The sequence below is a fragment of the Agromyces sp. NPDC060279 genome (assembly GCF_042726785.1).
GTDB lineage: Bacteria > Actinomycetota > Actinomycetes > Actinomycetales > Microbacteriaceae > Agromyces.
Genome location: NZ_JBHXBK010000001.1, coordinates 1,542,946 through 1,598,038 on the forward strand (window position 1 = coordinate 1,542,946; position 55,093 = coordinate 1,598,038).

General features: G+C 72.7%; 53 protein-coding genes and 1 pseudogene (1 of these 54 cut by a window edge). 23 read left to right on the forward strand and 31 right to left on the reverse strand.

What is annotated here, in order from left to right; genetic code table 11:
• Positions 1–287 precede the first annotated feature (287 nt).
• The 3 genes from ACFWE1_RS07280 to ACFWE1_RS07290 all read left to right on the forward strand — a co-directional run bounded on the left by ACFWE1_RS07280 (position 288) and on the right by ACFWE1_RS07290 (position 2,851).
• Positions 288–545, forward strand: coding sequence for a hypothetical protein (locus tag ACFWE1_RS07280; protein WP_376932797.1), 258 nt, complete (start codon positions 288–290; stop codon positions 543–545).
• Positions 542–2,029: a cation acetate symporter gene (locus tag ACFWE1_RS07285; RefSeq protein WP_376932798.1), complete on the forward strand. Its 1,488-nt coding sequence runs from the start codon at positions 542–544 to the stop codon at positions 2,027–2,029. The genes ACFWE1_RS07280 and ACFWE1_RS07285 overlap by 4 nt, the downstream gene beginning before the upstream one ends.
• A gap of 81 nt (positions 2,030–2,110) precedes the next feature.
• A complete protein-coding gene (locus tag ACFWE1_RS07290) occupies positions 2,111–2,851 on the forward strand; it encodes a sulfite exporter TauE/SafE family protein (RefSeq protein ID WP_376932799.1) in 741 nt (246 codons plus the stop codon).
• Positions 2,852–2,860: 9 nt separating this feature from the next.
• Here ACFWE1_RS07290 and ACFWE1_RS07295 read toward each other — a convergent pair whose 3' ends face one another.
• A complete protein-coding gene (locus ACFWE1_RS07295) occupies positions 2,861–3,505 on the reverse strand; it encodes a GNAT family N-acetyltransferase (RefSeq protein ID WP_376932800.1) in 645 nt (214 codons plus the stop codon).
• Positions 3,506–3,701: 196 nt separating this feature from the next.
• Between ACFWE1_RS07295 and ACFWE1_RS07300 the strand changes: the two genes are divergently transcribed.
• A complete protein-coding gene (locus ACFWE1_RS07300; RefSeq protein ID WP_376932801.1) occupies positions 3,702–3,920 on the forward strand; it encodes an antitoxin in 219 nt (72 codons plus the stop codon).
• Positions 3,921–4,003: 83 nt separating this feature from the next.
• Here ACFWE1_RS07300 and ACFWE1_RS07305 read toward each other — a convergent pair whose 3' ends face one another.
• Positions 4,004–5,290 carry an adenylosuccinate synthase gene (locus tag ACFWE1_RS07305; protein WP_376932802.1) on the reverse strand — a complete coding sequence of 429 codons (1,287 nt, stop codon included), beginning with the start codon at positions 5,288–5,290 and terminating at the stop codon, positions 4,004–4,006.
• A gap of 1 nt (position 5,291) precedes the next feature.
• A complete protein-coding gene (locus ACFWE1_RS07310; RefSeq protein ID WP_376932803.1) occupies positions 5,292–5,768 on the reverse strand; it encodes a DUF3151 family protein in 477 nt (158 codons plus the stop codon).
• A 118-nt stretch (positions 5,769–5,886) separates the two neighbouring features.
• Between ACFWE1_RS07310 and argG the strand changes: the two genes are divergently transcribed.
• Positions 5,887–7,311 (forward strand): argininosuccinate synthase, encoded by a 1,425-nt coding sequence (gene argG / locus ACFWE1_RS07315; RefSeq protein WP_376932804.1) that lies wholly within the window; start codon positions 5,887–5,889, stop codon positions 7,309–7,311.
• Between the two features lie 130 nt (positions 7,312–7,441).
• Here argG and ACFWE1_RS07320 read toward each other — a convergent pair whose 3' ends face one another.
• On the reverse strand, positions 7,442–7,777 hold the full coding sequence (locus ACFWE1_RS07320) for a hypothetical protein (protein WP_189084316.1): 336 nt from the start codon (positions 7,775–7,777) through the stop codon (positions 7,442–7,444).
• A gap of 182 nt (positions 7,778–7,959) precedes the next feature.
• Between ACFWE1_RS07320 and ACFWE1_RS07325 the strand changes: the two genes are divergently transcribed.
• Both ACFWE1_RS07325 and ACFWE1_RS07330 read left to right on the forward strand, forming a co-directional pair.
• Entirely contained in the window at positions 7,960–8,622 is a 663-nt protein-coding gene (locus tag ACFWE1_RS07325) for a hypothetical protein (RefSeq protein ID WP_376932805.1), read from the forward strand.
• Complete coding sequence (locus tag ACFWE1_RS07330) at positions 8,619–10,478, forward strand: YhgE/Pip family protein (protein ID WP_376932806.1); 1,860 nt, start codon at positions 8,619–8,621, stop codon at positions 10,476–10,478. Before ACFWE1_RS07325 ends, ACFWE1_RS07330 begins: the two co-directional genes overlap by 4 nt.
• On the opposite strand, the gene ACFWE1_RS07335 is transcribed toward ACFWE1_RS07330, so the two are convergent.
• Complete coding sequence (locus tag ACFWE1_RS07335) at positions 10,475–11,506, reverse strand: magnesium and cobalt transport protein CorA (RefSeq protein WP_376932807.1); 1,032 nt, start codon at positions 11,504–11,506, stop codon at positions 10,475–10,477. The two genes, ACFWE1_RS07330 and ACFWE1_RS07335, sit on opposite strands and share 4 nt — an antisense overlap.
• A 175-nt stretch (positions 11,507–11,681) precedes the next feature.
• Positions 11,682–12,302 (reverse strand): TrmH family RNA methyltransferase, encoded by a 621-nt coding sequence (locus ACFWE1_RS07340; protein WP_376933080.1) that lies wholly within the window; start codon positions 12,300–12,302, stop codon positions 11,682–11,684.
• A gap of 177 nt (positions 12,303–12,479) precedes the next feature.
• Here ACFWE1_RS07340 and ACFWE1_RS07345 point away from each other — a divergent pair, with 177 nt between their 5' ends.
• From ACFWE1_RS07345 to ACFWE1_RS07365, 5 genes are all read left to right on the forward strand, one after another.
• Positions 12,480–13,838 carry an Nramp family divalent metal transporter gene (locus ACFWE1_RS07345; RefSeq protein WP_376932808.1) on the forward strand — a complete coding sequence of 453 codons (1,359 nt, stop codon included), beginning with the start codon at positions 12,480–12,482 and terminating at the stop codon, positions 13,836–13,838.
• Between the two features lie 123 nt (positions 13,839–13,961).
• A complete protein-coding gene (locus ACFWE1_RS07350) occupies positions 13,962–15,260 on the forward strand; it encodes an ATP-binding protein (RefSeq protein WP_376932809.1) in 1,299 nt (432 codons plus the stop codon).
• A gap of 177 nt (positions 15,261–15,437) precedes the next feature.
• On the forward strand, positions 15,438–16,109 hold the full coding sequence (locus ACFWE1_RS07355) for a metal-dependent transcriptional regulator (protein ID WP_376932810.1): 672 nt from the start codon (positions 15,438–15,440) through the stop codon (positions 16,107–16,109).
• A gap of 12 nt (positions 16,110–16,121) precedes the next feature.
• A complete protein-coding gene (locus ACFWE1_RS07360) occupies positions 16,122–17,465 on the forward strand; it encodes a serine hydrolase domain-containing protein (RefSeq protein ID WP_376932811.1) in 1,344 nt (447 codons plus the stop codon).
• 100 nt (positions 17,466–17,565) lie between these two features.
• Positions 17,566–18,360, forward strand: a complete 795-nt coding sequence (locus ACFWE1_RS07365) for an HAD-IIA family hydrolase (protein WP_230768314.1) — start codon at positions 17,566–17,568, stop codon at positions 18,358–18,360.
• A gap of 80 nt (positions 18,361–18,440) precedes the next feature.
• Here ACFWE1_RS07365 and ACFWE1_RS07370 read toward each other — a convergent pair whose 3' ends face one another.
• The 6 genes from ACFWE1_RS07370 to ACFWE1_RS07395 form a co-directional block, all read right to left on the reverse strand.
• Positions 18,441–20,945: a septum formation family protein gene (locus ACFWE1_RS07370; RefSeq protein WP_376932812.1), complete on the reverse strand. Its 2,505-nt coding sequence runs from the start codon at positions 20,943–20,945 to the stop codon at positions 18,441–18,443.
• Positions 20,945–21,505 (reverse strand): orotate phosphoribosyltransferase, encoded by a 561-nt coding sequence (gene pyrE, locus ACFWE1_RS07375; protein ID WP_189084306.1) that lies wholly within the window; start codon positions 21,503–21,505, stop codon positions 20,945–20,947. Before pyrE ends, ACFWE1_RS07370 begins: the two co-directional genes overlap by 1 nt.
• 35 nt (positions 21,506–21,540) lie before the next feature.
• Positions 21,541–22,965 (reverse strand): threonine/serine exporter ThrE family protein, encoded by a 1,425-nt coding sequence (locus ACFWE1_RS07380; protein WP_376932813.1) that lies wholly within the window; start codon positions 22,963–22,965, stop codon positions 21,541–21,543.
• Complete coding sequence (locus ACFWE1_RS07385) at positions 22,965–24,320, reverse strand: anaerobic C4-dicarboxylate transporter family protein (RefSeq protein ID WP_376932814.1); 1,356 nt, start codon at positions 24,318–24,320, stop codon at positions 22,965–22,967. The genes ACFWE1_RS07380 and ACFWE1_RS07385 overlap by 1 nt, the downstream gene beginning before the upstream one ends.
• Positions 24,317–25,072 carry a Type 1 glutamine amidotransferase-like domain-containing protein gene (locus ACFWE1_RS07390; RefSeq protein WP_376932815.1) on the reverse strand — a complete coding sequence of 252 codons (756 nt, stop codon included), beginning with the start codon at positions 25,070–25,072 and terminating at the stop codon, positions 24,317–24,319. The genes ACFWE1_RS07385 and ACFWE1_RS07390 overlap by 4 nt, the downstream gene beginning before the upstream one ends.
• Before the next feature lie 158 nt (positions 25,073–25,230).
• Positions 25,231–25,368 (reverse strand): hypothetical protein, encoded by a 138-nt coding sequence (locus ACFWE1_RS07395; RefSeq protein ID WP_189084302.1) that lies wholly within the window; start codon positions 25,366–25,368, stop codon positions 25,231–25,233.
• Positions 25,369–25,489: 121 nt separating this feature from the next.
• Here ACFWE1_RS07395 and ACFWE1_RS07400 point away from each other — a divergent pair, with 121 nt between their 5' ends.
• The 3 genes from ACFWE1_RS07400 to ACFWE1_RS07410 all read left to right on the forward strand — a co-directional run bounded on the left by ACFWE1_RS07400 (position 25,490) and on the right by ACFWE1_RS07410 (position 28,807).
• Positions 25,490–26,404 carry a LysR family transcriptional regulator gene (locus ACFWE1_RS07400; RefSeq protein ID WP_376932816.1) on the forward strand — a complete coding sequence of 305 codons (915 nt, stop codon included), beginning with the start codon at positions 25,490–25,492 and terminating at the stop codon, positions 26,402–26,404.
• Between the two features lie 104 nt (positions 26,405–26,508).
• Positions 26,509–27,201 (forward strand): hypothetical protein, encoded by a 693-nt coding sequence (locus ACFWE1_RS07405; protein ID WP_376932817.1) that lies wholly within the window; start codon positions 26,509–26,511, stop codon positions 27,199–27,201.
• Between the two features lie 109 nt (positions 27,202–27,310).
• Positions 27,311–28,807, forward strand: coding sequence for a DUF222 domain-containing protein (locus ACFWE1_RS07410; RefSeq protein ID WP_376932818.1), 1,497 nt, complete (start codon positions 27,311–27,313; stop codon positions 28,805–28,807).
• A gap of 30 nt (positions 28,808–28,837) precedes the next feature.
• Here ACFWE1_RS07410 and ACFWE1_RS07415 read toward each other — a convergent pair whose 3' ends face one another.
• Both ACFWE1_RS07415 and ACFWE1_RS07420 read right to left on the reverse strand, forming a co-directional pair.
• The gene (locus ACFWE1_RS07415; RefSeq protein ID WP_376932819.1) at positions 28,838–29,455 is read right to left on the reverse strand and encodes a YdeI family protein; all 618 of its coding nucleotides are present in this window, start codon (positions 29,453–29,455) and stop codon (positions 28,838–28,840) included.
• Entirely contained in the window at positions 29,452–29,940 is a 489-nt protein-coding gene (locus ACFWE1_RS07420; protein ID WP_376932820.1) for a VOC family protein, read from the reverse strand. The genes ACFWE1_RS07415 and ACFWE1_RS07420 overlap by 4 nt, the downstream gene beginning before the upstream one ends.
• Before the next feature lie 61 nt (positions 29,941–30,001).
• Here ACFWE1_RS07420 and ACFWE1_RS07425 point away from each other — a divergent pair, with 61 nt between their 5' ends.
• The gene (locus ACFWE1_RS07425; protein ID WP_376932821.1) at positions 30,002–30,967 is read left to right on the forward strand and encodes a helix-turn-helix transcriptional regulator; all 966 of its coding nucleotides are present in this window, start codon (positions 30,002–30,004) and stop codon (positions 30,965–30,967) included.
• A 133-nt stretch (positions 30,968–31,100) separates the two neighbouring features.
• Here ACFWE1_RS07425 and ACFWE1_RS07430 read toward each other — a convergent pair whose 3' ends face one another.
• The 5 genes from ACFWE1_RS07430 to ACFWE1_RS07450 form a co-directional block, all read right to left on the reverse strand.
• Positions 31,101–32,600, reverse strand: coding sequence for a CoA-acylating methylmalonate-semialdehyde dehydrogenase (locus ACFWE1_RS07430; protein WP_376932822.1), 1,500 nt, complete (start codon positions 32,598–32,600; stop codon positions 31,101–31,103).
• Complete coding sequence (locus ACFWE1_RS07435) at positions 32,597–33,931, reverse strand: aspartate aminotransferase family protein (RefSeq protein WP_376932823.1); 1,335 nt, start codon at positions 33,929–33,931, stop codon at positions 32,597–32,599. Before ACFWE1_RS07435 ends, ACFWE1_RS07430 begins: the two co-directional genes overlap by 4 nt.
• A gap of 55 nt (positions 33,932–33,986) precedes the next feature.
• The gene (locus tag ACFWE1_RS07440) at positions 33,987–35,003 is read right to left on the reverse strand and encodes a TIGR03842 family LLM class F420-dependent oxidoreductase (protein ID WP_376932824.1); all 1,017 of its coding nucleotides are present in this window, start codon (positions 35,001–35,003) and stop codon (positions 33,987–33,989) included.
• 164 nt (positions 35,004–35,167) lie between these two features.
• Positions 35,168–36,631, reverse strand: coding sequence for a dihydropyrimidinase (hydA, locus tag ACFWE1_RS07445; RefSeq protein WP_376932825.1), 1,464 nt, complete (start codon positions 36,629–36,631; stop codon positions 35,168–35,170).
• Between the two features lie 11 nt (positions 36,632–36,642).
• Positions 36,643–37,491, reverse strand: coding sequence for a nitrilase-related carbon-nitrogen hydrolase (locus ACFWE1_RS07450; RefSeq protein WP_376932826.1), 849 nt, complete (start codon positions 37,489–37,491; stop codon positions 36,643–36,645).
• Positions 37,492–37,662: 171 nt separating this feature from the next.
• Here ACFWE1_RS07450 and cofD point away from each other — a divergent pair, with 171 nt between their 5' ends.
• Together cofD and ACFWE1_RS07460 are read left to right on the forward strand one after the other, a co-directional pair.
• Positions 37,663–38,703 carry a 2-phospho-L-lactate transferase gene (cofD, locus tag ACFWE1_RS07455; protein WP_376932827.1) on the forward strand — a complete coding sequence of 347 codons (1,041 nt, stop codon included), beginning with the start codon at positions 37,663–37,665 and terminating at the stop codon, positions 38,701–38,703.
• Positions 38,704–38,842: 139 nt separating this feature from the next.
• Positions 38,843–39,178, forward strand: coding sequence for a hypothetical protein (locus ACFWE1_RS07460; RefSeq protein WP_376932828.1), 336 nt, complete (start codon positions 38,843–38,845; stop codon positions 39,176–39,178).
• Positions 39,179–39,214: 36 nt separating this feature from the next.
• Here ACFWE1_RS07460 and ACFWE1_RS07465 read toward each other — a convergent pair whose 3' ends face one another.
• The 5 genes from ACFWE1_RS07465 to ACFWE1_RS07485 are packed head-to-tail and all read right to left on the reverse strand — an operon-like array spanning position 39,215 to position 43,559.
• Positions 39,215–39,562 carry a hypothetical protein gene (locus ACFWE1_RS07465; protein WP_376932829.1) on the reverse strand — a complete coding sequence of 116 codons (348 nt, stop codon included), beginning with the start codon at positions 39,560–39,562 and terminating at the stop codon, positions 39,215–39,217.
• Positions 39,562–40,404, reverse strand: a complete 843-nt coding sequence (locus ACFWE1_RS07470; RefSeq protein WP_376932830.1) for a hypothetical protein — start codon at positions 40,402–40,404, stop codon at positions 39,562–39,564. Before ACFWE1_RS07470 ends, ACFWE1_RS07465 begins: the two co-directional genes overlap by 1 nt.
• 43 nt (positions 40,405–40,447) lie before the next feature.
• Positions 40,448–41,311 carry an amidohydrolase family protein gene (locus ACFWE1_RS07475; protein WP_376932831.1) on the reverse strand — a complete coding sequence of 288 codons (864 nt, stop codon included), beginning with the start codon at positions 41,309–41,311 and terminating at the stop codon, positions 40,448–40,450.
• Complete coding sequence (locus ACFWE1_RS07480) at positions 41,308–42,516, reverse strand: CaiB/BaiF CoA transferase family protein (protein ID WP_376932832.1); 1,209 nt, start codon at positions 42,514–42,516, stop codon at positions 41,308–41,310. The genes ACFWE1_RS07475 and ACFWE1_RS07480 overlap by 4 nt, the downstream gene beginning before the upstream one ends.
• Positions 42,513–43,559: an alcohol dehydrogenase catalytic domain-containing protein gene (locus ACFWE1_RS07485; RefSeq protein WP_376932833.1), complete on the reverse strand. Its 1,047-nt coding sequence runs from the start codon at positions 43,557–43,559 to the stop codon at positions 42,513–42,515. The genes ACFWE1_RS07480 and ACFWE1_RS07485 overlap by 4 nt, the downstream gene beginning before the upstream one ends.
• A gap of 234 nt (positions 43,560–43,793) precedes the next feature.
• On the opposite strand from ACFWE1_RS07485, the gene ACFWE1_RS07490 reads away from it, so the two are divergent.
• Positions 43,794–44,870: an ABC transporter substrate-binding protein gene (locus tag ACFWE1_RS07490; protein WP_376932834.1), complete on the forward strand. Its 1,077-nt coding sequence runs from the start codon at positions 43,794–43,796 to the stop codon at positions 44,868–44,870.
• A gap of 418 nt (positions 44,871–45,288) precedes the next feature.
• Here ACFWE1_RS07490 and ACFWE1_RS07495 read toward each other — a convergent pair whose 3' ends face one another.
• Genes ACFWE1_RS07495 through ACFWE1_RS07525 form a run of 7 tightly spaced genes read right to left on the reverse strand, consistent with a single transcriptional unit; the run spans position 45,289 to position 51,574 of the window.
• Positions 45,289–45,687, reverse strand: coding sequence for a RidA family protein (locus tag ACFWE1_RS07495; RefSeq protein ID WP_376932835.1), 399 nt, complete (start codon positions 45,685–45,687; stop codon positions 45,289–45,291).
• The gene (locus tag ACFWE1_RS07500) at positions 45,687–46,526 is read right to left on the reverse strand and encodes an ABC transporter permease (RefSeq protein ID WP_376932836.1); all 840 of its coding nucleotides are present in this window, start codon (positions 46,524–46,526) and stop codon (positions 45,687–45,689) included. Before ACFWE1_RS07500 ends, ACFWE1_RS07495 begins: the two co-directional genes overlap by 1 nt.
• A complete protein-coding gene (locus ACFWE1_RS07505) occupies positions 46,523–47,356 on the reverse strand; it encodes an ABC transporter permease (protein WP_189084280.1) in 834 nt (277 codons plus the stop codon). Before ACFWE1_RS07505 ends, ACFWE1_RS07500 begins: the two co-directional genes overlap by 4 nt.
• Positions 47,353–48,180 carry an ABC transporter ATP-binding protein gene (locus tag ACFWE1_RS07510; RefSeq protein ID WP_376932837.1) on the reverse strand — a complete coding sequence of 276 codons (828 nt, stop codon included), beginning with the start codon at positions 48,178–48,180 and terminating at the stop codon, positions 47,353–47,355. The genes ACFWE1_RS07505 and ACFWE1_RS07510 overlap by 4 nt, the downstream gene beginning before the upstream one ends.
• A gap of 38 nt (positions 48,181–48,218) precedes the next feature.
• Positions 48,219–49,193, reverse strand: coding sequence for an LLM class flavin-dependent oxidoreductase (locus ACFWE1_RS07515; protein WP_376932838.1), 975 nt, complete (start codon positions 49,191–49,193; stop codon positions 48,219–48,221).
• A 3-nt stretch (positions 49,194–49,196) separates the two neighbouring features.
• A complete protein-coding gene (locus ACFWE1_RS07520) occupies positions 49,197–50,627 on the reverse strand; it encodes a dihydroorotase family protein (RefSeq protein ID WP_376932839.1) in 1,431 nt (476 codons plus the stop codon).
• Positions 50,624–51,574: an alpha/beta hydrolase gene (locus ACFWE1_RS07525; RefSeq protein ID WP_376932840.1), complete on the reverse strand. Its 951-nt coding sequence runs from the start codon at positions 51,572–51,574 to the stop codon at positions 50,624–50,626. Before ACFWE1_RS07525 ends, ACFWE1_RS07520 begins: the two co-directional genes overlap by 4 nt.
• A gap of 279 nt (positions 51,575–51,853) precedes the next feature.
• Here ACFWE1_RS07525 and ACFWE1_RS07530 point away from each other — a divergent pair, with 279 nt between their 5' ends.
• The 4 genes and pseudogenes from ACFWE1_RS07530 to ACFWE1_RS07545 all read left to right on the forward strand — a co-directional run.
• Entirely contained in the window at positions 51,854–52,900 is a 1,047-nt protein-coding gene (locus ACFWE1_RS07530; protein WP_376932841.1) for a putative F420-0 ABC transporter substrate-binding protein, read from the forward strand.
• A gap of 29 nt (positions 52,901–52,929) precedes the next feature.
• Positions 52,930–54,036, forward strand: coding sequence for a putative F420-0 ABC transporter permease subunit (locus ACFWE1_RS07535; RefSeq protein WP_376932842.1), 1,107 nt, complete (start codon positions 52,930–52,932; stop codon positions 54,034–54,036).
• A gap of 31 nt (positions 54,037–54,067) precedes the next feature.
• Positions 54,068–54,577: pseudogene (locus ACFWE1_RS07540) on the forward strand (ABC transporter ATP-binding protein); the annotation flags it as partial.
• 336 nt (positions 54,578–54,913) lie between these two features.
• Positions 54,914–55,093, forward strand: the start of a protein-coding gene (locus tag ACFWE1_RS07545; RefSeq protein WP_376932843.1) for a hypothetical protein. The gene runs 276 nt beyond the window's last position; only the first 180 of its 456 coding nucleotides appear in the window; it begins with the start codon at positions 54,914–54,916; the stop codon falls past the right edge of the window.

Here is a 55,093-nt window from a genome sequence, read left to right on the forward strand (position 1 = left end):
GGTCCCCTGAGCCCGTCGAAGGGGAACCGACCTGGTCCCCTGAGCCCGTCGAAGGGGAACCGACCTGGTCCCCTGAGCCCGTCGAAGGGGAACCGACCTGGTCCCCTGAGCCCGTCGAAGGGGAACCGCACCCTTCGACAAGCTCAGGGAACCAGTCGAGCTCAGGGGACCGACCCGCCCGCGTCCGCGTCACCGCCGCCGGCACCCCCCGCCCCGCCGCGCCGCGCGCCGCCCTCCGGCTCGACCGCGCGCCGGAGGCGCCGACGAGCGACATCCGCGGCGTCTACGTGCGCTCCCTCATCCGTTCGCAGCTGCGCCTCGGCCTCGTGTTCGCGGGCGGCTTCTGTCTCGCGACCGCCCTGTTCGTGGCCGCGATCGTGCTGGTCCCCGGGCTCGACGCCCAGTTCGTCGCCGGCGTCCCCGTCTCCTGGCTGCTGCTCGCCTTCGGCCTGTACCCGCTCGCGATCACCGTGGGTGTGCTCTACGCGCGGGCGGCCGCGCGCAACGAGGCACGGTTCCGCCAACTCGCCGAGGACGACGCGTGAACCCCGTCACCGGCTACACGGCGATCGCGGTGGTCTCGCTGGCCTCGGCGCTGATCGGTTTCTACGGACTGCGGGTCTCCCGCACGACGGGCGACTTCTACGTCGCGAGCCGCACGGTACGCCCCTGGTGGAACGCCTCCGCGATCGGCGGCGAGTACCTGTCCGCGGCCTCGTTCCTCGGCGTCGCGGGGCTCGTGCTGCTGAGCGGCTCGACGGGCTTCTGGTTCCCGATCGGCTACACGGCCGGCTACCTCATGCTGCTGCTCTTCGTCGCGGCGCCGCTCCGCCGCAGCGGCGCGTACACGATCCCCGACTTCACCGCCGCCCGGCTCGAGTCGCGCTGGGTGCGCCGGGTGACGAGCACCCTCGTCATCCTCGTCGGCTGGTTCTACATCGTGCCGCAGCTGCAGGGCGCCGCGCTGACCGTGCGGATCACGACGGGGCTGCCGCCGTGGGCCGGCTCGCTCGCGGTCGCCGTGATCGTCGCGGTCGTCGTGGTCGCCGGGGGCATGCGCTCGATCACCTTCGTGCAGGCGTTCCAGTTTTGGCTGAAGCTCACGGCGCTCGCGGTGCCGGTCGTGGCGCTGCTCATCGTCGTCGCGGGCGGCGTACCGGGCCTCGAGGCGCGTGCGGCGCTGGCCCCCGATCTGGCGTTCCCGGTCGAGGCCGGGCCGCACGGGCTCGACGCCTACCGCACGGTGTCGCTGATGGTGGCGCTGCTCTTCGGCACGCTCGGCCTGCCGCACGTGCTCGTGCGCTTCTACACGAACCCGGATGGCGCGGCCGCCCGCCGCACGACGGTGATCGTGCTCGCCCTGCTCTCGGCGTTCTACGTCTTCCCGACGGCGTTCGGGCTGCTCGGCCGGGCCTTCGCCCCGGAGCTCGCCGAGCGGGGGCAGGCCGACGCGCTCGTGCTGCTCCTGCCGGGGTTGCTCGTGCCGGGCCCGTGGGGTGAGCTGCTCACCGCGCTCGTCATCGGCGGGGCCTTCGCCGCCTTCCTCTCGACGAGCTCGGGGCTCGTGGTGTCCCTCGCGGGCGTCGTCAGCCAGGACCTGCTCGGCGGCAGCGTGCGCGGCTTCCGCATCGCGGCGGTGCTCTCGACGCTCGTGCCGCTCGCCGTCGCGCTCGTAACGGAGTCGGCCGGACTCGCCGGCAGCGTCGGCCTCGTGTTCGCGTTCACCGCGTCGACGCTCTGCCCCGTGCTGCTGCTCGGCATCTGGTGGCGCGGGCTGACCGCGCGCGGCGCGATCGCCGGCATGGTGACGGGGGCGCTGCTGTCGGGCGGGGCGATCCTCGCCGGCGCCGCGGGTGCGACGGCGGCCGCGCCGGGGTGGCTGCGGCCGCTCGTCGAGCAGCCCGCGGCGTGGACGGTGCCGCTCGCGGTCGCGGTCATCGTGCTCGTCTCACTCGCGGACCGACGGCGGATGCCTCGCAGCGCCGACGCGTTCCTCGCCCGCCTGCACGTGCCGGAACGGCTGCGCTGAGCGGCGGGCGGATGCGGGCGGCCGGCGACGAGCCGGCCGCCCCGGCCCGACCGCGTCGACCGCCCCGGCTAGGCTGGATCGGTGCTGTTGCCCGTCGCGATCTCCGTCCTCGTCGGCGCGTTCGCACAGCGCATCACGGGCATGGGCTTCGCCCTCATCGCCTCGCCGGCCCTCGTCATCCTGCTCGGCCCCTTCGACGGCGTCATCATCGTGAACGTCTGCGCCGTGCTGTCCTCGCTGCTCATCCTGCCGCGGGTGTGGAAGCAGGTGGAGTGGCGGCGCTTCGCCTGGCTCGTCGTGCCGGCACTCGTCGGCACCCTGTTCGGCACCCTCGCCGCGACGGCCGTCCCGGGTCCGTGGCTGCAGCTCGGCATCGGTGCCCTCGTGATCGTGGCGCTCACCGTCACGCTGCTCGTGACCCGCACCGAGCACGTCGTGCACGGGGCGCCGCCGGCGATCCTCACGGGTGCCGCGTCGGGGTTCATGAACTCCGCGGCCGGGGTCGGCGGGCCCGCGCTCAGCGTCTACGCGGTCGCGAGCCGCTGGTCGCAGACGGGCTTCGCGGCGACCGCGCAGGCGTACTTCATCGTGATCGGCTCCGCGGCGCTCGCGAGCAAGCTCGCCACGACGGGCTGGCAGTTGCCCGAGCTGGAGCCCGGTGCCTGGCCCTGGGTGATCGCCGCGCTGCTCGTCGGGCTCGTGCTCGGCGAGCTGCTGCACGCGCGGATCAGCCATCGCGCCGCCCGCATCGCGGTCATCGCGATCGCCTACCTCGGCGGCGCCGCGGCCCTCGTCGACGGCGCGCTCGAACTGCTCGGCTGAGCCGGGCGCTCAGCGCCGGAGCCGCACCGGCCCGTCGCCGAACGCCGCGAGCCGCGCCTCGAGCCCGGCGCGCACCTCGGGCCACTCGTCGACGATGACCGAGTACACCGCGCTGTCGCGCCAGCTGCCGTCGGCCCGCCGCTTGTCGCGCCGCATGACGCCGTCGAGCTTCGCCCCGAGCTTCTCGATCGCGCCGCGGGACCGGGCGTTCGCGGCATCCGCCTGGATCTTCACCCGGCCGAAGCCGTTCGCGAAGGCGAGCCCGAGCAGCAGCAGCTTCGCCTCCGGGTTCACCGCGGTGCCCCAGACGCGCGGGTCGTAGCCCGTCCAGCCGATGTGCGTCGACTCGTTCGGCAGGTCGAAGTCGGCGAGCTTCGTGGCGCCGACGATGCGGCCGTCGTCCGGCCCGCCGAGGAGACGCACCGTGAAGGGCCGCTGCTCGACGCCGGCCGTGCCGCCGTAGTACCCCGTCGCCCAGCGGTCGAACGCGGCCCGGTCGGCGGGGAGCCCGGCCGGACCACCGCCGTAGCCGCCGGCGAAGACCTCGGGACGGGCGAGCGCCTCGAAGAGGCCGGCGAGGTCGTCAGGATGCCACGGCGAGAGCCGGATGCGGCTGCCTCGGAGCTCGGCGCGGGCGGGAAGGGTCGCGGTCACGGATCGAGTCTGGCACGGGTGGACGAACCCCGGCGGGCGCTCGGCACCCGGCCGCGCGGGAAATGCCCGTTCGATCGGCCATTCTTCGCGGATGACGCCGCGCGTCGAGCGGGCCGGAATGCCCCCTTCCCGTGCGGCTCGGCGTGTGCGACGATGACGGCGAAACCGCCATTCCGAGCGAGCGAGAGGACCCATCATGGGCGCACTGGACGACGCGGCCAAGCAGGCCGGCGACTTCATCAACGAGAACAAGGACAAGATCACCGACGCGCTGAAGAGCGAGCAGGCCGAGGGCATCAGCGACTCCGTGCTCGACGGGGTCGCCGACTTCGCGAAGAAGGTCACGGGCGGCAAGTTCGACGAGCAGATCGACGGCGCGCGCGACTCGGTCGACGGCGCCATCGGCAACGAGTAACGCCGACGACGACGAAGGGCGGATGCCTCGGCATCCGCCCTTCGTCGCGCGATCGGGCCGCGCCTGCGGCCGCCGCGTTCGCGCTAGTCGATCAGATCGTGCAGCTGCACGATCGCGTCGCGCTCGGGGCCGACGCCAATCGCCGAGATCCGCGAACCGCTCATCGCCTCGAGCTCGCGCACGTAGGCCTGCGCGTTGGCGGGGAGGTCGGCGAACTCGCGCGCGCCGGAGAGGTCCTCGGTCCAGCCGGGGAACTCCTCGTAGATCGGCTTCGCGTGGTGGAAGTCAGACTGGGAGACGGGCACCTCGTCGACGCGCTCGCCGTCGACGTCGTACGCGACGCAGACGGGGATGCGCTCGATGCCGGTGAGCACGTCGAGCTTCGTGAGCACGAAGTCGGTCACGCCATTGATGCGCGCCGCGTAGCGGGCGATCGGGGCGTCGTACCAGCCGGTGCGGCGGCGGCGGCCGGTCGTCGTGCCGAACTCGTGGCCGTTCTCGGTGAGGAAGTCGCCCCACTCGTCGAACAGCTCCGTCGGGAACGGGCCGGCGCCGACGCGCGTCGTGTACGCCTTGACGACCGCGATGACCCGGTCGATCTGGTTCGGCGCGATGCCGGAGCCGGTGACCGCCCCGCCCGAGGTCGCGTTCGAGGACGTGACGAAGGGGTACGTGCCGTGGTCCACGTCGAGCATGGTGGCCTGGCCACCCTCGAAGAGCACGGTCTCGCCGCGGCCGAGCGCCTGGTGCAGCTCGAGCGCCGTGTCGGTGACCATGGGGCGCAGCCGGTCGACGTAGCCGAGCAGCTCGTCGACGATCTCGTCGACGGCGATCGCGCGGCGGTTGTAGACCTTCACGAGCAGGTGGTTCTTCTGGTCGAGGGCGCCCTCGACCTTCTGCCGCAGGATGTTCTCGTCGAAGAGGTCCTGCATGCGGATGCCGACGCGGTTGATCTTGTCGGCGTAGCTCGGGCCGATGCCGCGACCGGTGGTGCCGATCTGGCGCTTGCCGAGGAAGCGCTCGGTCACCTTGTCGAGCGTGCGGTGGTACTGGGTGATGACGTGGGCGTTCGCCGAGATGCGGAGCTTCGAGACATCCACCCCGCGGCTCGCGAGGCCCTCGAGCTCCTCGAACAGCACCTCGATGTCGACGACCACGCCGTTCGCGATGACGGGCGTGACGCCCGGCGTCAGGATGCCCGAGGGCAGCAGGTGCAGGGCGTACTTCTCGTCGCCGACGACGACGGTGTGCCCGGCGTTGTTGCCGCCGTTGAACTTCACGACGTAGTCGAGACGGGAACCGAGGAGGTCGGTGGCCTTTCCCTTGCCTTCATCGCCCCACTGGGCTCCGACGAGTACGACCGCGGGCATATCAGTCCTCTCCTGCCGGCGGGGTCGCCGGGATCACGGTGATGAGCTGGGTCGGCGTGAACTCGCTCGCGATGCGGGCGGGCGCCTCGGAATCGGCGGCCTCGAGCTCTGCGGCGAGCGCCTCGGCGCGCTCGGCGAGTCCGAGGGACAACGCGGCGCGACGCTGGGCGTCGAGGGCGCGCAGGTAGGCGCGGTTGGGCTCCTCGGCCCAGCGCACGGGGTCGCCCTCGGTCCAGCCGGCCGCAGCCAGCTGGGCTCGGGCGAACTCGACGGAGGCCGCGGCGAAGGCATAGGCCTCGATGGCCCGCCCCTCGGAGTCGGCGAGGTCGGCGAGCTCGGCCCAGGCGAGGGGCGACGAGGGATGTTCGGCGACGACGGCCTGCACGGCGCTGCGGTCGCTCGCGGCGAGGGCCTCGCGCACCTCCGGCTCGTCGGCCAGGATGATCTCGGTCTCCGCCGATGCTTCGTCAGGAGTCACACTCCACCATATCGCGCGCCCGCCCGGCGGCCCGGGAGGCGGCCCGGGAGGGCGGCCCGGCGTCCGCGCGCCGGATCGGCGGCGTCACGACCGCTCCCGCGCAACTAGGCTGGAGGCCATGTCGAAGGTCCTCACCTCCCTGCCCGCCGGCGAGCGCGTCGGCATCGCCTTCTCCGGGGGGCTCGACACCTCCGTCGCCGTCGCCTGGATGCGCGAGAAGGGCGCGGTGCCCTGCACCTACACCGCCGATCTCGGCCAGCCCGACGAGCCCGACGTCGAGGCCGTGCCCGGCCGCGCGCTCGAGTACGGGGCCGAGCTCAGCCGCCTCGTCGACTGCAAGGCGGCGCTCGTCGAGGAGGGCCTCGTGGCGCTCCAGTGCGGCGCGTTCCACATCCGCTCCGGCGGCAAGACGTACTTCAACACGACGCCGCTCGGCCGCGCGGTCACGGGCACGCTGCTCGTGCGCGCGATGATGGAGGACGGCGTCGACATCTGGGGCGACGGCTCCACCTACAAGGGCAACGACATCGAGCGGTTCTACCGCTACGGCCTGATGGCCAACCCGCGCCTGCGCATCTACAAGCCGTGGCTCGACTCGGCCTTCGTCACCGAGCTCGGCGGCCGCCAGGAGATGAGCGAGTGGCTGCTCGAGCGCGAGCTGCCGTACCGTGCCAGCGCCGAGAAGGCCTACTCGACCGATGCGAACATCTGGGGTGCGACGCACGAGGCCAAGGTGCTCGAGGAGCTCTCGGCCGGCATCACCACGGTCGAGCCGATCATGGGCGTGAAGTTCTGGGACGAGTCGGTCGAGATCCTCGCCGAGGACGTCACCGTGCGCTTCGAGCAGGGCCGCCCGGTCGCGATCAACGGCGTCGAGTTCGACGACGCGGTCGAGCTCGTGCTCGAGGCGAACCGCATCGGCGGCCGCCACGGCCTCGGCATGAGCGACCAGATCGAGAACCGCATCATCGAGGCGAAGTCGCGCGGCATCTACGAGGCGCCGGGCATGGCTCTGCTGCACCTCACGTACGAGCGCCTGCTGAACGCGATCCACAACGAGGACACGATCGCGAACTACCACAACGAGGGCCGCCGCCTGGGCCGGCTGATGTACGAGGGCCGCTGGCTCGACCCGCAGTCGCTCATGCTGCGCGAGTCGATCGTGCGCTGGGTCGCTTCGGCGGTCACGGGCGAGGTCACCGTGCGCCTGCGCCGCGGCGACGACTACACGATCCTGAACACCGAGGGCCCGGCGTTCAGCTACCAGCCCGAGAAGCTCTCGATGGAGCGCGTCGGCGACGCCGCCTTCGGCCCCGAGGACCGCATCGGCCAGCTGACCATGCGCAACCTCGACATCGCCGACTCGCGCAGCCGCCTCGAGCAGTACGCGCACCTCGGCATCGTGGGCGGCTCGACCGCGGCCCTGGTCGGCGACCTGGCCGAGGGCGACGCGGCCGAGATCGCCGCGCCGGCCGACGACGCCGCCTCCGCCGCGACGGATGCCGCGATCGAGGCCGCGGCGTTCGACCTCGGCACCGACTGAGCGGAACCACGCGCCCCGCGCACGACGCAGCCCGGCACCTGGACGGTGCCGGGCTGCGTCGTCTCGCGCGGCGGTTCGGGCGCCGGCGGTCGGGGCGGCGGGTCGGGCGCCGCCCCGATCGCGCTGCTGGTCAGCGCGGGACCTGGGTGCAGCCGCTCAGGGCGAAGAGCGGGTCGCCCCGGCCCTCCATCCAGACGGCGGTGCCGTGGTCGTCGTACCAGAAGCCCGGGTAGACGTCTTCCTCGTCCTGGTGCTTGGCGTGCGCCTTGACGACCGCGAGCTTGTCGGTCTCGATGTACACGTAGGGGTTCTTCTCGCTGTGCGTCGCGTGACAGTAGGGGACCTTGTGGTCCCCGTCCACGGGACTCGAGGCGAACGCCGGCGACGCGGTCGCCAGCAGGGCTGCCGCGGCGAAGGGCACGGCGGCGAGGACGGCGACGGCGCGCCGGATGCTGCGCTCGGCCATGATGGGCTCCATTCTCGGGTTCGGACGACCGCGTCATGCGGGTATGCGGTCAGGGTCAGCAAAGCACTGCGCCGCCCCGCCAACAAGAGGAATCCTCACCCCCGTTCGGGGGCGCGCAGCGGAGCCCGCCCGAGGGGAGGACAATGGGGGTCTGCCCACGAGGCAGACGAGGAGGAGGGCGCGTGAGGATCGAGCTCCGCGGAGTCGCCAAGGGCCGGGACGGGCAGGCGCTGCCCACGACCACCGTCGGATTCGAGTCCGGTCGTGCGACCCTCGCGAGAGCGGAGACCGAGCAGCGCCCCACCGTGCTCGGGCTCATCGCGTCCGGGCGCATGCGCCCCGACTCCGGCGAAGTCGTCATCGACGGCAAGGCGGACGCCTCGGCCATCCGCCGCCGCATCGCCCTCGTCGACGCGCCGGAGGTCAGCGACCCCGCCCCCGACATCGCCCTCGGCGGCGTCGCCGCCGAGGAGCTCATGTTCGCCGGTATCCCCTCGAACCCGGTCTCGGTCGGCCGCTGGCTCAGCCAGCTCGGCCTCGACCACCTCGCGCGCGTGCCGATCGCGAACGTCGCGCCGCACGCGAGGCTGCGGCTGCTCACCGAGCTCGCGCTGCTCCGCGAGGGCGTCGAGGGCCTCGTGATCGTCTCGCCCGACCGGCACGGCGGCGATCCGATGGAGTGGTGGGAGCTCGCGAAGGGCCTCGCCGACCGCGGCTTCGCGCTGCTCGTGATCGCCGGCGACGCCTCGGCCGCGGCGATCGGCGCCGCCGCGATGATCGCCAGGATGCACGGGCCCGACGAACCGGACGACGAGCTGCCGCTCGCCGAAGGAGGCTTCGCGTGAAGATCCCGCAGATGATCGCCGCGGAATTCCGCCGGCTCACCTCCACAAAGATGTCGGTGCTCGCGCTCCTCGCGCTCATCGCCGTGCCGGTGCTCTACGGCGGCCTCTACCTCTGGGCCAACCAGGACCCCTACGCGAAGTTCGCCGAGGTCCCCGTCGCCCTCGTCGTCGAGGACGAGGGCACGCCGGCGAGCGACGACGCCCCGGCCCGCAACGTCGGCGACGAGATCGCCTCGGAGGTCGTCGCCGACGGCGCCTTCGACTGGCACCGGGTGTCGGCCGAGGAGGCCGAGCAGGGGCTCGACGAGTCGCGCTACGACTTCGCCATCACGTTCCCGCGCGACTTCTCCGAGGCGCTCGCCTCGGTGCAGACGGATGCCCCGCGGCAGGCCGAGATCGTCCTCGCCACGAACGACGCCAACAGCTACCTCGCGGGCACGATCGGCAAGCAGGCGGTCGAGAAGATCCGCACGACGATCGCCGAGAAGGTGGGCCAGGAAGCGGCGTCCACGCTGCTCGACTCGATCTCGACGATCCGCGGCAAGCTCGGCGAGGCCGCCGACGGCGCGGCGAAGCTCACCGACGGCGCCGGCACCGCGCTCGACGGCGCCGGGCAGCTCGGCGCCGGGGCCGGCCGACTCGCCGACGGCACGGCGCAGCTGCGCGACGGCACCGCGCAGCTCGCGGACGGCTCGGCGACCCTCGCCGACGGCGCCGGGCAGGTCGCCGACGGCAACGCCGAGCTCGCGGCATCCGCCGACCGGGTCGGCTCCGTCGTCGCGCAGGCCGCTGCCGACGTGCCCCAGGCGCGCGCCGAGATCGAGGCGCTGCTGCGCGCCCAGGGGCTCGACCAGGCCACGATCGACGCCGTGCTCGCCCGGCTCGACGTCGTCGGCACCGCGATCGTCGACGGCAACGAGCGGGTGCAGCAGGTCGTGGGCGAGGTGGACCGGCTCGCCGACGGCAGCCGCCAGGTGGCGAACGGCTCGGCGGAGCTCGCCGCGGGCGCTCGCACCGCCGCCGACGGCGCAGCGCAGGCAGCGGGCGGCGCAGCCCAGCTGCGCGACGGCCTCGGCACGCTGCAGTCCGGGCTCGGCGAGCTCGAGACCGCGGCCGGCACCCTGCGCGACGGACTGCAGGCCGGCGTCGCCGAGATCCCCGACTCCTCCCAGGCCACGCGCGACGCGCAGGCGGCGACGATCGCCGACCCGATCACGCTCGAGACGAGCCAGGTGACGCAGGCGGGCAACTACGGCGCCGGGCTCGCGCCGTTCTTCGCGGCCCTCGCCGGCTGGATCGGCATCTACGCGCTGTTCCTCATCGTGAAGCCGATCTCTCGGCGCGCGGTGACGGCGCTGCACTCCCCCCTCCGGATCACGCTGGCCGGCTGGCTGACCCCGGGGCTCCTCGGCGCGGTGCAGATGGTCGCGCTCTACGTCGTGCTCGCGGTGACGCTCGGCTTCCAGATGCACCATCCGCTCGGCGTCGTCGGCACCATGGTGTTCGCCTCGGCGACGTACGCGGCGATCATCCTCGCGCTGAACGTGTGGCTCGGCTCGGTCGGGCAGTTCCTCGGCCTCGTGCTCATGGTGCTGCAGCTCGTGACCGCGGGCGGCACGTTCCCCTGGCAGACGCTGCCCGCGCCGCTCGCGGCGCTGCACCACGTGCTGCCGATGGGCTACGTCGTCGACATGATGCGCCAGTTCATGTACGGCGGTGATCTGTCGCGCGCCTGGGCGGACGCCGGGGTGCTCGCGATCTGGCTCGCCGGCGGCCTCGTGCTCGCCGCGATCGGCGTGACCCGGATGACGCACTTCCGCACCCTGCGCGACCTGCAGCCGAGCCTCATCGGCTAGAGCCAGCGGCGCGACTTGAAGATCAGGTAGAGCACCGAGGCCGAGGCGATCATGAGCACGATCGCGAAGGGGTAGCCCGCCTCCCAGCTGAGCTCGGGCATGTTGTGGAAGTTCATGCCGTAGATGCCCGCGACGAGCGACGGCGCGAAGAAGATCGCCGCCCAGCTGGAGATCTTCTTCGTCTGCTCGCTCTGCGCGAGGCTCGTCTCGGTGAGCGACTGCATGACCTCGTTCTGCCGCTGCGCGACGAGGGTCGCGTGCACGCTGAGCGCGTTCTGCAGGGTCTGCCGGAACTCGTCCGCCTTCTCCGTGATGCGGATGACATGGTCGAGCACGTCGCGGAACGAGCGGCGCAGCTCGAGGCCGGAGTCGTCGTCGCCGGAGCTTCCCGCGTCGAGCTCGGCACGGAGTGTCTCGATGACCCCGACGAGCGGCTTCGTCGCGCGCTGGAACTCCATCACCTCGCCCGAGAGGTCGTAGATGCGCTTCGCGACGGCCGCCTCGCCGGAGAACAGCTCGTCCTCGATCTCGTCGATGTCGTTCTCGAGACCGGCGACCACGGGCGCGTACTCGTCGACGACCTGGTCGAGCACGGCGTAGAGCACGCCCATCGGGCCGCGGGCGAGCAGCCCGTCGGACTCGAGCCGGGCACGCACGCGGCCGAGGTCCGGGGACTCCGCGTGCCGCACGCCGACGACGAAGTCCTGCCCGACGAACAGGTGCACCTCGCCGAACTCCACCCGCTCCTCGGCGTCGAGGTAGCGGGCGGGGCGCAGCACGACGAAGCGCGTGTCGCCGTAGCGGTCGAGCTTCGCCCGCTGATGGCCGGTCAGCGCGTCCTCGACGGCGAGCTCGTGCAGCCCGAACTCCTTGGCGACGACCTCGAGCTCGGCCGCGTCGGGCCGGTAGAGGCCGATCCACGCGAAGCCGCCGGGCGCGGCCTGCAGCGCCTCGAAGGTGTCGTCGAGGCTCACGGGCGTCGCCACGCGGCGCCCGTCGACGTACACGGCGTTGTCGATGACGGTCACGGCGTCAGTCTGGCACGCGGGCGCGGCCGGGCCGGGCCGCCTCGCGCCATCCCGCCGCGCGCCCCCACCCATCCCCCGCCCGGCAAGACGGCACTATCTGCGGGTGCGCGGGCGCCGCGACCCACGAGTACTGACGTCTTGCCGGGGGGGTGGGGTGGGTGGGGCGGGGCGGGGGTCAGGGGTGGGGGGCGGGGGTCGCGTGGGCGAGCACCCAGGAGTGCATCGTGATCGCCGCGGCGGCGGCCGCGTTCAGCGAGCGGGTCGAGCCGTACTGGGTGATCTCGACGACCGCGTCGGCGATCGCCTGCGCCTCCGGCGACAGGCCGGGCCCCTCCTGCCCGAAGAGCAGCACGCAGCGCTCGGGCCAGTCGAAGGCTTCGATCGGCACGGCGCCGGGCACGTTGTCGACGGCGATGATCGGCAGGGATGCCTCGTGCGCCCACGCCGCGAAGCCCGCGACGTCCTCGTGGTGCTCGAGGTGCTGATAGCGGTCGGTGACCATCGCGCCGCGCTTGTTCCAGCGGCGGCGGCCGATGATGTGCACGGTGTCGGCGACGAAGGCGTTGGCGGTGCGCACGATCGAGCCGATGTTCAGGTCGTGCTGCCAGTTCTCGATCGCGACGTGGAAGCCGTGCCGCCGCTCGTCGAGGTCGGCCACGATCGCCTCGAGCCGCCAGTAGCGGTACCGGTCGACGACGTTGCGCCGGTCGCCGTGCTCGAGCAGCTCGGGGTCGTAGTGCGGCTCGCTCGGCCAGGCGTCGCGTCCGCCCGGCCAGGGGCCGACGCCGCCCGGCAGCTGGGCCTCGACGGGCGCTGCGTCGTCTCCGGGCTCGGCACCGTTTGCGGGCGCCGGGCCGTCTCCGGGCGCGCCCGCTGCGGGCTCTGCGGGCGCGGCGTCGTTCACCTGTGCCACGGTACTCGCACCGCACACCAGCTACTTTTCGGTGCGCCTAAATTCTGCTAACTTTTCGGTATGCCGAAATCTCCCGCCGATCCGCTCGCGCCCACCGCAGTCCGCCCCGACGAGGCATCCGCCGCCGCATCCGACGCCGCCGCCGGGCCGCGCGGCCGCGGCCTCAAGCGCGCCGGCTCGGTCCCGCGCGCCGCCTGGCTGATCGGCCCCGCGCTCGTCGCCGGCGTCGCGTACCTCGACCCCGGCAACGTCGCGAGCAACATGACGGCGGGCGCGCAGTACGGCTACCTGCTGGTCTGGGTCGTGGTGCTCGGCAACCTGATGGCGTGGCTCATCCAGTACCTGTCGGCGAAGCTCGGCATCGTCACCGGACGGAGCCTGCCCGAGGTGCTCGGCGAGCGCATCCGCAGCCGCTGGGGCCGGCGCGCCTACTGGCTGCAGGCGGAGCTCGTCGCGATGGCGACCGACCTCGCCGAGATCATCGGCGGCGCGGTCGCGTTGAACCTGCTGTTCGGCATCCCGCTGATCTGGGGCGGCGTCATCACGGGGGCGGTGTCGATCGGGCTCCTGATGATCCAGTCGCGCCGCGGCCCGCGCACCTTCGAGTTCGTCATCATCGGGCTGCTGCTCATCATCACGATCGGCTTCAGCGTCGGCGTGCTGATCGCCCCGCCCGACCCCGGCGGCCTCGTCGCCGGCCTCGCGCCCCGCTTCGCGGACACCGGATCGGTGCTGCTCGCGGCCTCCATCCTCGGCGCGACGATCATGCCGCACGCGATCTACGCGCACTCGGCCCTCAGCCGCGACCGCTTCGCGACGCCCGGATCGAGCCGGGCCGCGGCGCCCGGCGAGGCGACCGAGCTGCCCGCCGGGGTGCTGCTGCGCGCCACGCGCATCGACGTCACGGTCGCGATGGCGATCGCCGGGACCGTGAACCTCTGCATCCTGCTGCTCGCCGCGGTCAACCTCGCCGGCGTCGACGGCACCGACAGCCTCGAGGGCGCGTACGCCGCACTCGGGGCGGCGCTCGGCCCGGTCATCGCGACACTCTTCGCGATCGGGCTGCTCGCTTCGGGGCTCGCCTCGACCTCCGTGGGCGCGTACGCCGGCGCGGAGATCATGCACGGGCTGCTGCACGTGCGCGTGCCGCTCCTCGTGCGCCGACTCGTGTCGCTGCTGCCGGCGCTCGTGATCCTCGGACTCGGGCTCGACCCGACGCTGTCGCTCGTGATCAGCCAGGTCGTGCTCTCGTTCGGCATCCCCTTCGCCCTCGTGCCGCTCGTGTCGCTCACGGCGAAGGCGGGCGTGCTTGGCCGCTGGCGCAACCACTGGGCGACGACCGCGGCGGGCGTCGCGGCATCCGTGTTCCTGATCGCGCTCAACGCGCTGCTGCTCTGGCTGGTGTTCACCGGGGCGTAGAACTGGCGCAGAAGTTTCGGCCACGGCAACAGTCGGCAGAGTTTCATCCGCACGGTCCGTCACCGAGCCCGCGCACGCCCCGGTCGTCGCCTACGCTGCGGGAACCCCACGGAGGAGGACACCATGACCGGCTGGCGCGTGCGCGAGTTCCACAACGACGATCTCGACGGCATCCTGCACCTCTGGGAGGCCCAACGGCGCTCGGGGCACGAGCCCGTCTACGACCTCAGCGAGGTCGTCGCCTCCTGCCAGAAGGACCATGCCGTCGTCGCGGTGCACGGCGAGGAGCTCGTCGGCGCGGTCGTCGGGCGCGCGGCGCACGACCAGGGCTGGATCGTCTTCTTCGGCATCGCCGATGACTGGCGCGGCCGCGGCATCGGCTCGGCGATGCTCGCCGCCCTCGAGAAGCGGATGGCCCCGCACGGGCTGACGAAGCTCTCCGCGCTGATCCCCGAGCACGAGCGCCGCGTCGACGCCTTCGCCAACCAGGGCTTCGAGCCGAAGCACCAGCTGCGCTATTTCGAGCGTCGCATCCCGGTGCAGCGGCAGGAGCTGACCTCCCTCGCCGAGCTGGGCGGCCGGCTGCTGCCGCGCACGCTCTGGGAGTCGGTCGCGGGAATGCGGCGGGAGAAGGAGATCCTCGAGCAGCGGCTCGTGCTGCCGCTCGCCGAGCCGGACCTCGCCGAGCGCTACGGGGTGGTGCCGCCGCGCGCGGTCGTGCTGTTCGGCCCGCCCGGCACGGGCAAGACGACCTTCGCGAAGGCCATCGCCTCGCGGCTGGAGTGGTCGTTCGTGGAGGTGTTCCCCTCGCGGCTGGCGGCGGATCCCCGCGGGCTCGCCGGCGCCCTGCGCGAGACGTTCACGAAGATCGCCGAGCTCGAGCACGCCGTGGTCTTCATCGACGAGGTCGAGGAGATCGCCGCGCAGCGCTCGGGCGAGCCGCCGTCGCCGCTGCAGGGCGTGACGAACGAGCTGCTGAAGATCATCCCCGCCTTCCGCGAGCAGCCGGGTCGGCTCCTCGTCTGCGCGACGAACTTCATCCGCGCGCTCGACAGCGCGTTCCTCCGGCACGGACGGTTCGACTACGTCATCCCGATCGGGCTGCCCGACGATGCCGCGCGCCTCGCGATCTGGCAGCGCTACGTGCCGGAGCAGGTCGAGCGCGAGATCGACCTCGCGCTGCTCGTCGAGCGGACGGCCGGGTTCTCGCCGGCGGACATCGAGTTCGCCGCGCGCAGCGCCTCGCAGCGCGCCTTCGAGGCGGCGGTGCGCAGCGGCGCGGCGGGGGCGGATGCCTCGGGGCGACCCGCCGGCCCGAGCACCGAGGACTACCTCGAGGCGATCGGCACGACCCGCACCACGGTGTCGGCCGAGACCGCCGAGGCCTTCCTCGAGGACATCGAGGCGCTGGCCCGCGTGTAACCGGTCGGGGCGGTTGCGCGAGGCATCCGCTCGCTCCCCTCGCCCGAGCACTCGCGAGGCATCCGCCCCCTCGCCCGAGCGCCCGCGCCACTTCCGCCTCGACGCGCCACCTGTGCTGGCGCAACGAGGCCGAAGTGGCGCAATCGAGGCGACAACGGGCCCGATAGTCTGGGGCGGATGCCGGCCAGCAAGAATCCCGCGATCGAGGACTACCTCAAGACGGTGTACGCGCACACCGAGTGGCAGCCCGACCCAATCACGCCATCCGTGCTCGCGGGCAAGCTCGGCGTCGCCCCGTCGAGCGTCACCGAGATGGTGAAGAAGATGGCCGCCGCCGGCCTCATCGCGCACGTGCCGTACGGCCCGCTCCGGCTCACCGACGCCGGACGCGAGCGCGCCCTCGCCGTCGTCCGCCGGCACCGGCTCATCGAGACCTGGCTCGTGCAGGAGATGGGCTACGGCTGGGACGAGGTGCACGACGAGGCCGAGGTGCTCGAGCACGCCGTCTCCGACCGGCTCCTCGACGTGATCGACGAGCGGCTCGGGCGGCCTGGCCGCGACCCGCACGGCGACGCGATCCCCGCCGCCGACGGCACGATCCCGGCCGAACCGTTCCTCCGCCTCGACGAGGCGCCGCAGGGCCACCGCGGTCGCATCCTCCGGATCAGCGACCGCGACCCGGCCGTGCTCCGCGAGCTCGAAACCGCCGGCCTCGCACCCGGGGTCGAGGTCGTCGTGAGCCTCGGCGACGGCGAGCGCGTGCGGCTCTCGGCGGGAACGGCGGATGCCCCGGCGCCGGCGCTCGAGCTCCCGGGCACCGCAGCCGCCGAGATCTGGCTCACTGCCTGATAGCATCCGGCGGTGCGCATTCTCCGTCGAACGCTCATCGCCCTCGCCGTCGAGGTGGCCGTCGTCCTCGCCGCCGGCGTCGCGGGGTACTGGTGGCAACGTCCCATGCTGCTCACCGGCACCGGCTACGCCGCGCACAACGCGTGCGCCGTCACCGAGCTCGCCGGGCGCGACGACCCCGAGCACGACCTGCCGCCGAACCCGCTCGTGCCGTACCTCCGCTTCGGCGCCGACGAGCCCGGCGAGACCACCGGGTCCCTCCTCGGCGTCCTCGCGAAGCAGCGCGCCTGGTACACGGAGGGCTTCGGCTGCACCCTCGCGGGCGAGCGCCCCGAGCTCGGCACCGCGACGGCGATCGACGACGCCGGCAACCCGCTCGCCGGCGCCCCCGCTACGACCGCCGATCCGGCGGTCGACGCGGCCATCGCCGCGGCGTTCGGCGACGGAGCCCGGCCGGAGCAGGCGGCGGCGCTCGGCACCCGCGCCGTCGTCGTGCTGAAGGACGGCGAGCTCGTCGGCGAACGCTACGCCGACGGCTTCGACGCTGCGACGCCCCAGCTCGGCTGGTCGATGTCGAAGAGCGCGGCCGACCTCATCACGGGTGTGCTCGTGCAGCAGGGCGAGGTCGCGCTCGACGATGCCGGGCTCCGCCCCGAGTGGAGCGACGAGCGCGCCGACATCACGATCGAGCAGCTCCTGCGCATGACGAGCGGCCTCGAGTGGGACGAGACCTACGACCTCGGCACCCCGATCACGCAGATGCTCTACGGCGAGGCCGACATGGGCGGCTACGTCGCCGGACTCCCGCTCGAGCACGCCCCGGGCACCGTGCAGGAGTACTCGAGCGGTTCGACGACGCTGCTCTGCTCGGTGCTCGCCGAACGCACCGGGCTCGGCGCGGATCTGCCCCGGCAGACCCTGCTCGCCCCGCTCGGGCTGTCCTCGGCCGTGTTCGAGCCGGATGCCGCGGGCACCCCGGTCTGCTCCTCGTACCTGTGGATGACCCCGCGGGACTGGGCCGTGCTCGGCCAGTTCGCCCTGCAGAACGGCGAGTGGAACGGTGAGCAGCTGCTCCCCGCCGACTGGATGGCGAAGAGCCTCGAGGTGCTGCCCGTCGAGCAGACCGACGACCCCGGCTACGGCATGGGCTGGCGGGTGAACACGCTCACCGACGGTTCGCCGCGCTGGCCGGGGCTGCCCGCCGACACGTACTACGCCTCGGGCCACGACGGGCAGAAGGTCATCGTCGTGCCCTCGGAGGGCCTCGTCGTCGTGCGGATGGGCTTCACCCCCGAAGCCGACGACGAACCGAGCGAGGTGCAGCTCGTCGAGGAGCTGATCGCCGCGCTCGGCTGAGTCGCACGGACCAGCGGACGCCTCGGCGCGCCGCCTGCCGCGGGCCGAGGCATCCCGTCGTCGTCATCCGTTCGCAACATCGGAGCCCTACGCTGGGAGCATGGGACGACGCGATGAAGTCGAGTGCTGGCTGACCGACATGGACGGCGTGCTCGTGCACGAGAACCACGCCCTGCCCGGCGCCGCCGAGCTGCTGCAGCAGTGGGAGGACCAGGGCACGCCCTACCTGGTGCTCACGAACAACTCGATCTTCACGGCCCGCGACCTCTCGGCGAGGCTCCGCGCCTCCGGCCTGAACGTGCCCGAGGAGCGCATCTGGACCTCGGCGCTCGCGACCGCCGACTTCCTGAAGCAGCAGGTGCCGGGCGGCTCGGCGTTCGTCGTGGGCGAGGCGGGCATCCTGACCGCGCTGCACGACGCCGGCTACATCATGACCGAGACCGATCCCGACTTCGTCGTCGTCGGCGAGACGCGCAACTACTCCTTCGAGGCGATCACGAAGGCGATCCGGTTGATCGACCGCGGTGCGCGCTTCATCGTCACGAACCCCGACGCGACCGGGCCGAGCGCCGAGGGGCCGCTGCCCGCGACCGGCGCGATCGCCGCGCTCATCACGAAGGCCACCGGCAAGGACCCGTACGTCGTCGGCAAGCCGAACCCGATGATGTTCCGCTCGGCGCTGAACAAGATCGGCGCGCACTCCGAGAACACGGCGATGATCGGCGACCGCATGGACACCGACATCGTCGCGGGCATCGAGGCGGGGCTGCACACCGTGCTCGTGCTCACGGGCATCAGCGACCAGGCCGAGATCGAGAAGTACCCGTTCCGCCCCGACGAGGTGCTGAAGGGCGTCTTCGAGCTCGTCGGCGAGCCCGCCGAGACCGAGCTCTGAGCGCGGCGCAGCCGCGGCGCGGCGCTGCTCCCACCCCGAGTTGCCCGACTTTCATGAAAGTCGGGCAACTCGGTTCTGGGTCAGCCGGCGGCGACCTGTGAGGGCGTCGCGCCCGCGATGCTCGCCGTGAGCGGTTCGCCGCTCGACCGGTTCGCGAAGCAGTAGAACGTGCGCTCACCGGCGTCCCACTGCTCGGCGAGCGGGTAGGAGAAGACGAGCTGCAGATCGGTGATCCCCGAGATCGCGTTCTGATCGAGCACGCCGTCGGCCTGGCACGCCGTGCCCAGCTGCGCCGCGAGCTCCGCGTCGCCCGGGAACGCCGCCCCGGCCTCGCCGGGCAGAGTGCCGCGGAGCACGAGCTGCGCCGCGTGCGGCGCCGCGCAGTCGACGACCGTGTAGTCCTCGGCCCACGCATCGGTGAACGGGTCGATGCACTCGCCGCCGAAGAGCGTGTTCCACGCGTGCACGCCGGCGGGCTGCGCCGCGGTCGGCGCGGGCGCCGGCGTGTCGCTCGGCGCGGCCGAATCGCTCGTCGCGGGCGCGGATGCCGCGGGCTGACCCCCGAACGGCAGCTTCGTGCCGAGGAAGAACAGGCCCGCGAGCACGAGCACGGCCACGAGGCCGCCCGCGATCCAGAGCAGCAGCCGACGTCGCCGCGCGGCGTCGCCGCCGGCACCGCCGGATCCACCACGGTCCGTGCCGGACCCGCCGCGGGATGCGCCGGCGGGCTCGCGGCCCGCAGCAGCGGCGCCGGCTGCCGCGCTCGCCCGCCCGGCGGTCGGCAGGAGCGCCGTCGCCGCGACGGGCTCGGCGTCTTCGTCGCGCGCGGCCGGGGACGTGGATGCCTCGGTGCCGAAGCCGAACGGATCGAGCGGATCCTGCGCGTCGGCGTCGGCGACCGGGGCGGGCGCCTCGGCCTCGGCCTCGGCCTCGGCGAGCGGGGCGTCGCCGGCCTGCGCCGACGGATCGACCTCGGTCGCGGCATCGACCACCGGCTCGTCGACCGCCACATCCTCGGCGCCGGCGGCGACGGCCGCGAGCGCGACGGTGCCGAGCGGGCCGTCCTCGGCACGGGGATCCGCGGCCTCGGGGTCGGGAACGATGCCCCACACGAAGCCGGACTCCTCGGTGGAGTCGAGCGCGTCGGCCGCCCCGTCATCGTCGAGCCCCTCGTCGAGCTCGAGCTCGTCGTCGCGGCCGGTGCCCTCGTCGTGCGCCATCGGGCGGACCTCGGCCTCGGCGCGCCGCTCGGCCTCCGGCTCGGCGGGCAGCACGGCCTCGGGCTGGGACTCCGGCTCGGCCGGGTGCGCGGCCTGCGCCGCGTTCACGGCCGCCGCGGCGGCGCCGCCCAACGCGATGCCGGCGAGCAGATCGTCGACGGGGGCGTCGGCGGCGGCGGGTTCGCTCGGGACGGCCTCGCCGGAGGCGAACGCCGGGAACGGCGCCGGTCCGCCGAGCGGCGAGCCGGCGTCACCCGAAGCCGGCTCGGTGGGCGCGGCGGGCTCGCTCGGCGCCACCGTGGCCACCTCGTCGGTGTGGCCCTCCTGCAGCGCGGACCAGAGCGCGGCGTCGAAATCGGTGGTCGCGGCGGCCGACGCGGACGCGGCTGCGGCGGACACCGGCGGGGGGACCAGCGGCTCGCCGAACGCCCCGGTCGGGTGCTCGTCCGGCGAGGGCTCCTGCGCCGAGGGTTCGCCCGCACCGCTCGGCGCGGATTCGCCCGGGACGACGGGGCCGGCGGGGTCGCCCCAGGTGAGGGCGAACGGCGCGGTCGGGGTCGCCGGTCCCGGCACCACCGGGGTCTGCGACTCCGCCGGCACGATCGGCGCGGCCGGCGCCCACGGCTCGGCGGACGGCTGCGGCGTGCGCTGCGGGGCGACGGGCGGCTCCACGGAGGTGAGGATGGGGTCTGCCTGCGGCAGGGCCGGGCCGCGGTCGCGACGACGGCGCAGGGGCTCGTCGAGCACCCCGGTGTCGCCGCGCTCGCTGCGCGGCTCGTCGCTGATCGGCACGGCGGGCGTGGTCATCGGCGGGGCATCCGCCGGCTCCGCGGCCGGAGGCGACTGGGGCGTCTGCGCCGCGAGCGAGAACCAGTCGAGCGACTCCTCGCTGCTCGAGCTCGCCCGGCGGCGTCCGCTCGGCTCAGCCGGCCCGGGTTCGGCGTCGCCGCGGAGCGGCGCCTCGGCAGCCGCCTCCGGCGCCGACGCGGTCTCGCCAGGCTCCGGCTCCGCCGCACGGCGGCCACGGGAACGGCTGGTCCACCAGGGCGTGCGCGGAGCCGAGGCATCCGTGCCGACCGGCTCAGCGGGCGACGCGGGCGGTGCTGCCGACACGCCCGGTGCCGTCGAAGCGGGCGGTGCCGTCGACGCGGCGGGCTCCGGCTCGGCCGCGGGCTCGGCGACAGGCTCTGCCGGGGCGGGTGCCGCCGCCCGGCGGCCCTGCGGGCGCGACGCGCCGGCGGCATCCGTGGAGTCCGCGGCATCCGCACCATCCGCGGCATCCGCATCGCCGTCGCCGAGCTGGCCCATCAGCCAATCCGCGTCGCCGAACTCCTCGCCCCCGGGCTCTCCGCCTCGCTGGACCATCAGGCCAGCCCCAGATCATCGAGCCCGATGGCGTAGCGGTACGGCACGCCCTCGGCCTCGATCACCTCGCGCGCACCGGTGTTGCGGTCGACGACGACGGCGACGGCGACGACCTCGGCGCCGACCTTGCGCAGCGCCTCGACGGCCTTCAGCGGCGACCCGCCGGTGGTCGAGGTGTCCTCGAGCACGATGACGCGCTTGCCCTCGAGCTCCGGGCCCTCGATCTGGCGGCCGCGGCCGTGGTCCTTCGGCTCCTTGCGCACGACGAACGCGTCGTAGGCGAGCCCGCGCGCGGCGCCCTGGTGCAGGATGGCGCTCGCGATCGGGTCGGCGCCCATCGTCATGCCGCCCACGGCGGCCACGTCGGGCACGTCCGCGATGAGGTCGAGCATGACCTGGCCGATGAGCGGCGCGACCCGGTGGTCCAGGCTGACCTTGCGGAGGTCGACGTAGTAGCTCGCCTTCTTGCCGCTGGTCAGAGTGAAGTCGCCGTGGAAGACCGCCTCACGCGAGATGTGGTCGATGAGCTGGCGGCGGGCGTCCGAGTCGTGCTGAGTCACGCGAATACTCTACGGCCCGGCTGCCGGGAAGACCCTCAGCCTCGTCGGCGGAGCCCGGAGCCGAAGCGCGAACGGAAGCCCGCGCCGAGCCCGGCACGGAGCCGGCTCCAGACGCTGCCCGCGCCGCCGGCGACCGCCGCGATCGGCTTCTCGATGTGGAAGGCGGCGAGCTCCTCCGCCCCGTGGTGCACCGCCCGGTACAGGGCCGTGCCGATCAGCACGCCGAGCGCGATCGACATGATCGAGACGAGCGCGAGGGCGAAGTCGTCGAAGCCCTCGCTCGCGCCCACCGCCTCCGTGAGCGCGACGAGCCCCGCGGCCCCGGGCACGAGCAGCCAGTATGCCGGCAGGAAGGTGAGCTGCGCGGGCGCACCCTTCGGCAGCGAGGCGATCCACAGCACCACCGGCGTCATCGCGAGCGCCCCGATGAAGCCCGAGACGGTCGCGCCGAGCAGCGCGGTGCCGACCAGCTGGCCGAGGTACGCGACGACGAGCGCGAGCAGCACCCAGGCGAACGTCGAACCCGGCGCCGAGAAGTGCAGGTAGTTGCCGATCGCGAAGAGCAGCAGCGCGAGCCATCCCACCCACCACGGCAGCGACTCCGCCGAGGCGAGCGGGGCGTAGCTCGAATCGGCGACGCCCACGACGGTGCCGGCGGCCAGGATGCCGAACGCGAGCAGGCCGAGCTGCACCATCCCCATCACGAGCCGCGACGCGCCCGCGATCATCTGGCCCGCCGCGAGCTCCATGACGGCGGTCGTGAGCACCCCTCCGGGCAGGAAGGTCGCGAGCGGGGCGATGAGCAGGCGCAGCGGATCGCCGAGCGGGAAGTGCGGCGCCAGCAGGAACACCGCCACCCCGCAGACGAACGCCGCGAACACCGGGAAGACGAGCTGCAGGGTCGGCGAGGGCACGAGCTTCGCCACGCCGATCAGCGCGCCGAGCACGAAGGCGACGAGCGCGCCCTCCCACGTCGGCGTGAGCAGCAGCGCGAGCCCGGCGGTGAGCACGGCATGGCCGAAGGTGCGGACGAACCATCCGCGCTTCGGCCGCATCCGGCCGATCTCGTTCAGCCGGTCGATGCCGTCGGCGGGATCGACGGCGGCCTCCTTCGCCTCGCCGAGGAGGCGGTAGAGCGCGGCGATCTGGTCGAAGCGGAAGCTCGCGTTCACGGAGCGGATGGCGACCCGCCCGGCCTCGCCGCTGCCCGTCTCGACGAGGATCACCGTGGGCAGCACGACGAAGTCGATGTCGTCGCGGCCGTAGGCGCGGGCCACCCGCGTCATGTCCGAGCGGATCTGGTCGACCGACTCGGCGGCCGCGTTCATGCCCTCCGCGAGCCCGAGCAGGAAGCGGCCGAGCAGGGGGTCGTTCATCCGCTGCGCGGCCCGGTCGGTCGCGGCCCGGTCGGCCGTCGCCCGCTCGCCCGCCGAGCGCTCGCCCGCCCGCTCGCCGGCCATCAGCCCAGGAGGAAGGAGATCGCCACGCCCACGATGATCGCGCTGAACACGTAGACGAGGTTCGGCAGCTGGAAGGAGTGGTCGAGGACGAACTTGCCCATCTTCGTGGTGCCCGTGCGGTCGAAGGCGACCGTCGCGACCTGGCTGCCGTTGGCGGGCAGCGTGTACATGCCCATCGCGCTCGGCCAGAGCCCGGCGATGAGGTGCGCGGGCAGGCCGATGGTGAGACCGATCGGCACGATGGCGTTCGTCGCGCTCGACTGGCTCGTCGTCAGCATCGCGACGACGAACAGCGCGAGCGCGAACAGCAGGGCTCCGACGAACGCCGAGGAGCCCGAGACCATCGAGCCGAGCCCGTCGACGATGAGCTGCGTGTTGGCGGCGACGAAGGTGTTCGCGAGCCAGGCGATGCCGAACAGGGCGATGGCGCCGACGATGCCGGCGGGGAAGGTGGACTGCTTCGGCACGTCGGCCGCCTTCACCTTGCAGAAGACGAAGATGAGGGCCGCGATGACGCCCATCGTCACCTCGATGACGGTGGTCACCGAGAGGTGGACCGGGTCGCCCGCGTCGTTCGTGCCGATCACCGGCAGCAGGTTCGAGAAGAGGCCGCAGAAGACGATGACGGCGACGCCGGCGAGGAAGAGGGATGCCGAGAGCACCGCCGTCTTCGGCAGCTTCTGGTCGTGGGCGTCCTCCTGCGGGGCGTCGACCTGGTGGGCGGCGAGGCGCTTCTGGAACTCGGGGTCGTCCTCGAGCTCCTTGCCGTGCTTCAGCATGACGAGCGCCGCGAGGAAGAGGCCGACGATCGAGGCGGGCCACATGATGAGCAGCAGCTTGCCGAGGTCGAAGCCCTGCGGGGCGAGCAGCACCACCATCGAGGCGGTCGCCGCCGAGACCGGGGAGCAGAGGATGCCGACCTGCGAGGCGACGGCGGAGACCGAGAGCGCCCGCTCGGGGCGGATCTTCTGCTGGTAGGAGACGTCGTAGATGACCGGCAGCAGCGGGTAGAAGATGTTGCCCGTGCCGGCGCCGACGGTGAAGAGGAACGACATGGCGGGGGCGAGGAAGACCACCGAGCGGGGTCGCTTCCTGATCGCCTTCGCCGCGACGGAGACCATCCAGTCGATGCCGCCCGCCGCCTGCATCACCGAGGCCGCCGTGATCACCGTGATGACGATGAAGACCGCGTCGACCGGGGCGTTGCCCGGCGCCTCGCCGAACACGAAGATGAGCACCGCGACGCCGACGAGGCCCCAGACGCCGAGGCCGATGCCGCTCGTGCGCGTGCCCATGAAGATCGCCAGGACGACGACCAGGAGTTCGGCGAGCAGGATCCAGACGTTGTCGTTCATGCGCTCGGCCCCTTCACGATCGGCCCGGTGCTCTCGAGCACCCGCACGGGCAGCGGCGTCTCGACGATCTCGCCGTCGACGGCCTCGACGCGGAGTGCGAGCGGCGGGTCGACGGGGCTGATCGCGGTGACGAACTCCGGCGTGCCGCCGCCGGTGCGCTGGAAGTGCAGCGACTGCAGGTTGCCGACCGCGTAGCCGGTCGCGAGCTCGCCCTTCAGCAGGGCGTCGTGGAAGAGCGGCTGGCGCTGGTCCTCCGCGTCGTAGTGCGGGCAGAAGCTGCCGTGCAGGAAGCCGAGCCCCTCGGGCAGCACCTGCAGGGTCGGGCCGTAGCTGTCGGTCGTGCCGCCCTCGAACCAGCAGATGCCGCCGGCGGAGCCGCCCGTGAACACCGTGTTCGACGCGGGGTCGTCCCACATCTCGCGCATGATCTCGTCGAGCCCCTGGCGCCGCCAGACGTCGAGCATGTTCGCTGTGTTGCCGCCGCCGACGTGGATCACGTCGAAGCCCTTCACGAAGCCCGCGAGGTCGTCGAGGTCGCGGTGGAAGAGCGTCAGGTGGTGCGGCGCGCACCGGTCGGAGTCATAGGTCTTGTAGAAGCTCAGCGTGTACGCCTGCTCGTCACCGGTCGCGGTGCCGACGAAGAGCACCCGGGGGCGCTCCTTGCCGGTGAGCTGCAGGATGTACTCGTGCGTCGGATCGGTGCGGCGCTCCATCATCGCCTTGCCCGCTCCGGTGGCCACCACGTGCGCCATCGTCCCCCCAGACCTCGATGTACCCGTTGCGGCACACGCTAGCGCTGGAGACGGCTCCGAGTCGAGCATTTGCCCGGGCGAAACGAGGAGAGCCGCCCCGCGGGGTGTCCCTCCCCCGCGCAGCGGCCCTCGACCCCGGGGCGATGCCCCGCTTCGCGCTACACAGTGCGCGCGAAGGTCTCCTTCGGCAGGCGACGGTAGCCGTCGCGCGAGGCGACGACGACGGAGCCGACGAGGCCGGCGAGCGAGACGCCGCCGAGGAGGAGCAGGATGGCGAACACGGTGGTTCCTTTCACGAAGACCAGTGGATCGTCGAGCGACGGAGGCGCCGTTGCACGTGTTCGACGGTTCAATTGAACCGCGGAAAACCGTTCAGCACAATCTGATGCACCTTCACTGACGATGTAGCATCGCTACATGGACGTCCGCCGCCTCGACCTGCTCAGAGAACTCGCCGAACGGGGCAGCGTCACCGCCGTCGCCGAGGCGACCGGGCGCACGCCCTCGGCGGTCTCGCAGCAGCTGAAGGTGCTCGAGCGCGAGGCTGGCGCCCCGCTCACCGAACGCAGCGGCCGCGGCATCGTGCTCACCAGCGCGGGGCACGCGCTCGCGCGGAGCGCGGCGGATGTCGCGATCGCACTCGCCCGGGCGGACGCCCTCTGGGACGAGTTCCGCAACGACCCGAGCGGCGAGGTCACCCTGCTGACGTTCCCGACCATCGGGGCGACGATGCTGCCCGCCGTGCTGACCGAGCTCCAGCAGGTGCCCGGGCTCGTGGTGCGCGCGACCGACTTCGACCCCGAGCTCGCGGAGTTCGCCGAGCTGACGGCCGACTACGACATCGTGCTCGCCCACACCATGCCCGGGGTGCTCCCCTGGGGCGGGCGCGGGCTCCGCGTCGTGCCGCTGCTCACCGAGCCGCTCGACATCGGCCTGCCCGCGACCCACCGGCTCGCCGGTCGCTCGCACCTCACCGCGAGCGACCTCGTCGAGGAGACCTGGCTCGGCGTGCCGCCGGGGTTCCCGTTCGAGCGCATCCTGCACGCCATCGAGCAGCAGGGCGGCCGGCGGGTCGAGATCGCCCAGCGCTTCAGCGACATGCGCATCGTGGAGGCGTTCATCCAGGCCGGCTTCGGGGTGGCCTTCGTGCCGCGGTACACCTCGGGCGCGCTCCCGCCCGAGCTCGTGCTGAAGCCGCTGCGCGGCGTGCCGTCGGCCCGGCAGATCGTGGCGCTCGTCCGCCCCGACGTCGCCGAGCGGCTGGCGGTGCGCACCGTGCTCGATGTGCTCGTCGCGAAGGCGGCGGAGCTGGGGGCCGGGGCTGGGGTGTAGCCCCGCCGGGCGCGCCGACGCTCGGCCGCGCCGGCGCTCGGGTGATCCGGAGTTCGGTGTCCGTCCTCTTGCCCCGGTCGCACCCGGTGTGCTCGACTCATCCCGTGACCCGCCGACTCCTCGCGCGCACCGCGCTCGCCGCCCTCATCCTCGCCGCCTTCGCCGCCTGCGCCGCCACCCCGACGCCGACGCAGCCGCCGACGAGCAGCCCGTCCTCGAAGCCGACGCCGAGCGCGACGCCGACGCCGAGCCCGGAACCGCCGGCGGCGGCTCCGGCGGCCATCGTGGTCTCCGCCGAGCACTTCCAGGTGGTCGACGCCGACGGCGGCGTGCTCGCAAGCTACGACTACTTCCAGCCGACGGCGGAGGTCGTCGCAGGGCTCACCGGCTACCTCGGCGAACCGGTCGACACCGAGTTCGAGGGGCACAACGACGCGCCGCGGGCGACGTACCACGATTGGGGCGGGCTGCGGCTCGTCGACACCGCGACCACTGCCTCGCCGCCCACCATTCCCGAGCACTGGGTGCGCCTCACGAGCACCGACGCGAACGGCCTCGCCCTGCGGGCATTCGACGGCAGCACCGTCGGGGGGTCGATCGCGAACGTCGAGGGCGAGATCAGCGACTACACGAACCCGAACGATGGGATCGTGTATCGGACGGTGCGCATCGGCATCGTTCCGATCGAGACGACCCCCGACGGGTTCGAGCAGAACTTCGCCGTCTCCGTTCACGGCGAGGTCGCCGAAGACAAGATCCTGTTCATCATCGCACCGTCGCCCAACTTCGGCGCCTGATCCGGCGCGCAGAGCGCCTCGACGCAATAGCGCCACTTCCAGCGAGCTTTGCCCTGATGAAGCGCCACTTCCAGCACCATTGACGGGCGCTCGGTGGCAGGCTGGAAGCATGACGAATCCGCTCGACGCACTCGACGCAGAGCTGGCCTCGCTCCGCGTCGCGTGGGGCGAAGCGGGCCTGGCGTTCGGCGCCGGGTCGGGGCTGGGCGCCGGTGCCACCGACTCAGCGGCGATGAGCGATGCGGGCCTCCTGCGCACGCTGCAGGCCGCGGCGCGCCTGCGACGGGCGAGCGAGGTGGCGCTCGCCGGCCTCGCAGCCGAGGTCGCGGTGCGTTCCGATGCCGGGTTCGGCGCCGAGGGGCTCGCCAAGCGGCACGGCCACCGCAACGCGGCCGCCCTCCTCGCCGCGTCGACGGGCGATGCGGCCGCCGGGGCCGCGAAGCTGCTCCGCGTCGGCACGGCGACGCGTCCGCGCCAGACCCTCACGGGCCAGCGCCGCCCGGCGCGGCATCCCGCGGTGGCCGACGCCCTCGCAGGCGGTGCCCTCTCGCTCGATGCGGCCGATGCCATCTGCACCATGCTCGAGCGCGTCGCTCCGCGCACCAGCCTGCGCCGCGCCGAGGGCTACGAGGCCGAACTCGTCCGCTTCGCGAAGGCCGCGCCGCACGGGCTCGTGCTGCGCGCGGTGCGGCACGCCGAGGCGCGGCTCGATCCCGATGGCGTCGAGCCGCGCGACGAGGCGATGCACCAGCAGCGCTCCCTCTCGATCGTCGAAGAGGCATCGGGCATGGTGCGCATCACCGCGAGGCTCGACGCCGTCACGGCGGCACCGGTGAAGGCCGCGATCGAGGCGATCGTCACCGAGACGCTGCATCGGCGATCCGGGGCATCGGCGCCCGATGCCCCGGACGCGGCTGCCGACGCGTCGGCTTCCGAGCAGGATGGCCCGGTGCTCGAAGACCGGCGCACCATCCCGCAGCTCCAGGCCGACGCCTTGGCCGAACTCGCCCGCCACGTCGTCGGCTGCGAGACCGCGGCGACCCGCGCGAAGACCACGGTCGTGGTGCGGATCGAGCTCGACGCACTACTGAGCGGGCTCGGCGAGGCGACCATCGACGGCCTCGACCGACCGGTCTCCGCGGCCGCGGCGCGACGCCTCGCGGTCGACGCCGAGTTCGTTCCCGCGGTGCTCGGCGGCGACCCGCTGCCGCTCGACCTGGGCCGCTCCCGCCGACTGTTCTCCCGGGCCCAGCGGCTCGCCCTCGGCGAGCGCGACGGCGGATGCGCCTCCTGCGGGCGCAACATCGCGTACGTCGACGCGCACCACATCGACTGGTGGCATCGGCACCGAGGGCGAAGCGATCTCGAGAACGGCGTGCTGCTCTGCAGCCACTGCCATCACCAGGTGCATCGTGAGGGCTGGCGCATCCGAGCCGATCGCCGCGAGGTGTGGTTCATGCCTCCGCCGCACCTCGATCCCGAGCAGCGTCCGCGGCTCGGCGGGCGGGCACGTTTCGAGCTGCGCGCCGACCACCGGGTCGCCGTGCCGCCCGAGACGAGGGATGCCTCATCGGCACCGGGCGCGCTGGCCCTGCCTGCCGCCTGACGCGCGCGCCCAGACCACCGACCCGCCCGCTCAGTCCGCCGACTCCCCGGCTCCGCCCGCCGGCCCGCCGTGCGCGCCAGCGAGCTCGGCGAGCAGCTTCGCGACCCGTGCCGCCCGCCCCTCCTCGGTGCGCGCCTTCAGCAGCGGCAGCACGAGCCCGTACTGCTCCGTCTTACCGAGGGCGGCGAAGCGGCGTGCGGCGAGCGGAGCTGCAGCGAGGGCGGCCGCGAGGTCGTCGGGCACCGTCGCATCGCGCTGACGGACGTAGGCGGCATCCCACCGGCCGTCCGCCCGTGCCGCGGCCAGCTGTGCGAGCCCGCCCTGGCGCATGCGCCCCGCGGCCTCGAGCGCCTCGGCCCGCTCGACGTTGATCGCCGACCACGGACTCCGGGCGCGCCGGGGCGAGTAGCGCTGCGCGAACGAGGCGTCGTCGTTGCCGCGGCGGATGCTGTCGATCCAGCCGAAGCAGAGTGCGACGTCGAGCGCGTCGGAGATGGACAGGCCCGCCCGACCGCGCTTCGCGATGCGCAGCCAGGCCTCGCCCGCGTCGCCGTTCCGCTCGAGCCAGGCCTCCCAGTCGGCCGGGCCCGCGAAGTGCAGCAGCTCGGGTCGAGCCGCGGACGCGACGGCCTGCGCTCCGGCGGTCACGCGGCGCCCCCGCCGACCATGTCGAGGAAGTGCCGGTTGAACATGATGCCGAGCACGTTCCCGAACGGGTCGACCACCGACGCCGTCACGAACCCCGGCCCCCGCTCGATGACCGGCTGATGCGGTGAGGCGCCGAGCTCGAGCAGCCGGGCGAGCACGGCCTCGACGTCGTCCACGTGCCAGTACGTGATCGGCAGGGCCGCCGCGGCGTCGCCGGCGCCCGTCGCAGACTCGTCCGCGGCGCCCGGCGCGAAGCGCCGATCGACGATGCCGAGCTCGTGCTGGAGATCGCCCAGGCGGAACTCGACGTACATCGGGGGCGCCGGCTGCGGCGGGTTGAAGAAGTACGGCTCGACGCCGAGGAACTCCGTGTACCAGCGCTGGGCGGCGGCCACGTCGTCGGCGTAGAGGTTCACGGTGCTGAGCCCGCGCAGGGGCGCGGTGGTGGTCGGTCGGACGGTTTCGGACTGCTCGTTCGTGCTCATGGCAGCACGCTAGGCGGCATTGCGGAACGTGCGGTTCCTCAATTGCTGGCAGACTGCAGAAATGCTCGAAAGCTCGGTGCGGATGCTCCGCCTGCTCGCCCTCCTGCAGAGCCGCCGCGAGTGGGCGGGCGCCGAGCTGGCCGACCGCCTCGACGTGACCACGCGCACGATCCGCAACGACATCGAACGGCTCCGCATCCTCGGCTACCGGGTCGATTCCTCGCCCGGCGTCGCCGGCGGCTACCGGCTCGCGGCTGGCAGTGCGCTGCCCCCGCTGCTCCTCGACGACGAGGAGGCCGTCGCCGTCGCCGTCGGCCTCCGCGCCGCCGCCGCGGGCTCGGTCACCGGCATCGAGGAGGCCTCGCTCCGGGCGCTCACCAAGCTGGAGCAGACGCTGCCGCCGCGCCTCCGCCACCGGGTCGACGCCCTCCGTGACGCGACCGTCTCCGCGGCCGGGGGCGGGCCGACGGTCGATGCGACCGTGCTGGAGCGGATCGCCGCGGCGGCTCGTGACCACGAACGGCTCCGCTTCGCCTACGAGGCCGCCGACGGCTCCGCCTCCGAACGTCTCGTGGAACCGCACGGGCTCGTCTTCACGGGCCGCCGCTGGTACCTGCTGGCCTGGGACCTCGACCGCGAGGACTGGCGCAGCTTCCGCGCCGACCGCGTCGAGCCGGGCCCGCCCACGGCGCGGCGCTTCATTCCCCGCGAGCCGCCGGAGGGCGGAGCGGCGGCGCACGTGCTGCGGGGGATCGGTTCCGCGAGCTGGCCGGTTCGCGCCCGCATCCGCTTCGACGTCCCGCAGGCCGAGCTGCTGCAACGGCTCGAACCGCCGGCCGGACTCGTCACCCCGATCGACGAGCAGCACTGCCTCGTCGAGACCGGCTCGAACACGCTCCACGATCTCGCGGTCTACCTCGGCCGGCTCGGGCTGCCGTTCACGGTCGTCGGGCCGCCCGAGCTGCGCGAGGTGATCGCCGGGCTCGCCCGCGCCTTCACCGCGGCGAGCACCCCCGGCCCCACCTGAGCCGCCCCGGCCCCCTGCCCCGCGCCGGCAAGACGTCACTATTTGCGGGTGCGCCCGCCCCGCGACCCGCAAATAGTGACGTCTTGCGGGGCGGGGGGTAGGGGCGGGGACGGGTAGGGGCGGGGCGGGCCGGTCAGTCGTGGCGCGGGAAGCCCAGGTCGACGCCGCCGTGACTCGGGTCGAGCCAGCGCGAGGTGATCGCCTTCTCCTGCTGGAAGAACGCGAAGCCCTGCGGCCCGTACGCCTTCGTGTCGCCGAAGAACGAGTCCTTCCAGCCGCCGAAGGAGTGGTACGCGACCGGCACCGGGATCGGCACGTTGATGCCGACCATCCCGACCGTCACCTCCCGCTGGAACCGCCGCGCGGCCCCGCCGTCGTTCGTGAAGATCGCAGTGCCGTTGCCGAACTGGCCGGAGTTGATGAGCTCGAGGCCCTCGTCGTAGCCCGCGACCCGCACGACCGACAGCACGGGCCCGAAGATCTCGTCGCGGTACACGGCCGAACCGGTCGGCACCCGGTCGATGAGCGTCGGTCCCAGCCAGAAGCCGCCAGCGTCGCCGTCGACCTGCGGGTCGCGTCCGTCGACGACGAGGGATGCCCCGTCCGCCACGGCCACGTCGAGGTACCCGGCCACCTTGTCCCGATGCTCCCGGGTGATCAGCGGCCCCATGTCGCACCCGCGGGTGCCGTCGCCGGTGCGCAGGCGCGCCATCCGCTCGGCGATCTTGGCGACGAGCTCGTCGGCGATCGACTCGACCGCGACGAGCGCGGAGATCGCCATGCAGCGTTCGCCCGCCGACCCGAAGCCGGCGTTCACGGCGGCGTCGGCCGCGAGATCGAGGTCGGCGTCGGGCAGCACGAGCATGTGGTTCTTCGCCCCGCCGAGGGCCTGCACGCGCTTGCCGTTCCGCGAGGCGGTCTCGAAGATGTACCGGGCGATCGGGGTCGAGCCGACGAAGGAGATCGAGCGCACCTCCGGGTGCTCGAGCAGCGCGTCGACCGCGACCTTGTCGCCGTGCACGACGTTCAGCACGCCGTCGGGCAGCCCGGCCTCCTGCAGCAGGCGGGCGAGCCAGACCGCGGCACTCGGGTCCTTCTCGCTCGGCTTCAGCACGACCGTGTTGCCGCTCGCGATCGCGATGGGGAAGAACCACAGCGGCACCATCGCGGGGAAGTTGAACGGGCTGATGATGCCGACCACGCCGAGCGGCTGCCGCACGGTGTAGACGTCGATGCCGGTCGAGGCGTTCTCGGAGTACTCGCCCTTCGTGTACGCGGGCATCGCGCACGCCAGCTCGACGACCTCGAGGCCGCGGGCGATCTCGCCGGCGGCGTCGGCGAGCACCTTGCCGTGCTCGCTCGTGAGGATCGCGGCGAGCTCCTCGCTGCGCGCCGCGAGCAGTTCGCGGAAGCGGAACATGATCTGCTGCCGCTTCGCGATCGACACCTCGCGCCAGGCGGGGAAGGCGCGCGCCGCGGCATCCACCGCGGCATCCACGTCGGATGCCTCGGCGAACCGCACCCGGCGCGCGACCACGCCGCGGGCCGGATCGTAGACGGGCCCCGTGCGCTCCCCCGCGCCGCTCGTCGCGGCCCCGTCGATCCAGTGCTCGACGAACTCGTGCTCGCTCATGATGCGCCTCCCATCGCGCTCAGCACCTCGTCGTAGATCGCCATCGCCTCGGCCACCTCGTCGGCGGTCACGACGCACGGCGGCACGACGTGGATGCGGTTGTCCTGGATGAACGGCAGCAGCCCGCGCGCGAGCAACGCCGCCTTGAGCTCGCCTATCGCCGCGGCGGGCAGCGGCTCGCGCGTCTCCCGGTCGGCGACGAGCTCCATCGCCCAGAACACGCCCTCGCCGCGCACCTCGCCGACGAGCTCGTGCCGGTCGGCCAGCTCGGCCAGGCCCGGCCCGATGGCGGTCTCGCCGATCGCGCGCGCGTGCTCGACGATGCCCTCCGAGGCCATGGCGTCGAGCGTCGCGACGATGGAGGCCATCGCGAGCGGATGCCCCGAGTAGGTCAGGCCGCCCGGGAACACCCGCTCATCGAAGCCCGCCGCGATCGGCTCGTCGATGATCACCCCGCCGGCCGGCACGTAGCCCGAGTTCACGCCCTTCGCGAAGGTGATGAGGTCGGGCCGCACGTCGTAGCCGTCGAAGGCGAACCACCGGCCGGTGCGGCCGAAGCCCGCCATCACCTCGTCGAGGATCAGCAGGATGCCGTGCCGGTCGCAGAGCTCCCGCACGCCGGCGAGGTAGCCTGGCGGCGGCACGAGCACCCCGGCGGTGCCGGGCACGGTCTCGAGCAGCACGGCCGCGATGGTCTGCGGCCCCTCGGACTCGATCACCCGGCGCAGGTGCTGTAGGGCGCGCTCGCACTCCTCCTCCGGGCTGCGCGCCCAGAACTCCGAACGGTAGAGGTACGGCCCGAAGAAGTGCACGTGCCCGCGCGCGAACTCGTTCGGCACCCGCCGCCAGTCGCCGGTCGAGACGATCGCCGCCCCGGTGTTGCCGTGGTACGAGCGGTACGTCGAGAGGATCTTGTCGCGCCCCGTGGTGAGCCGGGCGAGGCGGATGGCGTTCTCGTTCGCGTCGGCGCCGCCGTTCGTGAAGAACACCCGGCGGAACCCCTCCGGCGCGCGGGCGACGATCCGCTTCGCGGCCTCGCCGCGGGCGAGGTTCACCGTGGCCGGAGCGACGGTCGTCAGCAGCTCGGCCTGCTCGCGGATCGCCGAGACCACGGCGGGATGCTGGTGGCCGATGTTGACGTTCACGAGCTGGCTGGAGAAGTCCAGGTACTCGACGCCGGCGTGGTCCCAGACGCGGCATCCGCGCCCCGAAGCGATGACGAGGGAGGAGGTCTGCGCCTGCGCCGACCAGGAGTGGAAGACGTGCGCCCGGTCGAGCTCGCGCGCGAGCTCGTCGGTGACGTCGGTGGGGTCGGTGCCGGGGTCGGTCATGGTGCGCTCCCTTCGGTGATCGACTCGGTGATCGGCTGGGTGATCGGCTCGGCGGTCAACGCTTCGCGACGAGGTGCTCGCGGAGCGCCGGGATCACCTGCTCGCCGTAGACGCGCAGGGTCTCCTCTTTGTTGTCGTGCTGCAGGTAGCCCGCGAACTGGTCGACGCCGAGCTCGGCGAGCCGCTGCAGCTTCTCGATGTGCTCCTCCGGCGGGCCGAGCAGGCAGAAGCGCTCGACGATCTCGTCGGGCACGAAGTCGACGTGGTCGTTCGACGCCCGGCCGTGGCTGTTGTAGTCGTAGCCCTCGCGACCGCGGATGTACTCGGTCAGCGCCTCCGGCACCTGCCCGTGCTCGCCGTAGCGGGCGACGAGGTCGGCGACGTGATTGCCGACCATGCCGCCGAACCAGCGGCACTGCTCGCGCATGTGCTCGCGGTCGTCCCCGATGTACATGGGCGCCGCGACGCAGAACGCGATCTCGTCCGGGTCGCGCCCGGCGGCCTCGGCCGCGTTCCGCACCGTGCGGATCATCCACGCCGCGATGTCGAGGTCCGCGAGCTGCAGGATGAACCCGTCGCCCACCTCCCCGGCGAGCTTCAGCGCCATCGGCCCGTACGCGGCGACCCACACGTCGAGCCGGGACCCGAGCGACCAGGGGAACCGCAGCGTCGCGCCGTTGAACTCCACGGCGCGGGAGTTCGCGAGTTCGCGGATGACGTGGATCGACTCGCGCAGCTCGGCCATCGTGGTCGGCTTGCCGTTCGTCACCCGCACGGCCGAGTCGCCCCGGCCGATGCCGCAGATCGTGCGGTTGCCGTACATCTCGTTGAGCGTCGCGAACACGCTCGCCGTGACCGTCCAGTCGCGGGTCGCCGGGTTCGTGACGAAGGGTCCGACGATCACCCGCCGGGTCTCCGCGAGGATCTGGGAGTGGATGACGTACGGCTCCTCCCAGAGCAGGTGCGAGTCGAACGTCCACACGTGCGAGAAGCCGAACTGCTCGGCGAGCTTCGCGAGGTGCACGGTCCGCGAGGCGGGCGGGTTCGTCTGCAGGACGACGCCGAAGTCCATGGGTGGTGCCTCCGTTCTTCGTTGGCCCCCTGAGCTTGTCGAAGGGCCTGGTCCCTGAGCCTGTCGAAGGGGCGCTTCGACGAGCTCAGCGGACCATCCCTGGCCCCCTGAGCCTGTCGAAGGGCGACGGGCTCAGCGCGTCGACGGGCTCAGCGGACCATCCATCAACTCACATAGCTCGACAGCCCGCGCTTCAGGTAGCGGCCGTCGCCCTTGCGGCCGAGGTACTCGTCGCCCTCGACGACGACCTTGCCCCGGGACAGCACGACGTCGACGTGCCCGTCGATCTCGAAGCCCTCCCACGCGGAATGGTCCATGTTCATGTGGTGGGTGCGGCCGGTCGGGGTGCCGTCCGCGTCGACCGGCATGCCGATCGTCGTGCGCCCGTTCGGGTCGTAGACGACGAGGTCGGCGTCGGCCCCGGGCTGGATCGCGCCCTTGCGACCGGCGAGCCCGAACATCCGCGCCGGCGTCGTGCTGGTGAGCTCGACCCAGCGCTCGAGGGTGAGCTCGCCCGTGACGACGCCCTGGTACATGAGGTCCATGCGGTGCTCGACCGAGCCGATCCCGTTCGGGATCTTGCGGAAGTCGCCGAGGCCGAGCTCCTTCTGGTCCTTCATGCAGAACGGGCAGTGGTCGGTCGAGACCATCTGCAGGTCGTTCGTGCGCAGCGCCTGCCACATCGCGTCCTGGTGACGCTCCTCCCGGCTGCGCAGCGGCGTCGAGCACACCCACTTCGCCCCCTCGAACGCGCCCCACTGCTCGCTCGAGGCGCCGAGCTGCTCCTCGAGCGAGAGGTAGAGGTACTGCGGACACGTCTCACCGAACACGTGCTGCCCGTGATCGCGGGCCCAGGCGAGCTGCTCGACCGCCTGCTTCGCCGAGACGTGCACGACGTAGAGCGGGGCACCGGTGAGCTTCGCGAGCATGATCGCCCGGTGCGTCGCCTCCTCCTCCATCTCCCAGGCGCGGGCGACGCCGTGGAAATAGGGGTCGGTCTTGCCCTGCTCGGCGAGCTGCTCGGCGAGCACGTCGATCGCGGGCCCGTTCTCGGCGTGCATCATCGTGAGCATGCCGGTCTCGCGGGAGACCTGCATGGCCCGCAGCACCTGCGCGTCGTCGGAGTAGAACACGCCGGGGTAGGCCATGAAGAGTTTGAAGCTCGTGATGCCCTCGTCGGGCAGCTTCCGCATGGCCTGGAGGGATGCCTCGTCGACGCCGCCGATGATCTGGTGGAAGCCGTAGTCGATCGCGCACTCGCCGGCCGCCTTCTCGTGCCAGGCCGCGAGGCCGTCCTCGACCCGTTCGCCGTAGCGCTGCACGGCGAAGTCGATGATCGTCGTGGTGCCGCCGTGCGCGGCCGCCCGGGTGCCGGTCTCGAAGGTGTCGGAGGCCTCCGTGCCGCCGAACGGCAGCTGCATGTGCGTGTGCGCGTCGATCCCGCCGGGGATCACGTACTTGCCGCTCGCGTCGATCACCCGGTCGACGGAGCGGGCGAGATCGGCGCCGAGCAGCGTGCTGCCGGGCTCCAGCACGGCGACGATGCGCTCGCCGTCGACGAGCACGTCGGCGGCGCCGCGGCCGGTCGCGCCGACGACGGTGCCGCCCGAGATGAGGGTCGTGGTCATGTCGGGCCCCCTTACGGCTGCGCGATCCGGGTGTACGAGTCGGGCCGGCGGTCGCGGTAGAACTGCCAGTCGTCGCGCATCTGCCGCACCATGTCGAGGTCGAGGTCGCGCACGAGGAGCTCCTCGTGCTCGCCGGAGCCGCGCTCGCCGACGAAGTTGCCGCGGGGGTCGATCACCTGGCTCGTGCCGTAGAAGTCGACGGCGAGCTCGCCGTACTCGTTGTCCTCGCGGCCGACGCGGTTCGGCTGCAGCACGAAGTAGCCGTTCGCGACGGCGGCGCACGGCCCCTCGACCTCCCACAGCCGGTTCGAGAGCCCGGGCTTCGTGGCGTTCGGGTTGAACACCATGTGCGCGTCGTTCAGGCCGAGCTCGCGCCATCCCTCCGGGAAGTGCCGGTCGTAGCAGATGTACATGCCGATGCGGCCGACCGCGCTGTCGAAGACGGGGTAGCCGAGGTTGCCCGGCCGGAAGTAGAACTTCTCCCAGAAGCGGTCGAGGTGCGGCAGATGGTGCTTGCGGTACTTGCCGAGGATCGTGCCGTCGGCATCGACGAGCACCGAGGTGTTGTAGTACACCCCCGTCTCGGCCTCCTCGTAGATCGGCAGCACCATGACGGTGCCGAGCTCCTTCGCGACCGCGGCGAAGCGCTGCACGATGGGGCCGTCGGCCTGCTCCGCGAAGCGGTAGTACTTCTGCTCCTGCGTGATGCCGAAGTACGGCCCGTAGAAGAGCTCCTGGAAGCAGATCACCTCCGCGCCCTGCCCCGCGGCATCCCGCGCGAACTGCTCGTGCTTGTCGAGCATGGACGCCTTGTCTCCGGTCCAGCTGGTCTGCGTGATCGCCGCTCGAACGATGGTCATGCTGCCTCCTGCCGCACGTCGTCGTGCACTCGTGGCTCATGGTTCCTGTTCGGCTCATCCTCTCCCGAGGCGCGGCTCCGGGCAATGGATTGCTCGGATGAGCACCCGCGGGGGTGGCGCGGATGCCGGGCACGCGCCGGACGTGCACGCCGCGCCGCCTACGCTGGAACCGTGAGGATCACCGTGCTCGCCGGCGGCGTCGGCGGCTCGCGCTTCGTGCGCGGGCTCAGAGAGGAACTGCGGCGCCGGGTGGCCCGCGACGAGCCGCGGCCCGGGGCATCCGTCCCGCCCGACCAGCCGACACCGGACGATCAGGTGTCGGTCGTCGTGAACACCGGCGACGACGTCTGGCTCGCGGGCGTCCGGCTCATGCCCGACTTCGACTCGCTGCTCTACGCCCTCGCCGGCGTGAACGACGCCGAGCGGGGCTGGGGCCGGGCCGGCGAGTCCGAACGCGTCGCGGCGGAGCTGCGCGAATGGGGCGTCGGCTGGCCCTGGTTCACGCTCGGCGACCTCGACCTCGGCACCCACCTCGCGCGCACGTCCTGGCTCCGCGAGGGGCTCAGCCCCTCCGAGATCGGCGAGCGCCTGCAGCGGCGTTGGCCGCTCGGCGTGCACCTGCTGCCCGCGACCGACACCGAGGTCGACACCTGGGTCGAGCTCGCCGAGCCGACCGACGACGGCCGCCGCGAGCTGCACTTCCAGGAGTGGTGGACCCGGCACCGGGCGACCCTGCCCGCGCACGCATTCCGGCAGCGGAATATCAGCGAGGCGCGGCCCGCGCCCGGCGTGGTCGAGGCGATCGAAGGCGCCGACGTCGTGCTCCTGGCGCCTTCCAACCCGGTCGTCTCGATCGGCACGATCACCGCGATCCCGGGCATCGCCGACGCCCTGCGCGCAACCGCGGCCCGCGTCGTCGGCGTCTCGCCGATCATCGGCGGCCAGGTCGTGCGCGGCATGGCCGACGCGTGCCTCGCCGCGATCGGCGTGGAGACGGATGCCGCGGCGGTCGCCCGGCACTACGGCGCCCGCTCGGGCGGCGGACTGCTCGACGGCTGGCTCGTCGACGAGGCGGATGCCGCGGCCGTGCCCGTGCTCGAGGCATCCGGTCTCCGCACGCACGCCGCGCCGCTCTGGATGCGCGACCCTGACACCTCGGCCGCCGTCGCCGGTGCCGCCCTCGACCTCGCGAGCGCGCTGCGCCTCGCCTGATCTCGACTTGCCCGACTTTCATGGAAGTCGGGCAAGTCGAGAAGAAGGCTGCACCGGGTGTCAAGCCCGTTGCCGCGCTCGGCCGCGCCTGCGAGCGTGGGCCTCGTCCACCGCACGAACGCCAGCAGGGGAGGCCGAGATGTCGAGGAACGAAGACTGGGTGCCCGAGGAGGACGCCGGCTCCTACGTGGAGTCGCAGATCCCGGGCGAGGAGTACGTGCCCGAGGTCGGTGAGGGCGCCTACGTCGACTCGGAGCTGCCCGAGGATGCCGTCGTCCCCGACGAGGAGCGGCGCGTCGAGCTCGACGCGGATGACGAGGACGACGACGCACTGGGCACCACCCAGCCGATCGATCGCGCCGACACCGGTCGCGACGGCCCCGTGCCGGGCACCGGACCCGCAGAACGCGGCGAGCCGATGACCGACTCCGACGACGGTGGCCTGCGCGGCGGCGACCCGGGCGTCGAGGAGTAGCGCCGGACGTCGCCGACGCGCCGGGGACGCGTCCGGCTACGGGATGTAGTCGACGATCCCCTGCGGCGCCACGGCCGCGCGGTAGCGCTCGACCAGCTCGCGCCAGCCGGAGTCCGGCGTGTACTCGTGCTCGTACACCGCCTCGGTGAAGTGCCAGAGCAGGTACGGGTGCGCGCCGAGCGCGTAGAGCGCCGCGTAGTCGCGCGCCGCGAAGGCATCCCGCTCGGCCGTGGTGAGCTCCCGGTCGTCGCTCGGGCCCGTCGGTCCGCCGGCCCCGGCGAGCCAGGCGTCGACGACGGCGGCCGGGTCGGCGACGTACGCCGCGACCGCCGCGTCGCTCAGCTCCACCGCGCGGATGAACTTGTCGACCATGTACTTGCTCATCAGCGGCTCCCCCACAGGAAGAACGGACTCGAGGCGAAGCGCGACGGCGTCACCTCGGCGAAGTCGGCCGGACGGCCGCTCATCGCGGCGAGTGCGGCCACCGCGTTCAGGTATTGGTAGGTCATGCAGCCCGCCTCGAGGAGGCGCTGGAAGTCACTGCACACGCGGATGGCGCCGTCGAGATCGCCGTCGCGCATCCACGACGCGGCCGCCTCGTCGAAGTCCTGGTCGGGCGACCCCGCGAAGGTGCGCGGGCCGCCGACGTCGTTGGCCATGTGCCCCGAGGTGAGGATCGCGACGCGGGCGTCCGAATCCCAGCGCGCGATCGCGTCGCGCAGGTGCTCGCCGAGCGCGACGAAGCGGCGCACCGAGGGCACGGGCGGCATCGAGGCGTTCGTGTGGATCGGCACGACCGGCAGGTCGAGCTCGGGCCGCACGTACTGCAGCGGGATGACGTAGCTGTGGTCGAGCCGCCACTCCAGGCTCACGGCGAGGTCGATCGTCTCGGGCAGCACCGTGCGCCCGGTGATCTCGTCGGCGAGTTCGCGGTGCCCGGCGAGCTCCACGTACTCCATGCCGAAGGTGCGCACCTCGTTCTCCCAGGTGCCGTGGTACGACTCGGCCTTGCCGACGACGAACGCCGGCGAGTTGTCGTAGAAGAACTGCCGCACGTGATCGGTGCCGATGACGACGAGCACGTCGACCTCGTGCGCCGCGACCGCCTCGCGGATGCGGGCGAAGTTCGCCGCGATCGGCTGCAGGTCGTCGGGCACGGGGTCGTTCATCGCCCGCCAGAGCAGCGGGTTGTGCGGCGTGGCTGCCGCCAGGACGAGCTCGGCCATGTGGGTCCTTCCGGAGGTGCGGGGGGATGGGTCGGGGCGCGGCTCAGATGCCGAACAGGGTGCGCGCGTTGTCGAGGAGGATCTTCTGCCGGGACTCGGGCTTGAACGGCAGCTCGGCGAACTCCGTCATCCAACGGTCGGGCGTCATCACGGGCCAGTCCGAGCCGAACAGCACCCGGTCCGTGATGAGCGAGTCCGCGTAGCGGACCACCTCCGGCGGCAGGTACTTCGGCGCCCAGCCCGACAGGTCGAGGTACACGTTCGACTTGTGCCAGACCATCGCGAGGTTCTCGAGGTGCCACGGCCAGGCGGGGTGCGCGCTGATGATCTTCAGCTCTGGGAACTCGGCCGCGACGTCGTCGAGGTACGGCACCGGCCGCGAGTTCTCGAGCCGGTATCCGCCGCCGCCGGGGGTGCCGGCGCCCGCGCCGGGGAAGCCCGAGTGGAACATGACGACGAGACCGAGCTCCGCGCAGGTCTCCCAGATCGGGAAGAAGCGCCGGTCGTTCGGCAGGAACTTCTGCCGTGCCGCGTTGAGCTCGCCGACGCCCTTGATGCCGTACTCGGCGTGCATGCGGCGGATCTCGGCGATCGCCGCCTCGCCCTTCCACGGGTCGATGCCGGCGAAGGCGATGAAGGCGTCGGGATGGTCCGCCTGCGCCTTGCCGAGCAGATCGTTCGGCGCGCCGGGGATGCCCGAGGTCGTCTCGGAGTCCGAGTTCACGATGACGGCCATCATCTTGCGCTCGCGGTACTGGTCGGCCTGCTCGGCGAAGGAGACCACGGGGCGCTCCCGGCCGAAGTGCTTCGCCATCTGCTGGTGGCGCTGGCCCATCGCCCGCAGGAACTCCTCGGTCTGCGGGTGGGTGTGCACGTCGATGGCGACGAGCTCGTCGAGACGGCTCATGCGCGGCTCCTCTCGGGGGTGGCGGATGCGGCGGATGCCTCGGGCGCGCCGGCGGCGTCCCCGAGCCGCGGCGCCCCGAGCAGTTCGGCGCCGTGCTGGCCCAGCCGCGGAGCCGCAGCGAGCGCGGGTCGGCCCGAGCGGTGGAAGCGCGTGCTCGGCGCGGGCACGCGGAGGGGCGCGCCATCCGGTCCCGCGATCTCCTCGACCAGCTGCATCGCAGCGATCTGCGGGTCGTCGAAGAGGTGCGCCACCGTGTTCAGCGGACCGTGCGGGATGTCGTGCGCGACGAGCCGGTCGAGCCAGTGCTGCCGGGGCATCCGCGCCGTCGTCGCCTTCAGCTCCGCGTCGAGCTCGTCGTAGTTGCGCACCCGGGCCTCGCGCGTCGCGAACCGCGGGTCGTCGGCGAGCTCGGGGCGCTCGAGCACCTCGAGCAGCCCGGTCCAGAACTTCTCGGGGACCGACATGTGGATGACGAAGTCGAGCCCGTCGGAGCCGCGGCACGCGTAGGCCTGTGCCCGGCGCGGCCGGGAGTCGGGCCCGGCGACCTGGCCGGTCTCGAGGTACGTCGAGGCGGCCTCGGTCAGGAAGTCGATCAGCGAGCCGACCATCGAGACCTCGACGTGCTCGCCGGGGCCGGCGTCGCCGCGGGCGTGCAGCGCCGCCAGCACGGCCTGCGCGGCCGACATGCCCGAGAGCAGGTCGGAGAAGGCCGGGCCGAGCGGCCGGAGGAGGTCTTCGGGCACGACCTGGCTGTACATGCCGCCCACGGCCGAGATCACGGTGTCGTAGGCGGGGCGCTTCGCGTACGGCCCCTCGGGGCCGAATCCGGTGATGGCGCAGGAGACGAGGCGCGGGTTCACCCGGGCGAGCACGTCCGGGCCGAAGCCCAGGCGCGCGGCGACGCCGGGCCGGAAGTTCTCGATCAGCACGTCGGCGTCGCGGGCCAGGTCGAGGAGCGCGGCGAGGCCGGCGTCGCTCTTCAGGTCGAGCACGACGGCGCGCTTGCCCCGGTTGTACGCGGCGAACTGCGGGCTCATCTGCCCGCTGCCCTCCCAGCGGCGCATGGGGTCACCCTCGGGCGACTCGACCTTCACGACGTCGGCGCCGAGGTCGGCGAGGAGTTTCGCGGCGTACGGCCCGGAGATGTACTGGCCGAGCTCGATGACGCGGACGCCCGCGAGCGGGCCGCTGGGGGTGGGGGTCATGCGGGGAGGTCCTCTCCTCGTGCTGCACGGGGGACGGGGGATGCGGTGACCTCGACGATCACCTTGCCGGGGGCTGTGCGGGGCGCGCGGTAGGCATCCGCGATCCGCTCGAGCGGGAACCGCGCCGCGACGGGCGGCACGACCCGGCCCTCGGCGACGAGCTTGAGCGCGCGGCGCACCTGGGCGAAGTCGGCGCTCGCGACGCCGACGAGCCGCAGCCGGCGCAGGTAGAAGCTGCGCTGGTCGAGTTCGAGCACCGGGTCGACGGAGGCGGCGCAGGTCACGGCGCGGCCGCCCCAGGCGAGCGCGGCGATACCGGCGGCAAACGTCGGCCCGTGCCCGCCGACGTCGACGACCGCGTCGAAGGGCGCCTCGGCGGCGAGCCGCTCGTGGAGCTCGGCGGGCGAGCCGGCGCGGAGCACGCGGGCGCCGTCGGGCGCGAGGGCGGCGGAGCGGGATGCCCCGACGGTCTCGGCCCCGCTGGCGACGCCGAGCTGCAGCGCGATCTGGCCGAGCATGCCGCCCGCGCCGGTGACGAGGAGCCGGTCGCCCTCGCCGACGCCGATCGCCTCGAAGGCGTTCAACACGATGGGCACGGTGTGCACGGCGGCGGTGGCGAGGGCCGCGGGGATCTCGCCACGGTCGATCGCGTTGCGCTCGGGCACGGTGACGAACTCGGCGGCGCCGCCGTTGCGGTGCACGCCCAGCACGGTCTGCGCGGGGCAGTCGGCCTCCCGGCCGGCGGCGCAGCTGCGGCACTCGCCGCAGGGGATGTTCGGCTTCACGACGACCGGCCGGCCGAGGCGCGCCTCGCTCATGCCGGGCCCGACCGCGACGATCGTGCCGGCCGGGTCGATGCCGAGCACGCGGGGGAGCTTGGCGGCGGCGCCAGGGCCGATGCCGGCGATGACGTTGCGGTCGAGCTGGTTCACGCCGACGGTCTCGACGCGCACGAGCACCTCGCCCGCGCCAGGAGCCGGGACCGGCACCTCGGCGACGGCGAGCGCCTCCAGGGTGTGATCGGTGAGCAGCGCTGCCCGCACTCCGCCTCCTCGCGTCGTCTTTCTGGATACGGTATCCAAAATTGCAACCCGCGTCCAGTGCTACGAGCATCCCATCCGGGCGGGCCGACGCGCCGCGCCGAGGTCTCGTGCGGGCGTGCCGGAAAGAGGGCATGGACAGCCTGCAGCAGATTGGATACCGTATCCATACTCGCGGACGGTGCCGTTCCCGCGGGATCCGACCGCGAGGGTCTATCCCGCCAAGAATGGAGAGTCATGCGCAAATCCATCCCCCGCAGCAGCCTGGCGGCTGCCGCCGGCATCGCAGCACTGGCGCTGCTCGTCGGCTGCAGCTCCGCCGCACCGGCGCCGTCCGGCCCGGTCGATCTCGGCGACGGCGAGCCCGGCCCCGCCGAGGACACCGACATCACCGTCGCCATCCCCTTCCCCGACGTCACGATGTACTCGATGTACGTGCTCGGCACGGACCTCGGGTACTACGAGGAGGAGGGCCTCACCGTCGAGGTCATCACCGCCGACAACGTCACCGCGGCCGTCGCCTCGGGCAGCGCCGACATCGGCGTCGAGTCGACCGGCACCGTCATCGAGGCGATCCGGGGCGGCGTCCCGATCGAACTCGTCGGCGGGCACTACTGCCGGCAGAACTTCGACTTCGCGGTGCAGCAGGGCATCGACTCGGTCGAGGACCTCGACGGCACGACGGTCACCCTCGCCGGCACCCCCGGCGACCCGGCCGAGTTCCAGCGCAAGCTGGTGCTGAAGGAAGAGGGCTGGGACCTCGACACCGTGAACGTCGAGGTCGTCTACCCCGGCCCCGGCTCGGAGTCCTGGACCGAGTTCTTCGTCAACGACCGCATCAGCCTGCAGCCGTTCTACACCGATGACCGGCCCGCGCTCGAGGAGCACGGCGCGAACATCATCGTCGAGGCGCTGCGCAACTGGGCGAACGATGTCCAGGTCGCCGGCTCCGACTGGGCGAAGCAGAACCCGAACACGCTCGTGCGGTTCCTCCGCGCGACGCTGAAGGCGGCCGACTTCATGACGGCGCCGGCGCCGGGCGAGTTCCCGGAGAACGTCGACGAGGTGCTCGACATCTACGAGGCGAACGACTTCGACGTGTCGGCGCTCCGCGGCTCGGACAGCGTGTGGGTGCTCGACGGGCATCTCGCCTGCTCGAACCTGTACTTCGACCAGGAGGCGTGGGACACCACGATCGAGACGCAGTCGCTCGAGCCGCTCGAGTTCGACGCGGGGCAGCTCGCGTACCTCGAGAAGGCCCAGGAGCTCGTCGGCGTCGAGAACGACCCGCCCGCCACCCTGCCCTACCCCTGATCGGGCTTCGCCCCGATCCTCGGAGCCCCCGCCGCAGCGCATGACGGCGGGGGCTCCGTCACGTCCGGCCTCCGGCCCCGGCATCCACCCGGCAAGACGTCACTCTTCGCGGGTGCGCGGGCGCCGCCACCCACCAATAGTGACGTCTTGCGGCGCGGAGGCGGGGCCGGGGGCACTGGGGCAGGCCGGGGCGGGGCACGGGGCGGGGCGGGGCCGGGGCAGGGCGGGCGGATGCCTCGCCGAGGGCGGCAGCGCCAGTTCGCACCGATTGCGCCACCTGGGCTGGCGCACCGACGCCGAAGTGGCGCGCTCGCATGCGCGGGCGCGACGAAGCCGGCCCCCGTCATCGCGCATGAAACGGGGGCCGGCAGTCTCTCGCCACGAGCACCGCAAGCACGGCCGCACGCAGCGCCGCGACTCAGCCCGGGGGCACCGCCGCGATCGCCTCGATCTCGAAGCGGTAGTCGGGCCCGGCGAAGCCGGCCACCTGGATCAGCGTCGACACCGGGAAGTCGTGCGTGAAGTACCGGGCGCGGATGGCCCGCAGCTCGTCGCGCACGAGCTGGAAGTCGTCCCGCACGAACACGTTCACCTTCACGACATCCGCCGCGGTCGCCCCGGCCGCCTCGAGCACCTTCACGAGGTTCTCGAAGGCGAGCTCGATCTGCGCCGCCGGCTCGGCCGGCATCGTGCCGTCGGGCCGCATGCCGATGATCCCGCTGAGGAACACCAGGTCCCCGCCGGAGACCCGGATCGCCTGGCTGAAGTCCGCCGTGGGCGGATACACGCCCTCGGGGACGACGATCTGCTTGCGCATCAGGAGGCCCCCGCGATCTTCCGGTCGTCGTACCACGGCGCCAGTCGGCGTCGCAGCGTCGAGATGAGCAGCAGCGTCAGGTTCGCGATGATCACCATCACGATGACCATGGCGATCGCGTCGTCCATCTGGAACTGGTACGCGGCGTACTCGAGCATGTGCCCGAGCCCGCCCGTGCCGCCGAGGAACTCGCCGAGCACCTCGCCGGTGAAGCCGAGCGCCGCGCCGCGCTGGATGCCCGACAGGCTGTACGGCAGCGTCGCCGGCACGATGATCTTCCAGCCGAGGGCGACGCCGTTCACGCCGTACACCCGGCCCGCGTTCACGAGCGAGGTGCTGACCGTGACGGCGCCCTCCATCGTGTTCAGGATGATCGGGAACACCGCCAGCAGGAACACGAGCGCGATCTTCGACTCGCTGCCGAGCCCGAGGCCGAGAATGAACAGCGGCGCGAGCGCCACCTTCGGCGTCGAGTACAGCAGCCAGAGGAACGGCGCGACGGTGAACCGCAGCACCGGCGACCAGCCGACCGCGAGGCCGACGGTGACGCCGACCACGACGGCGATGACGAGGCCGATCGCGACGTTGCCGAGGCTGTAGCCGAACGCGCCCCAGAACTCCGGGTCGACGAGCAGCTGGCCGAACGACACGGCGATGGCCGTGGGCGGCGGCAGGAACGACGCCGGGATGAGCTGCAGCCAGCTGACCGCGGCCTCCCAGATCAGCAGGATGGCGGCGACGACGCCGACGAGCAGCCAGGTCCACTTGGCCTCGCTCCGCCGGATCACCCGCCGGGGGCGCACGATGCGCATCGTGCCGGTCGCACTGGTGACGGTCATCGCCGGCCCTTCCTCGTCCACGGGGCGGCCCATCGTTCGACGAGGGTCACCACCTGGGTCATCCCGACGCTCCACGCCACCACGATCGCGATCGCGGCGAACGCCTGGTCGGTCTGGTACGTGTTGGCCGCCTTGATGATGAGCGCGCCCATGCCGGAGGCCGAGCCGGCGAGCTCCGCGACGACCATGCCGATCGTCGCGAGCACGACCGCCTGCCGGAGCCCGGCGAAGAGGAACGGCACCGTCGACGGCAGGTACACCGAGCGGTACAGCTGCGTGCGGCTCGCGCCGTACACCTTGCCCGCACGGATGATCGAGGCGTTCGTGGTGCGCATGCCCGCCGCCACGTTCAGCAGGATCGGGAACAGCGCGCTCACCGCCACGAGGAAGATCACCGGCCCGATGCCGAAGCCGAACCAGGCCTTCGCGAGCGGCTGGTACGCGATCGTCGGCGTCGCGTAGATCGTCCACGCGATCGGCCCGACGACCCGGTCCATGGGCAGCGAGCTGCCCATCAGCAGGCCGACCGGGATCGCGATCACCGCGGCGATCGCGAAGCCGATGAGCCACGCCTGCGCCGAGATCAGCATGTTGGGCCACAGCGTGCCGCCCGCGACGAGCTCGACGAAGCCCTGCGCGATGGCGGTGGGCGGCGGCAGGAACACGGGGTTGATCCAGCCGAACACCCCGACCACGAGCTGCCACACGACGAGCATGACCACGACCTCGATCGCGAGCACGCCCGCCTTTCCCGCCGGACTGAGTCCGGCGAGCCAGGCGCCGATGCCGCCCCGCCCGAGGTTCGGCCCGGCGGCGAGGAAGGCGCTCATTTCGAGACCGCCGCCGCCGTGGCCTCGCCCTGCAGGGCGTCCCAGAGGTGGTCGCGCAGCTCGAGGAAGCGCGGATCGTGCTGGATGCTGCGCTCGGAGCGCGGGCGCTCGAGCCCGGTCTCGATGATCTCCTTGATGGCGCCGGGGTGGCTCTTGAACACCACGATCCGGTCGCCGAGGAGGATGGCCTCCTCGATGGAGTGCGTGATGAACAGCACCGTCTTGCCGGTGGCGGCCATGAGCTTCTCGATCTCGTCGCGCATCACCTCGCGGGTGAGGGCGTCGACGGCGCCGAGCGGCTCGTCCATCAGCAGGATGCGCGGCTCCGCCACGACCGCCCGGGCGAGGCCCACGCGCTGCTGCATGCCGCCGGAGAGCTCCCGCGGGTAGGACTGCTCGAAGCCGGCGAGCCCGACGAGCTCGATCGCCTCCTGCACGCGGTCCCGCCAGCCGGCGCCCTTCAGCTCCTTCTGCATCTCGAGGCCGAACTTCACGTTGTCGAAGACCGTGCGCCACGGCAGCAGCGCGTAGTCCTGGAACACGACCGCGCGGTCCGGCCCGGGCCCGGTGACCGGTGAGCCGCCGACGAGCACCGTGCCCGTCGTCGGCTTCACCAGTCCCGCGACGACGTTCATGAACGTCGTCTTGCCGCACCCCGACGGCCCGAGCACGGTGATGAACTCACCCTCGTGCACGTCGAGGTCCACGCCCTCGATGGCCGTCAGCCGCTTGCCCGTTCGCGCTACGTCGTAGCTCACCGACAGGTCGCGCACCGAGATCAGCGGCGCACCCGCCTCGTTCCGTTCGATTGACGTCGTCGTCATCTCATTCTCCATTTCGGGGGCGCGGCGGAGCTGCCGCGTCAGCGCATCTTCGGCAGCACCTCGCTGCCGAGCAGCTCGATCTGGTCGAAGAACTTGTCGAACTTGAACCGGAAGTCGAACACGACGTGCTCGACGCCCGTCGCCTCGAACTTCTTGAGCTCGGCGACCGCTTCATCGGGGTTGCCGACGATGAGCTGGCCTTCCAGGTCCTCGACGGTCTCGAAGCTACCCGACGGCGGCTTGACGGCGAACTTGGCCTTGTTGGCCCAGGCGAGCAGGCCGGGCACGTTCACGTGCTTGAGCGCCTCCTCGCGGGTCTCCTCGATCGAGGTCGGCGGGATGACGGCGACGGTCGGCATCGGGCGGCCCGAGGCATCCGTCATCTCCTTCATGACCTCGATGCGCTTGGCCATCGAAGCGAGGGAGATGCGACCCGGCATCCAGCCGTCGGCGTACTCGGCCGCGAGTCGCGCCGAGCGCGGCGTCGCGCCGCAGTACCAGAACGGCACCCGGCCGCCGACGGGCTTCGGTTCGATCGTCACGTTCTCGAAGGAGAAGATGCCGTCGTCGTAGGTGACGTCGTTCTCGGTGAACACGCGCTTCAGGATCTCGGCGTTGGAGCGCACCATGTCGACGCGGTTGAGGTCGCCCCAGCCGATCGCCTCGAACTCGTGGTCGAAGGTGCCGGCGCCGAAGCCGAGGATGAGGCGGGGCCCGAGGAGCTGGGTCATCGTGCCGGCCATGAGGGCGGTGACGAGCGGGTGGCGGAAGGGGATCAGCGAGCCCGTGCCGAGCTCGAGCTTCTCGGTGACGGCGCCGATCGCGGTGAGCGTCGTGAGCGCGTCGTAGAAGGTGCGGTTCGGCTTCTCCATCTCGCCGTGCGGCTCGAACACCAGGTGGTCGCGCACCCAGACGGAGTCGAAGCCGAGCTCCTCGGCGCGCTTGGAGCCCTCGAGCAGCTTCTCCTTGCTCGCCTCTTCGCCGAAGTGCGGCAGCAGCAGTCCGAATTTCATGTGTCAGTTCCCTTCATTCGCGGCGAGCGCGGGTTCGGCGGCGCGTGCCGCATGTGCTGCGGCCGGGGCGGCCGCGAGCTTTCCGTGACCGGGGGCGCCGACGACCTCGCCGTCGGCGTACACGTCCTGGCCGCGCACGAGGGTGCGCTCGATGCGGGCGCTGATGGTGCGCCCGTCGTACGGGGTCCAGCCGATCTTCGAGAGCACGTCGTCGTTCGTGATCGTCCACTCGTGGGCCGGGTCGGCGATGACGAGGTCGGCGTCGGCGCCGACCTGGATGGTGCCCTTGACGCCGGCGAGGCCGAACTTGTCGGCGGGGATGGTCGCGACCATGTCGACGGCCCGCTCGAGGGTCAGCTCGCCGCGGTTCACGGCGTCGAGCATGAGCTCGTAGTAGTACTGGATGCCGGGCGTGCCGGTGTGCGCGCTCCACATCTCGGTCCAGCCGATCTCCTTCTCCTCGCGCGTGTGCGGCGCGTGGTCGGAGCTCGCGATGTCGATGGTGCCGTCGCGCATGCCCTCCCAGATGGCGGCCCGGTTGTCGTCGGGCACCCAGTAGGAGAGGGCGTACGGCCCGAGCGTCTCGACGTCGTTCCAGGTGGAGAGGAACGGCGCCCAGTGGTTCACCTCGCAGGTGACGTCGATGCCGGCGGCCTTCGCACGGCGCACCGCCTCGATCGAGCGGCGGGTCTGGATGTGCGCGATGTGCACGGGGCATCCGGATGCCTCGGCGAGGCGCAGCACGACGTCGATCGCCGTGTCCCAGATGACGCCCTCGCGGGCGGCGTACGCGGAGGCGTAGCCCTGCGGCGTGTTTTCGCCGCGGGCGAGCACCTCGCCCTCGATGTAGTCCATCAGCGCCTGGTCGTGCGGGTGCACGATGAAGCGCTTGCCGGTCTTCGCGATGCGGTCCATGATCTGCAGCAGGTGGCCGTGGTCGTGGATGCCGGTGCCGGCCGGGTGCGGGTAGGTGCGCCCGGTGTCGACGACCATGTAGATCTTGAAGGCGTTGATGCCCATCTCGGCCATCGGCTCGATCTCGTCGAACTTCGTCGGCGCGGGGTTGTGGTTCCAGTCGACGATCGAGGTCGAGGCGTAGCGCTCGAACACGTCGGTGAGGGTCTCGACGTCGACGGTCGGCGGGTTCAGGTTCGGCATGCCGAAGATGGTCGTGACGCCGCCGGCCGCCGCCTGGCGGGTCGTGGTGAGGATGTCGTCCTTGTGCTCGTAGCCGGGCTCGCGGGTGTGCACGTGCACGTCGACCATGCCGGGGAGCACGAGGCGCCCGGTGGCGTCGACGGTGCGCGCGGCGTCGATCGCGACGTCGGGGCCGACGAGGCCGGCGATGCGGCCGTCGTGCACGAGCACGTCGGCCCGCTCGGGGCCGGCGGGGGTGACGACGGTGCCGCCGGCGATTCTGAGGTCGATGGTCACTTCGGTGCCTCCATGAGCTCGATGGCCTCGCCCTGCTCGGACGAGGTGGTGGTGCGCACGACGACGTCGCTCGGCCGCACGTAGCGGTCGAGCCAGTCGACGATGAGCGGGGTGGTCTGCTCCCAGTAGCGGTCGTAGGCCGCGTAGTGGGTGGTGTGCCGCTGCATGATCAGCTGCTTCGGGCCCTTCGCCGCGGCGTAGAGCGCCTCGGCGTGGTCGGTGGGGGTGGTCGCGTCGCCCTCGACGCCGATCACAAGGAGCGGGGTGCGCAGGCGGTTCGCGGCGTCGATGGGGCGGTAGGCGAGGATCTCCTCGGCGCAGGACAGCGGGATGGCGCTGGGGATGCGGTCGTCCACGTCGGCCTTGATGTTCGTGGCGCGGCGCTCGGGGGTCGGCACCATGATCTCCTCGCGGGGGTGCACGAGCCGGCCCTGGCCGGTGGCGACGCGCAGCCGGCGGTCCTCCTCGAGGCTCGCGAGGAAGGCGAGCCAGGCGTGCTCCTCGCGCATGCGGTGCAGCCAGTCGGTGCCGTCGGCGACGGGCACCTGACTGACGGCCGCCTTGACGCGGGGGTCGACGTCGGCGAGCAGCACGGCGTTGCCGCCGCCGGTGCCGCCGGTGCCGAAGACGCCGATGGCGTCGGCGACGACGTCGTCGCGGGTGGTGAGGTAGCTGACGGCGTTCACGAGGTCCTGCAGCTGGCGCGCGGGCGAGAGGATGCCCCGGTCGCCCTCGGAGTCGCCGAAGCCCCGGTAATCGAAGACGAGCACGGCGAAGCCGGCCGCGACGAGCGCCTCGTGGTACCGCACGTAGAGCTTCGCGTCCTTGAGGCCGAGCCACCCCGGACCCTGCACGATGGCCCGGTACGGGCCCGGCGTCTCGGGCGTGCGCCAGATGGCGGCGATGCGATCGCCCTCGCTGTAGAACTCGACGCCTGTGCTTCTCATGCGGGTCCTCCCGGATCTCGACGCTTCGTTGCGCGGGGCCCGGCACGCGGCGGATGAATCGGCATCCGCGGTGTCGATCGGAAGCTTCCGATCGGGCCCGCCGAGCCCATCATGTCGTATCTTGGATCCAGAATCCAGTATTGATCCGAGATCGTGCTCGGAGCTAGGCTCTTCTGCGACGGCCGGGCGGGATTGCCCGGTGTCAGTGGTCCGGGATTGGGCCGCGAGTCGCCGACCTCGTCGGATTCCCCATCGCTCGCCCCTGCCCAGGAGACCCGCATGACCACCAGTCCCACCCGTCCCCGCCGTTCGGCCCGCAGCGCCCGCCTCGGCGGCCCCGCGCTCGTCGCCACCGCGCTCGGCCTCGCCGTCGCCTCGACCGTCGCGCTCGCCGGTTGCGCCGCGCCCGCCTCGGCCGAGCGCCCCGAGGCATCCGCCCCCGCCGCGAGCGGCTACCCGCTCACGATCGACAACTGCGGCACCGAGGTCACCTTCGACGCCGCGCCCGAGCGCGTCGTCACGATCAAGTCCTCCACCGTCGAGCTCATGCTCGCCCTCGGCCTCGGCGACCGCGTCGTCGGCACGGCGTTCAGCGACGGGCCGGTGCCCGAGCAGTACGCCGACGCCCTCGCCGGCGTGCCGGCCATTTCCGACAAGGTGCCCTCGCAGGAGGCCACCCTCGAGCTCGAGCCCGACCTCGTCTACGCCGGCTGGGAGTCGAACCTCTCCGCCGAGGGCGCGGGCGAGCGCTCGCAGCTCGCCGCGCTCGGCGTCGCGAGCTACGTCGCCCCGGCCGCCTGCAAGGGCGCCGGCTACATGCCCGATCCGCTGACCTTCGACGAGGTCTTCCGCGAGTTCGAGGAGCTCGGTGCGATCTTCGACGTACCGGATGCCGCGGCCGAACTCGTCGCCGAGCAGCGCGCCGCGCTCGACGCCGTCGAGCCGAACGCCGACGGGCTGACCGCGCTCTGGTACAGCTCCGGCACCGACACGCCGTTCGTCGGGGCGGGCATCGGCGCACCGCAGATGATCATGGACGCCGCCGGGCTCGAGAACGTCGCCGCCGACGTGCACGACACCTGGACCTCGATGAGCTGGGAGGCCATCGTCGACGCCGAGCCCGACGTGATCGTGCTCGTCGACGCCCCGTGGAACACCGCCGCGTCGAAGATCGAGCTGCTGCAGCAGAACCCGGTGACCGCGGCCCTGCCGGCGGTCGCGCAGCAGCGCTTCCTCGTCGTCGACTTCCCCGCGACCGAGGCGGGCGTGCGCAACGTCTCCGCCGTCGAGTCGCTCGTCGAGCAGCTCGGGGCGCTGGAGGGCTGATGCGCGCGGCCGGGCGGACGGAGACGACGGTGCGGGCCACGGGCCCGGCCGAGGTCGACGAGCTGCGCGCCGCACCGACGGGTGCGGTCCCGGGCGGCACGGGCTCGCGCAGCCGCCGCGGCGGCGGGCGCGCGCTCGCGGCGGGGCTCGTCGGGCTCGTGCTGCTCGCGGCGTCCCTCGTTGTCGCCGTCACGCTCGGCCCGGCCGAGCTCTCCCCCGGCGAGGTGCTCGCGAGCCTCGCCGCGCACCTCGGCTTCGGCGAGCCGACGCTGTCGCCGCTGCGCGACGGCATCGTGTGGCAGCTGCGGATGCCGCGCGTGCTCACCGCCGCGGCCGTCGGGGCGGGCCTCGCCCTCTGCGGCGCGGTGATGCAGGCCATCACCCGCAACCCGCTCGCCGACCCCTACCTGCTCGGCCTGTCCTCCGGAGCGTCGGTCGGCGCCGTCGTCGTGCTCGTGCTCGGCTGGGGCCTGCTGCTGCCGCTCGCGGCCTTCGGCGGCGCCGTGCTCGCGCTCGTCGCGACGCTCGGCCTCGCCCTCGCCGCCGGGCGCGGCGGCCGGCTCGCCCCGACGACGACCGTGCTCGCCGGCGTCGCCATCACGAGCGTGTTCGGGGCCATCACCAGCCTCGTCATCTTCTGGAGCGCGACGAACGACAGCTACCGCGAGATCCTCAACTGGCTGCTCGGCTCGCTCTCGGGCACCGATTGGACGTCGGTCACGATCGCGGGCGGCGCGCTCCTCGTCGTCGGCGCGCCGCTCATCGCGAGCGCCCGCACCCTCGACGCCTTCGCGGTCGGCGAGTCCGGCGCCGCGGCGCTCGGCGTGCACGTCGCCCGAAGCCGGGCGCTGCTGCTCGGCGGCACCGCGCTGCTCACCGGCGCGCTCGTCGCGGTGAGCGGCTCGATCGGCTTCGTCGGGCTCGTGCTGCCGCACGCGGTGCGGCTCGTCATCGGCCCGGGCCACCGCGCACTCCTGCCGCTCTCGGCGATCGCGGGCGCGATCTTTCTCGTCTGGGCCGACACCGGGGCGCGCACCCTGTTCGATCCGCGCGAGCTGCCGGTCGGCATCCTGACGGCCCTCATCGGCGGCCCGGTCTTCGCGTGGCTGCTGCTCCGCTCGAGGAGGACGGCATGAACGGCACACTGCTCCGCTCGAGGAGGAACGCATGACCCTGGATCTCGATCGGGTGCGCTTCGCCCGCGGCGGACGCACCATCATCGACGGCGTCGACGCGACGCTGCCTGGCGGCGCACTCACCGCGCTCATCGGCCCGAACGGCGCGGGCAAGTCGACGCTGCTGCACCTCATCGCCGCGATCGAGCGGGCCGACGACGGCGCACTGGCCCTCGACGGCCGGGACCTCGGCCGGATGCGCCGCCGGGAACGCGCCCGCCTCGTCGCCCTCGCCGAGCAGCAGGCCGAGCTCGACCCGCAGCTCACCGTCGCGGCGGCCGTGCTGCTCGGCCGCACGCCGCACCTCGGCGCCTTCGCCCCCGCCGGTCCGCGCGACCACGCCCTCGTCGCGCACGCGCTGGCCGCGAGCGGCGCGGCGCACCTCGCCGAACGCCAGATCGGGCAGCTCTCGGGCGGCGAGCGGCAACGCATCACGCTCGCCCGAGCCCTCGCCCAGGAGCCCGAGCTGCTGCTCGCCGACGAGCCCACCAACCACCTCGACCTCTCCGCCCAGCTGGTCGCGCTGGAACTGCTCGCGGGCCTCGCCCGGGGCGGCCTCACCGTCGTCGCGGCGCTGCACGACCTCAGCCAGGCGGCCGCGTACGCCGACCACGCACTCGTCCTCGCCGAGGGACGCGTCGTCGCCGCAGGCCCACCGCGCGAGGTGCTGACCGCCCGGCTCGTGCACGAGGTCTACGGCGTCCGCGCCGAGATCATCGACCACCCGATCACCGGCCGGCCGCTCGTCGCGGTCGCGGGCGGGGCGGCCGTGGAGGCGGCGGCCCCCGACACGGTCCCGGCCGGCACCGGCGGCGCCCCGAGCGCGTAGCCTGGAGGCGTGAGCGAATCGGTCGTCGACGGCATCGCCGCCGAGTTCCTGCACAACGCGAATCGCGGTCGACGCCTCGTCGCGGTCGACGGGGCGGATGCCGGGCGCGCCGCCCGCTTCGCCGACGCCCTCGCGCAGGCGATCGCCGCGGCATCCGGCGACGACGTCGTGCGCCGCTCGCTCGGCGCC

What these genes read in the sequence shown, in the direction of transcription:
- ACFWE1_RS07300 (WP_376932801.1), top strand. Translation starts at nt 3,702, where the DNA reads ATGGGCGCACTGGACGACGCGGCCAAGCAGGCCGGCGACTTCATCAAC.
- ACFWE1_RS07305 (WP_376932802.1), bottom strand. Translation starts at nt 5,290, where the DNA reads ATGCCCGCGGTCGTACTCGTCGGAGCCCAGTGGGGCGATGAAGGCAAG.
- argG (WP_376932804.1), top strand. Translation starts at nt 5,887, where the DNA reads ATGTCGAAGGTCCTCACCTCCCTGCCCGCCGGCGAGCGCGTCGGCATC.
- ACFWE1_RS07320 (WP_189084316.1), bottom strand. Translation starts at nt 7,777, where the DNA reads ATGGCCGAGCGCAGCATCCGGCGCGCCGTCGCCGTCCTCGCCGCCGTG.
- ACFWE1_RS07345 (WP_376932808.1), top strand. Translation starts at nt 12,480, where the DNA reads ATGCCGAAATCTCCCGCCGATCCGCTCGCGCCCACCGCAGTCCGCCCC.
- ACFWE1_RS07350 (WP_376932809.1), top strand. Translation starts at nt 13,962, where the DNA reads ATGACCGGCTGGCGCGTGCGCGAGTTCCACAACGACGATCTCGACGGC.
- ACFWE1_RS07355 (WP_376932810.1), top strand. Translation starts at nt 15,438, where the DNA reads ATGCCGGCCAGCAAGAATCCCGCGATCGAGGACTACCTCAAGACGGTG.
- ACFWE1_RS07365 (WP_230768314.1), top strand. Translation starts at nt 17,566, where the DNA reads ATGGGACGACGCGATGAAGTCGAGTGCTGGCTGACCGACATGGACGGC.
- ACFWE1_RS07370 (WP_376932812.1), bottom strand. Translation starts at nt 20,945, where the DNA reads ATGGTCCAGCGAGGCGGAGAGCCCGGGGGCGAGGAGTTCGGCGACGCG.
- ACFWE1_RS07380 (WP_376932813.1), bottom strand. Translation starts at nt 22,965, where the DNA reads ATGGCCGGCGAGCGGGCGGGCGAGCGCTCGGCGGGCGAGCGGGCGACG.
- ACFWE1_RS07385 (WP_376932814.1), bottom strand. Translation starts at nt 24,320, where the DNA reads ATGAACGACAACGTCTGGATCCTGCTCGCCGAACTCCTGGTCGTCGTC.
- ACFWE1_RS07390 (WP_376932815.1), bottom strand. Translation starts at nt 25,072, where the DNA reads ATGGCGCACGTGGTGGCCACCGGAGCGGGCAAGGCGATGATGGAGCGC.
- ACFWE1_RS07400 (WP_376932816.1), top strand. Translation starts at nt 25,490, where the DNA reads ATGGACGTCCGCCGCCTCGACCTGCTCAGAGAACTCGCCGAACGGGGC.
- ACFWE1_RS07410 (WP_376932818.1), top strand. Translation starts at nt 27,311, where the DNA reads ATGACGAATCCGCTCGACGCACTCGACGCAGAGCTGGCCTCGCTCCGC.
- ACFWE1_RS07420 (WP_376932820.1), bottom strand. Translation starts at nt 29,940, where the DNA reads ATGAGCACGAACGAGCAGTCCGAAACCGTCCGACCGACCACCACCGCG.
- ACFWE1_RS07425 (WP_376932821.1), top strand. Translation starts at nt 30,002, where the DNA reads ATGCTCGAAAGCTCGGTGCGGATGCTCCGCCTGCTCGCCCTCCTGCAG.
- ACFWE1_RS07430 (WP_376932822.1), bottom strand. Translation starts at nt 32,600, where the DNA reads ATGAGCGAGCACGAGTTCGTCGAGCACTGGATCGACGGGGCCGCGACG.
- ACFWE1_RS07435 (WP_376932823.1), bottom strand. Translation starts at nt 33,931, where the DNA reads ATGACCGACCCCGGCACCGACCCCACCGACGTCACCGACGAGCTCGCG.
- ACFWE1_RS07440 (WP_376932824.1), bottom strand. Translation starts at nt 35,003, where the DNA reads ATGGACTTCGGCGTCGTCCTGCAGACGAACCCGCCCGCCTCGCGGACC.
- hydA (WP_376932825.1), bottom strand. Translation starts at nt 36,631, where the DNA reads ATGACCACGACCCTCATCTCGGGCGGCACCGTCGTCGGCGCGACCGGC.
- ACFWE1_RS07450 (WP_376932826.1), bottom strand. Translation starts at nt 37,491, where the DNA reads ATGACCATCGTTCGAGCGGCGATCACGCAGACCAGCTGGACCGGAGAC.
- ACFWE1_RS07460 (WP_376932828.1), top strand. Translation starts at nt 38,843, where the DNA reads ATGTCGAGGAACGAAGACTGGGTGCCCGAGGAGGACGCCGGCTCCTAC.
- ACFWE1_RS07465 (WP_376932829.1), bottom strand. Translation starts at nt 39,562, where the DNA reads ATGAGCAAGTACATGGTCGACAAGTTCATCCGCGCGGTGGAGCTGAGC.
- ACFWE1_RS07470 (WP_376932830.1), bottom strand. Translation starts at nt 40,404, where the DNA reads ATGGCCGAGCTCGTCCTGGCGGCAGCCACGCCGCACAACCCGCTGCTC.
- ACFWE1_RS07475 (WP_376932831.1), bottom strand. Translation starts at nt 41,311, where the DNA reads ATGAGCCGTCTCGACGAGCTCGTCGCCATCGACGTGCACACCCACCCG.
- ACFWE1_RS07480 (WP_376932832.1), bottom strand. Translation starts at nt 42,516, where the DNA reads ATGACCCCCACCCCCAGCGGCCCGCTCGCGGGCGTCCGCGTCATCGAG.
- ACFWE1_RS07490 (WP_376932834.1), top strand. Translation starts at nt 43,794, where the DNA reads ATGCGCAAATCCATCCCCCGCAGCAGCCTGGCGGCTGCCGCCGGCATC.
- ACFWE1_RS07495 (WP_376932835.1), bottom strand. Translation starts at nt 45,687, where the DNA reads ATGCGCAAGCAGATCGTCGTCCCCGAGGGCGTGTATCCGCCCACGGCG.
- ACFWE1_RS07500 (WP_376932836.1), bottom strand. Translation starts at nt 46,526, where the DNA reads ATGACCGTCACCAGTGCGACCGGCACGATGCGCATCGTGCGCCCCCGG.
- ACFWE1_RS07505 (WP_189084280.1), bottom strand. Translation starts at nt 47,356, where the DNA reads ATGAGCGCCTTCCTCGCCGCCGGGCCGAACCTCGGGCGGGGCGGCATC.
- ACFWE1_RS07510 (WP_376932837.1), bottom strand. Translation starts at nt 48,180, where the DNA reads ATGACGACGACGTCAATCGAACGGAACGAGGCGGGTGCGCCGCTGATC.
- ACFWE1_RS07515 (WP_376932838.1), bottom strand. Translation starts at nt 49,193, where the DNA reads ATGAAATTCGGACTGCTGCTGCCGCACTTCGGCGAAGAGGCGAGCAAG.
- ACFWE1_RS07525 (WP_376932840.1), bottom strand. Translation starts at nt 51,574, where the DNA reads ATGAGAAGCACAGGCGTCGAGTTCTACAGCGAGGGCGATCGCATCGCC.
- ACFWE1_RS07530 (WP_376932841.1), top strand. Translation starts at nt 51,854, where the DNA reads ATGACCACCAGTCCCACCCGTCCCCGCCGTTCGGCCCGCAGCGCCCGC.